Consider the following 57,671-nt stretch of genomic DNA (forward strand, 5'->3'; position numbering starts at 1 on the left):
CAGTTTGCGAAAGTTGAGGACCGCTGGACCAAGACGGTTCGCGACCCGCAAGGCAACAAACAGACCGCGCCCAGCGCCGACCACGGACGCGGATTACGCTGGCGTGCAAGGTACGTCGATGACGAAGGCCGTCAACATGCCAAGTCATTCGTACGCAAGGCCGACGCAAATCTGGCTCGACAACGAGGTCACACCCGCGCTGGCCACCGGAAGCTACGGCCACCGGACGCGTCTAGTGACCGTGGGCGCGGTGTATGCGTCATGGACAGCGGTGCAGGCCACATCGCGGCCAAACTGCGGTACCGGCAAGGGGTCGGTCCAGCATCCCTGTCTCGTTTCCAAGCATTTGAGAAGTCGCTAAGTTCGTGCAGGCGGGCATCGCGAACCGATCAGCCAGCTCGACCCGCGCTTGCGAGCAACTCCTCAAAAGCCGTCTGCATGCATTGGGCATACGTCGCCGGGTCTGGCAGCGCGTCGCGATCCGCAGTAGCGCTGATCGACAAAGTTCCGTTGTAGCTTGCAACGACATGGATGAGGTTCAAGCCGGCCACCAGCGGACCGAGACCCGCGGCGCGAACGAGTCGGGCTCCGCTGAAGAAGATCGGTTCGGTTGGACCTGGCACATTGGTCACAGTCGTGTTGGCGACCGTCGGGCCAGAGAACGGAAGCACGCTCGCGGCCTTTGCAGTCATCCCGAGCAGCGAGGTTGGCATTATCCCAACCAGCTCGAGCAGCTGGGTCGTGGTCGATTGATCCGATCCCGCACGACTCGGCGCGGTCTCTTCAGCGATCATGGCGAGCCGTTTGAGCGGATCGGCGATGTCGGTACCGAGCGATTGCAGCCGGCCGAACAATGCGTTCCCGTTGCTGGTCTTATCGCCCGCGTCGCGCAGTGAGATCGGGCAGGCCGCGACGAGCGACTCATCGGGAAGCTCGCCGTGGCCACCCAGATACTCGCGAAGGGCCCCGCCGACGTAGGCGAGCGCAACATCGTTGATCGTCGAGCCGGGCACGCTGGCCTTGATCCGCTTGAAATCGGCGAGATCGTGGAACCGAGCCTCGAAGACACGGTGCGGCGACACTGTTTGGTTGAAACGGGTCTTCGGTGCAAACGACGGCAAACTACCCCCGGCGACCCTAGACGCGACACCGTCGACCAGCTTGCCCGGCAGGCCGGCTAAGCCGCGGACTGCCTTCGGGGCATTCGACGCGAGTACTAGGGCCGCCCGCAACGGGTAGAGCGCCGCGTCGAACGCCGTGCGAGACAGTAAGTTTGCGGTCGTTGGAAGGGCGTCGGGGCGCCAGGGACTCTCTGGCCCAGCAGGGCGCGGGCTATCAGCGGCAAGGTCGTGCATTGCCGCGATCATCTCAACGCTCGCCATGCCGTCGACCGCACAGTGGTGCAATTTCAACGCCATCGCGAACGAGCCCTTCGGTACCCCTGGCACGGAATTCAGTCCCTCGATGACAGTGATCTCCCACGGCGGGCGTCGCAGGTCGATCGGTCGGGCGTGCAGCCGCGCGACTTGGATACACAGCTGCCGCCAGTCACCGGGCTGGGGCAGCCCGATATGACGGACGTGATACTCAAGATCGAAGCTCGGGTCATCTACCCAGTACGGCCTCTGCAACCCCCCCGGCAGCTCGGTCAACCGCCGCCGGAAGACATCCGCGAGGTGCAGCCGGGCGTCGAGCTCCTCGAGAATCCCCTTGAAGGTCACCTTGCCATCCGGGGCGGTTGACGGGTCATAGATCAGAAGCAACTGAATCTGTAACGGCGTCGCTGGTCGTTCCGCGCGCAGCATCATGTCATCGGTCCAACTCAACTGCTGCACAGACGGCCCCCTTCACGCACGCTCTCTTCGAAGAGTAGGCCGGTCATGCCGCTCAGCGGGAAATCGTGAGACAGTGAGAGACATCAGCTGCGGCAGGCAGAGCAGGTACGCCAGAGTGACCAGATCGCACACCCATTCGGCAGCGTGCCAAGAACTTGCCAAGACAGGCACGAACAGGGGGGACAGGGCGACACGGACCGGACGCGCAGACGTCCCTGACCTGGACGTATTAGACGCAGTAGAACGCTAGTTCACACTGTCCTCTTCCCTGGGGGTCAAGTGGTCGCAGGTTCAAATCCTGTCAGCCCGACGCTGGTCAGGGGCATTTTTGGGCCTCGTAATTGCCCGTTCGTGGACGTTTGACCCACACTGTTGACCCAAACCAGCTTTCACCTGGTCCGGAAACTCCTTTGCTGTGCGGCGGACAATCGACTCATGGCTTATGACGGATTTACGGGGGAAATCCCCGAATTGGTGAAAGCCCGCGGCATCGTCGACCGGGCGACCGGGATTGAGAAAGCCCGCGCCTCTCGTCAGTGGCTCTTCGACGCGGCGAAAGAGGCCCTGGGGCGCACCGACCAGTTCATGGATGGTCACCTCCTTGTGATGGGCCTGGCGAGTCGCGCGGTCGGGTTGCACGACGGCGCGGTTCACGCCCTTGAAACCGATAACCCGTTCGCGACGTACACGTTGTTGCGTTCGTACGCGGAGAACGCCGCCGCGGTGCTTTACATCACCGACCATCCGACCCAGCTTCACAGGATTCTCGGACTTGGTGATTCCCACCCGGTGAGGGTGGGCACCATCACGAACTATGCCGAGCAAGGCAGCAAACGGTTTGGAAGTTTCAGGAGCATGTACGAGGGCCTCAGCCAATTTGCGCATCCGATGTCGAGGTCGATCTTCGCGTCGGCTAAGAACACCGGGGACCGAACGCTTCAGTGGCGGTTGGACCCGGCATTCAAGTACGACGCCGATCTTCTCGTGGCGTGCAATTTGGTCGTCGAACTTGCCGAGGCCAATGCACACCTGTTGGTCGAGTACGCGGACGCACAAGGCTGGCGACGCCGACATCCCCCAGCGTCCAACCGCGCCAGTCCAAGCTAGTCGCCAAAAAGAAAGTGCATAAACCCACCAATGTTTCCGAGCGAAATCCACAGTTCTGGCCGTGCGGGACTGGTGGCGGGGGGAGGGGGTGCCGCGCCCCGGTCGCGGGGGGTTCACGTGGGAGTGGTTGCGCGAGAGTCGGTTTCAGGGCGGTCGCGGTGGGATTGGTTGCCGGGCCTGAATGGCGTTCTCCGGTCCGAATCGGTCAAGGGTGGATAGAAACCCCGAAGTGGGTCAATGCGGGAGGGGCCTGAGCCTCTCTGGAAGCGGCTCGCCGCATTCGTGGCAATTGTTCGGATCGCGCTTGGCTATGCGGCGACGGAAACAAATGCGGCACACGCGGGTGCCTCGGCGCTCGACGTACACGTTGTCATCCGTCAGCGGGTGCCCACGCTTGCAAGTTTTCGCCTTCTCCTGGAAGCGGTCGCTCAGGTTGTCTTGGCGGGTGGCATAGCGGAGATTCTCGGCACGGTTGTCGTGTCGAACGTGATTTATGTGGGAGACTTCGTGATCCGGCGGTCGGGGTCCGATGAATACCTCAGCGACAATCTGGTGCATGTATCGCCGCGTCCCATCTCCGAAGGTCACTCGCTGGTAGCCCTCGTAATCGATGTATCCCTTGATGATTTGGGGTACGAAGTTGGCCCGGTCTCCGCTTCGGCACCTTCTATAGCTTCGAACACGACCGTGGCTCGACGCTTCATAGTCTGGCTGTCCGGGTATCGCACGCCATACCTCCGGGGTAGTCGGTTCTATGACAAGTGTGTCGTCGACTTCGTACCGAGGCCGCGCTTTCTTGCGCTCGGGCGACGGTCGGCCGCAGTAACAATCGTGGGAGTTGCGCCGGGCCATAAATCGACGGCGACATTCCCGGCACGTAGGTCTACCGTTACTCGGGGTGATGTAGAGATTGTCTCCACTGAGTGGATGACCACGTCTGCAATGGGTGGCCGGTGGACGCACACGTGTACGTGCCCGGTTTTCATGCGCCGTCGTATATGTGAGGTTCTCCACACGGTTGTCGTCGCGCTTATGGTTCAGATGATCGACCTGCATCCCCTCAGGGCGCGGACCGTGCCAGGTGAGGGCAACGAGATAGTGGATATACATCAATTTCCCGTCCACAAACGCACGCGGGTAGCCGTTGGGGTTCGGGCGCGCGCTCGCAAGCCTCGGACGACCATCACGCCCGAGCCGCTTGTAGCTCCGTACCCGCCCGAGACTTGACACTTCATATAGCGGATGGCCTGGGACGGCGCGCCACTCCTCGCCGTGATTTTCACCGTCAGCCAATTTCACGTGCAGGATCCTACTTCGATGCACCGACAAAGATGAGTTGTTAGACCGAAGCTCCCTGTCCCGCGCGCCGTCGGTCCGCGCGTTGCGTCGGCCAATCTGCAGCACCCTGGGCGAAAATAATGCCCGGCGGCATCAGAACGAAGGGGGTGGTTTCTTGCCAATCGAGCATCAGGCGCAAGTGATGGTCACCGTAAAGGCTTATCCTCAGCCGTCGCGTCGGTGTCATTCGCCAGGGTGATGGGACCACTGTTTGGCCACGGGCTAGGGACCACCTGTTTGGCTCAGTGGGGATGATGTGTGCTTGACGGTGAGCTGTCAACCGTGGGCTTTTGACGTTGTCGGTAAGACGGTCCTTCGATGACGAGTTCGTGGGCTGTCGAGGTGAGCCGATCGACCGCTGATTCGGCGAGCATGGCGTCGGTCATGACCGTCAGCCATTCGTCGGCCCCGCGATTTGAGGTCACGATCGTGGCGCTGTGTTGATGGCGGGCGACGACGAGTTCGTAGAAGTCGGCGGTGGCGGTGGCGTCCATGGGCTGCAGCGCGAAGTCGTCGATGATGAGCAGACGAACTTGAGCGAGGCGCCGCATCTCGGCCTCGGTGCTGTTGTCGAGGCGAGATGCCCGCAGTCGCTTGAACATTGCCTCAGCGCGCAGCATCAGGGTGGGGATGCGACGACGCACTGCGATGTGGCCCAGTGCGGTGGCGAGGTGGGTTTTGCCGACGCCGACCGCACCGAGGATGACTGCCCCGTGGGCGGCGTCGAGGAACCGCAGACTGGTCAGGTCGGTCCACAGGGTTCGGTCGTAGCGCACGGCGGCGTCCTCGTCCCAGGTGTCCAGCCGCATGGCCGGGTCCAGGCCGGCGGCGCGGGCTCGGCGGGCTGCCGAGCTGGTGTCGCGTCGGGTGGCTTCATCGGCAAGGACCAGCTCCAGGAACGCGGCGTGGGACAGGTGTTGTTGGCGGGCCAAGGTGAGCCGATCGGGCAGGGTGTCGAGCATCGGGGACAGTTTGAGTTGCCGCATCACCTTCTTCAGATCCGCCGAGATCGGATCCGTGACCACCTCGTTGGCGGGCTTGGTCACCACAGCCCCTCCTGCCCCTGCTCACCGGTCTGGCCGCCGTCGATGACCTGCAACCAGTCCGGCCGCGGTGTCGGGCGGTACTCGCGAGGATCGCGGGCGAACCGAGCCGCCGCCAGCCCGGAGGCGGCCCGCGGCGGCGGGATCGGACTGTTCTCGGTGGCCTGCTCGAGCATGGCGGCGACCTTGGTCACCGAGACGACATCTAGATCCAAGGACCGGCCGCAAGCCATCTCGACCGGGCCGGGGCCGTAGCGTTTGACCAGCCCGAGCAGCCGGTAGACCTGGCGCATTCTGGTCCAGGGCAGATCGTGATCAAGCATGCGTTCGGCGTAGGTGCCGATATTGGGGCCGTGGCCGGCAGCGGTGGCGATCAACCGGTGCAGATCGCGCATCGCGTAGCCGGTCTTGTCCGCAGGCAGATCAGCCGGATCGGTAGACCGGGCGCCGGCGGACTGGCGCGGATGGGTCTTGATCAACTGGCCGCGGTGATAGAACTTCGCCAACTCGGCGTCGGCGCGGGCGGTGATCGTCTGTCCGCGTAGGTGGTGCGGGATGGAGTACAACGCCTTGGCCAGCTGGACGTGATAGTCGCGGGCCACTTTGACCTCGGCATACACCGGCACCGCATACCGCACGGTCGGAGCCGCCAACAGGCGTTCGGCTTCTCGGTCGGCGAACACCATCGCCGGCTGCGCGCACGTGGTGCCGTGGATGCGCAGGCCCGCCTTCTGGGCGCACCACACCTGCGCCCGGTCTTGGGCATCAGCGAGGTCGGTGAAGTCCTCGCCGGCGAAGAAGTTGTTGCGTACGTACTGCACCATCCGCTCCACACGTGGCTTGTCTTGCGGGTGTGCCACCCGCGCCGGGTCGGTACTGAAACCACGGGCCTGGGCATACTCCAGCCACCCGACGGTGAACCGTGGGTTCACCGAATCAGCATGAGCCACAAGCGCACTCATATTGTCGGGGATGAGGACCTTGAAGACACCGCCGAAGAATGCCCACGCAGCTTCGCAGCCGTCGATCACCGCGGTCAACGTTTGGGAGAATGTCAGCCACACAAACATGTGCCGCGAATACACCGCCGTGAAGATCAACGCGTGCACCACCCGCCGCCGGCCGGTCGCCGAGTCGAACAGCATGCCCATCCGGGCGAAGTCGATCTGGCACTCCACCCCGGGCTCGCCGTCGACCACCGGCACCGTCCCAGCCCGCCGGCGGCCCTGATAGCTGGTGTTGGTTTGGCAGTAGCGGTGCAGTGTCCGCTGCGGAACGAGTACACCCTGGCGGGCCAGCAGGTCGCCGATCTTGACCACCGTCAGGTCATCGTCGACCCACTTAGTGATCTGATCGTGGTTGGCGGACAACAGTTTCCACGCAGAACCGAATCCATGCGCGCGATCCGGGCGGACCACCGTGACGACCGCACCGATCAACGCATCGTCAAGCTGGTCCACACCGCCGGCCCGGTCCAGGCCCGCGGCCACCGCAGCCTCGACATAGCGACGCGCAGTCTTGCGGTCCACCCCGGCCTGGGTGGCAACCACCCGCAACCCATGGCCGGCCAGCCACGCTCGAAGTACTTCACGAATCTCGACCACAGAAACCTCCCGAAACATCGGCGAACCCCTTCACGCGACTTCGACGTGAAGCGATCCGATCCAGTTATCGAGCGGCCCCCGACGCGACACGCCGGTGGTCCCATTACTGGCAATCAGGTGGTCCCATGACCGTGGCTAAACCCAGCTCAAACCGGTCCCATCACCGTGGCGGGCGACAGCGTCGGTATGGGGAGACGGTATGTGTGGCCGGGGTGCGGTTGGAGACAGCTGCGCGGGAATGGATTCGGCTTTACCCGGTCACTTTTCGCGAGCTTGGGATCACGGAGCGGTTCCATAAGTATCAGATGGTCAACTTGAGGGTGTTTCGGTCGGGCTCCGATTCACGCCCGGAGAGTTTCAAGCCGAACCTCGATTCTGTTGAGCTCGGGGAGGTGATCGGCACGGATGGCGGCACGTGGCGGCGTCGGTGGGAGTACCTGGGTGACTTGCCTGGCGCGACTTCGACATGCGAACTGATAGATCGTCAGTCCAGAGGTGCAGACGCGCCCTCATTGGGATTGATAAAACCGGTTGAGGTACTAGACCTAGAGATCGAATCAAACGATGGATTCACCGCCGATCAGCGGGCGCTCGCCGAACTCGCTGCGGCTGGTGACTTGTTCAGCGAGGGGCGTGCGGTGCTTGAGCCAGCCCCGTACAGGCTCAAATACCGCTACCGCTGTTCGGAGGACGCCTGCAGGAGCCATAGCCAGACCCTTATCGACTGGGAAGCGGGTCAAGCCGCCCGCAATTGGCTCGCTAACGGCTATGCCGCTGACCAATTGCCGGGCCTATTGCGGCACAAGTTTCTCGATGAAGTGTGCGCCCCGACCCGAGACACGTATTTCTATGTCGGCAATCAGCATCAACATCGCGGCAGCTTCCTGGTTCTGGGGCTGTTCTGGCCACCGGCCGGCAGCCGCCCTCACCCGTCACTGTTCTGACTAGATGTGGTGTATCGCCATGCCAGGACTGTCGGCGGCCATTGCTTCAATGATGAGGGCACGATGACACTGCTCAGGGTCACGCTCGAAACATAGGAGTGCAATCACATTCTCGGATGCGAGACCCCTCAGGCGCTCGACAGCACCTCTCGCGTCTGGCGAGTCAAGCAACCCACGAAAGCGCATAACTGCGTGTGCCTCGGCATTTCGGTAGGCATCCCGGTTATCACGGGGATTGCCGAGCTGAGGGAGATGCACGTAGCCGATCCCGGCCCCCCGTAACGCCTCGGCCAGCTTTGTTTTGGATAGACCGGGTTTGCGCGATAAGGGCGTAAGTCGGACATCGACGACTATCTCCACACCTGCGGCGGACAAATCGTGTACGAGCTGGTCAACCGCTCGACCCTGGTAGCCAACGGTCATCACAGCCGCCTGGTCGGTACGCATGCCGATCATCTTCGCCGGAGTGGCCGCCCGTGCGTGGCATTTTGGCCGAATACCTTCCCCCACAACGTAGAAGCATAGCGTCCATCCCGGAGTGTCGAACCAGTGCAGCAACCCGCCGCGCCGGTGTGGTGGTCGCCGACGCGGCGGGCGCTGGTGTCGCTTCCCGGCCCGCCCTACGCCCAGGATTAGAAAGCATTGCGCAGGGGTTGCCGGGCCGGGGAAGCGGCCTGGGCCGGACAGGAGGACGCTCATGGGGCTAAAGCGTTTTGGACTCGGCCCAGGCTGACCCTTAGCTACCGGACAGTGTGCTCACGATCTTGACGACGGCTTGCGGGTGCGGCCACGCGGCGCCCAGCCTCGCGGTCGAGCGCACAGCCCAGGCATCCGCCGTGAAGTACGGAAATTCCGTCACCCGCAACGTGACGTTGTTCCGCATCCCCATGAACACGCGGGAGCGATCCCATGCCCAAATGACGCCGGGGTCGATCACACCAGTCGGCAACGGCCACAATGGAACCCCCAACGCGGACTTGCTGGTCGGCTGGGACAGGTCGTCGTTGACGGCCAACAGCGGTTCGTTGCTGACGAGGGTGTCGCTCGACCCGCCGAACTCCTTAAGCAGCGCCAAAGCCAGGATCGTGGACGTATCCGCACAGAACGACGTGCATCGCCCGCCCACGGCCTCGATACGGCTGATGGCTTCGGCGAGCGGGTCCAGGTTGGTCAGCGGCCCCCCGACGTTGACGACTTGGCACGCCTCCTGACCGGCCTTACCAGTGAGGGATTCGATGCCGTCGAACCCGTCCGTGGTGCTGGCAGCGAAGTAGCACTTGTCCACAACCCTGGCGATATTGCGGGCGATGCCCTCGCCGATGACGTTGGCGATGGCCGGGTCGGAATCGTCGAAGGTCTCCGAGGAGACACGGGTAAGCGCGGCGCACTTGTAGAAGTCGATGTAAGCCTCTTGCAAGGAAGCGTCGCTCGGGTCGATTTCGGTGTTCTCGGCGACGAATGCGGCTTGCGGGTCAGCCGTCACCACCGGGATGCGTAGCCGGTGGTTGTTCGTCGGCAATACCGTCGTCGTTCGCAACGCGGTGGACGCGGCGGTCAGCGGGCGGACGACCAGGGCGGCGATCTCGTCAACGCTGAGCGAGACGCCCGAGGTCGTGGTCAAAATGGCCATGAGTGGCTCCTGCGGAATCAGAAGGATTCACGCGAGAGCGACACGCCATGCTCGCGGCGGCTCCCAGAGCCCTACGCACCAAACCGGCCAGTGGACACACCGGATTCGGTTGGTGCGGTTGATCTTACGCCGAGGGTCACGCCTCTCGGGTGTTCCGCGCTCTGTCGAAAAGCCCTTGCCAGGTCGTTGCTTGGTCGGCGTCCAGGTTCGGCCTGCCGTCCGACGTGACCTGACTCGCCGGGGCGGCGGGAGACACCGGATTCACAGCCCAATGTGGGTGCTCGGCAACCACTGTCGTGACCGCTTCGTCGATGCGGTCGGGGTCGAGTTCGCCGTCGTCGCCGCGCAAGTCGTCCAGCGTGACGCCAGCGCGCCACAGGTCGCCGGGATCGACCAATCGACCGGCAAGGTCGCGTTCCACGTCGGCGGTGTCGCGCGTTTCCAGCCGGGTGCGGAGTTGGTCGCGTTCGGCCTCAGTGTCGCGCAGGGCTTTTCGATACTTGGCCTCGCGGCTGTGGCCCTCGGGCTCGGTCGGCGAGGGTGCGGGTGCATCCGGCTCGACGGTCTCGGTGGGCTCGGGTGGGGTGTCGGGTGTTTCGGTGTCACTCATGGTGCAACTCCTCTTTTGGCCCAGGCGTCGATGATGGCGCACACGATGGCGGCGGTCAGTTCTAGTTGCCGCACGTCGAGATCGGGGCGGCGTTCGGCGATGTCGTCGAAGGCTTGCCGGTCGCCCTCGACGACGGCGATGGCGACCATGCGGCCAACCACCACAGGATCGTTGAATGACACCGTGGGCGCGGCGGGGCGCTGGCCGTTGGTGCTCACTTCTCCTCCTCGGGCAGCGCGGCGAGGTTCGCGATGTCGGCGCGGAGCGCGGTCACGAGGTCGGCGTCGGTGCGGTCGGTGGCGCGGAAGTATGCCCGCCAGCCTTTCTCGCACATGAACAGCAAGGCGCGGGTGGCGGCCCAGGTTTGGTCGTTCTCAATAGCCTGTTGGTGCAAGGCTTTCGCACCGTCGTGGTCAAGCACGAGCCAGGCGACGAATTGCGCCAGCGCGGTTTGCAAGCCAGATCGGATTTCAGGGTCCATCCGTGTCCTTCCTCTCGGTGTTCATGGTGCCCGCCGCGCGCTTCGGCGGCGAGCAACTTGTCAGCGCGGCGGCGGTCATCGGGCACCCGCTTTGGTGGCGGCGAGCTGGCACCAATAGCAGGGCTTCGGTTGGTCGGTGCATACACAGCCGAGACGGCGATAGTCACCGGGTTGGGTAGGGGGGTCTGTGTTAACTCGGTGCACTTGGTGATCCCGGTGAACTTGGCTATGTGCGCCGGGTTCGCCAGGTTTGCCGGGTGCACCGGGTTCATTAGGGCCTATGCCAAGCCGGTGCCATGTCGGTTCAAGGCTGGCGTAGAGGTACCCGCGCGGTCCGCGGCCACCGGGCCGCACGCTGGTCACTTTTGATGCCTGCGCGATCAACCGGCCAAACCTCGTCTCCGTCAAGGGTTTGCCGTACGGGCTGGCGATCCCCCAATAGTCGGGGTTGTGGCGGATCAGATAGTCAACCAGAAGCCTTGTCGCAGCAAAGTCGAACGGGGTTTTGTCCTCGTATGTCGGCCAGACCTCGCGTATATCGGTCAGGGCAACGATGCCCGGAGGCAACGACCGTAACCCGGCCTCGCGTTCGGCTTCGTCTTCGTCAAGGCCGCGCCGGATCAGGGCGTCGCATACGGCGGGCCACCGGCCGCCGGCTGCTACGGCGATCCTTTTGAGTGGACGCCACTTCTCCTTGGCCCGACCAATACAGCCATGAGGTAGGGCCACCACCATGCCCGCGACGTTCCCGCGGATACCCTCGCACCAATCCACGATGCGGTCGTGTAAATCCCTGGCCTCGCCGCCGACGTACTCCCAATCGGAATCCTCAACCACCCCAGCCAGATCGGGCATCAGCAGGATTCGGATGGTGCGTTGCATTGTGTCGTCAGGTAGGTGTGGGGAGTTCCCGGCCAGCACGACCGGGGCGAAGACGCTCATCCGGCAGGTGTCCCACCCGCCGCCCTTCGTGGGCACCAGCACCGGGCGGGTGGCGCCGAAACGGTATCCAGTGTTGACGATGCTGATTAAGTCCTCGACATTAGGCCGATCTGGTCGCAATGACCTGTGGACCTCATCAACCAGGATGGTGTGGATGCCGCTTTGCAAGAGCCGCGGCAACAGCGCGGGCGATGTGAGGGACGCGACTTGCTCGCCTGCGCAACACAACCGGGAGAAGTGTTCCAGCAAGGTCGTCTTGCCGCTACCCGGCATGGTTGAGTCGAGTAGAAGCCGGGGCGTGGTGAAGCATTCTCGGACCAGGTGGGTGTGCACCGTCCACAGCGCCATCAGCGCAAGGTCTTCGGTCTCGGTCGGGAGTATGAAGCGACCGAACCAGGTCTCCAACTCGTCGAGCAGCTCGTCGCCGTAGATTTCCTCGGTCATCGTTCCTCGCCTCGCAATCGGGCGAGCCGGTGCGCGGTGTCGGTGACCGTGGCGGCGACTTGCGCGGCCAGTGGCGCGAGTTCGGCCTCGGTTGCCGAACGGGAAGCGGAACGCAAAGCGGTGCCACCGGATTCGACACGGCGGCGGAGTGCCTTCGCGACCACCGCGGCGGCATACTCCCGCGACGACTCCGGGCACGCACCGGACGCGACGGCATCCGCTACTGCCTTAAAGGTGGATCGGCGGGCACCCGTGCGGATCAGCTCATCGAGCACCAGTTGCGGACTGACCGGCTTACCCGCGTGGTGGAGTCGCCGAATCACGCTAAGTACGACCGCCGCTTGAGGATCAGTGATGTCGTCGTCGTGCACAAGGTCCAGCACGTCGGACGGATCGGACCACAGCAACGCACCAATGAACACCATGGCCGCGTCGGGAAGTGTGCCGATGTGTCGTAGGTTGACGGTAGGATTCATGATGGCTTTCGACAGAGGGTCACATGACGGTCCCGGCCAGCGCGCCGGGATTCGTCGTCTCAGTGGTTAGTCGGGATGTGCTGCGCTACGGAGTCTTTCGACGTAGGCGTATAGGGACTCCGCGACGACGAACGAACGCCGCCCGATGTTCACTCGCTCAAGCTCGCGGTCGTTGATGAGTTGGCAATAGGTGGTGTCGCCGATGCCGCCGAGGATGCGCTTGACGTCTGGCCGCGGGATGAGGAGCCGGTCGTCGGTCTCGGGTGAGACTGTCATCGTGTCCACACTTTCCTTCGCTGGTGACCGCCATGTTTTCGGCGGTCATTGACAACAGTGGCACATGCCATAGATGATGTGAAGATGACAGTAAGCGACTTCCTGGTGGCACATCGGGAGCGCGCGGCACTATGACCTGGTTCCGCGGCCCCTACGAGTTGCCCGATGGCGGCATGGTGAACATCGAGGACGCCGAGTTGGTCCCGATGGGCGACGTGTACGCCTACCGGCGACTGACGTACACACATCGCGGCGACGGCGAACGGCCCGCGTGCCAAGTGACTTTCGAGGTCCGCGACGGCGTGCCGGTGTGCACGTACTTCGCCCTGTCCGCAATAGCCGACGAGAGCGCCGTCCGGCCAAGGTATTTAAAGGAATTTCCGCTAGACGCGGTGCGGAATGACATGTACGGCTACGTCGGCGTGTTCACGCGGGAGCCGGGCGGCGGTCTGGTCTCGAAACTCGGGCGGGCATCACGCGAACGCACCCGCGGCCAGGTCGAGCAAGCTGCGAAGCGGCGCAAGGTCACACCTGAGTTATTGAAGAAGGTCGCCAGCGTGCACCGCGCAGCTGGTCCCGGTGCGCGCATTGATGCCGTCCGCGGCGCATTCACGGTGTCAACACGGACGGCGTTGAGGTACATCGCCGCGGCGAAGGAGATGGGATTGATCGACGATGAGTAAGCGGGCGTCTGGTGAAGGGAGTGTGCGTCAGCGCGCCGATGGGCGGTGGGAAGCGCGGTTGAGTTATGTGGACCCGGCGACCGGGCGGCGCAAGTCGCAATCGTTCTACGGTCCGACCGCGGAAGCGGTGCGCGCAAAGCTGGACACCGCCCGCGACAGGGTGAAAGTGGAGGCTCCGCTGCGTGATTCGACGATGCGGCTCGCGGACTGGATCGAGCACTGGTCGGAGACCACGCTGGAAGCGTCCGACCGCAAGGAATCGACCAAGGCGTTGTACAAGGCATTGGCGCGAAAGCACCTGGTAGCGGCCCCGTTTGGTGACACGCGGCTGGACAAGCTCCGCAAGTCTGACATCGAGGGGTTACTGGTCGGGCTCCGCAAGCGCGGCCTATCCGATAGCACGAGGCGTCAGGTCTACACCATTCTGAGGACCGTCCTCGCCGACGCGAAGCTTGACAACCTAATCGCCGACAACGCGGCCACCCGAACGCCGCGACCGCGAGTCGAGCGTACCGAGGCGCGCTACCTCGACGCCGGTCAGGTGACCGCGGTCCTCAACGCCGCGGCGGGACTCCGGTATCACCCGGTGCTCGTGCTGATCGCCGCGACCGGGCTACGCCGCGGCGAAGCGTGCGCGCTGAAGTGGAAGCACGTCAACCTGGACGACGGGTCGCTTCGGGTCGAGGGCACCCTGGCGCGCGTCGGCGGTCGGCTCGACATCACCCCACCCAAGTCGCCCCGGTCCCGTCGCACGGTGCCGCTGTCGCCCGCGGTGGTGTCCATGCTCAAGAAGCACCGCACCGCCCAGAAGGAGGAGCGGCTGCTGGCGGGGGAGCACTGGACCGATCACGGTCTGGTCTTTTGCACCGAGTTCGGCACCCCGGTCGAGCCGCGCAACATCTTGCGGACCATCGAGACCGCGGCGGCGAAGGCGGGCGTCGAGGGAGTCGGCGTGCACACCCTCCGTCACTCCGCGGCGGTGGCGTTGCTTGAGGCCGGTGTGCACATCAAGGCCGTCGCCGACCTCCTCGGTCACTCGTCCATCAGCATCACCGGCGATATTTACGGGCACTCCTCGGACGCGGCCACCAGGGCCGCGATTGACGGCCTGTCGGGCACTCTCGGATTATGAGTGTTTGCTGGGTTGACCCAAACGGTGACCCAAACCAGCGTCATTTTCGTGGGTATCCGCTCATTCTCGCTGAGTCGATATTCGGTTGGGGGCCAACGGATTACGGGTCTCAGCGAAGGCCCGCGAAGGTGCCGGATTAACCTGGGGGTCAAGTGGTCGCAGGTTCAAATCCTGTCAGCCCGACCAAGCAGAAACGGCTTTCACCTGCGACGAAGGAATGCTCGTCAAGACGAAATGACCCGCAGTTGGGGACCATTTGGGAACCACAAGTGCCGGGAGAGCAAGTCTCCATCGTTAGTCACGGAATGCCGGTCGGGGTGCAGATAACGCTGGGTCGTAGTTAGCGTGCCGTGGCCTGCGATTTTTCGGAGAGTGTGCACTGGCATGCCGGCATCGGCCATCCAGGTCAGTCCGGTATGCCGTAGGCGGTGCCGCTTCAGATGTTCATATCCCAGTTCGGCGACCACGTCGTCCCATGATGTGGCGTCGCGCAGGGTAGCTGTGGTGATGCGACCGCCCTTCGGGCCGGTGAACAGTCGAGCATCTGCTTCATTGCCTGCTAGCTCGATGCGCCGGTTAACAAGGTCGCGGATCGGTCGATCAAGAAATTAGGCGTCCGAAACAACAGCCGGGTCAATCCGGCCGGCGGTCGAACATTCTTGATTCTCTTAATGATTGGTTTCTTTCGTTTCGCCGCCACGTACTCGACGCCAACGCTTGATCGACCGTAGTGGCTGCTGGGCTGCCCGTCTTCAACCACGCCACTGACGCCGGCGCGCTGAAAGGCCTGCCGACCCAAACCGCCTGGCCGAGGGCCTAGCTATAGCTAGTACGGCGCTCCGATAGGGCTCGGCGAGCACCCCGCGCGATATCCGATGAGCTGTGAAAGCCGTTGGAGGGTTATCCCGGGGCGACCGGGGCGGCCGAAGGGGCAGCTTCGGTGGTTGATCGCTGGGCCGGCTTGCCCGGGTGTCGGTCCAGCCACCAGTTGGTGGCGAGTTTGACGCGGTCTTCGATCAGGAACCAGAACAGTGCATAGGCCCAGACCACGCCCGCTAGGCCCCATCCGAGCGGTGTCATCAGTGCGCCGTAGACCGCGATCAGGGTGGCGATGGTTTGGGTTCCGATGACCGCGGCAAGCAGTATCGGTGCGGGTGCGGGTCGTGACCAGAACGGGCCGCGGGTGCGGGTGACGAAGATGGTCAGGTGCCCCGATACTGACAGTTTGAGGTAGATCAGGGTGCGGATGCCGTGGTGCAGGCCGAAGACTTTGTCGGCGAGGGCCAACAGCAGAAATGTTTCGGCCACGCCCATCAGCCCCAGGGCGGTTGCCAGGATGAGCACGCCGCGCATGTCCCAGGCAGCGGGCTTGGCTGAGCCGCGGACGTTGTCGTAGGCGATGCTCAGGATGGCGCCGTCGTTGAGCAGCGCGAGAAATACGATCATCACGGCGGTGACCGGGAAGAAGTTCATGATCACGATGGCCAGCGTGATCAGCAGCAGCACGCGGATCGTTTCGGCGATGCGGTAGGTTGCGTAGCTGGTCATCCGGGCAAAGATTTCACGGGCCTGGCGGATGGCGGCCACGATCACCGACAGCCCTGCGGATAGCAGCACCACGTCGGCGGCGGCGCGTGCGGCGTCGGTGGCTCCGGCCACGGCGATCCCGGCGTCGGCTTGTTTGAGCGCGGGAGCGTCGTTGACCCCGTCACCGGTCATACCGACGATGTGGCCGCGGGCTTGTAGCAGCCGCACGATGCGGTACTTGTGTTCGGGGAACACCTGGGCGAACCCGTCAACTGTCTCGACCCGAGCACCCAACGCACCATCGTCTTCGTGGGTGTCGAGTGCCGCGGCGTCGAGGATGCGATCGCCCAGCCCGACCTGGCGGGCGATCTGTTTGCCGATGGCGACCTGGTCGCCGGTCACCATTTTGACGTCGATGCCCTGCTGGCGCGCGGCGGTGATGGTGGCTGCCGAGTCGTCGCGGGGTGGGTCGGCCAGCGCGAGCACCCCCAATAGCCGCCAGGGTCCGTCGGCGTCGGCGCGGGCGACCCCCAGTGACCGGTGACCATGGCTGGCGAATGCTTGCACCACAGCGGCGACTTCCGTCGCGGCGCCGTCCTGGTTGCACAGGGCGGCGATCACCTGCGGGGCGCCCTTGCTGACCCGGAAGAGTTGCCCGTCGGGGGCTTGCAGGGTCGCTTCGGTGCGTTTGACCACCGGATCAAACGGCGCGAAATGCTGCACCCGCACGGCGGGAACTTGCTCGGCCACGGCCAGGATGGCCAGATCGATCGGGTCGTGATCCTCGGCGCGCGAGGCCAGCGCCGCCGCGGCGAGCAACTGCTGATCGGCGACCCCGGGCGCGTTCCAACGGTCGGCCAGCGCGAGCCGGTTCTGGGTCAGGGTGCCGGTCTTATCCGAGCACAACACGTCAATGCCGCCGAGTTCCTCGACGGCGGGCAGGTGGCTGACCACCGCCTGCTGGTGGGCCAACTTGCGCGCCCCCACCGCCATCGTGACCGACAGCACCGCCGGCAGCGCCACCGGAACCGAGGCGATGGTGACGACCAGCGCGAACTCGAGTGTCTGCAGCACCGGGTTGCCCCGGATCAACGAGACCACCACGGTCAAAGTCACCAACACCGCCGCAATCACGATCAGGTAGTTGCCGATGCGCAGCACCGCGCGCTGAAAGTGGCTGACCGTGCCTGCGGTCTCCACCAGGGCAGTGGTTTCCCCCATATACGAGGACGCACCAGTGGCGTAGACGACCGCGTCGCCCTCACCGCGCACCAGCACCGACCCCGAATACAGCGCCTCCCCGATACCGCGGGTGACCGCCAACGATTCCCCGGTCAGCGCGGATTGATCCACCTCCAGCGACACCTCGTCGAGCACCCGCAGATCGGCGGGCATCACATCACCCAAGCGAATCCGCACCACGTCACCGGGCACCAGTTCGCGCACCGCCACCGTCACCCATGTCCCGTCGCGCAACGCCCGCGCCGACGCCGCGAGCCGCTGTTTGAGCGCGGCGATCGCATTGGCCGCCTGGTGCTCCTCGACGAAGGCCACCAACCCGTTCATCGCCAGCAGGGCCCCGATGATGATCGCGTCGGTCCAGTGCCTCACCAGCAGCGACAACACCAGCGCGACCTCGATCATCCACGGGATCGGCGCCCAGAAATAGCCCAGGAACGCCAGCACCGGGTTGCGGTGCTTCTCGGCGATCTCGTTGGGCCCATACCGCGCCAACCGCGATTGCGCCTGTGTTGAGGTCAGTCCTTGCGCCGAACTGTCCAGCTCTGTCAATAGCTCAGGCAGCGGAACCGCCTTCAAATCGACTGTGTCGGCCACCGACCGTCCTCCTCCGAATGCAGTCCACGCGCCGACAGCCCGAAGCCATGCGCAACCCCGGTGTTCGCGGTTTCGATCGGCCCTCTATCTACGGTCGCAGAAGCACCCGCTCCGGTAAAGACGCATGGCGGTGGGGAAGCGCAACGTCGCTGTTCGGCCTGGGGTTGAACGCCCGCCTGGGCGAGCCTTCTTCGCGCCGCGGCTGACTCTCGACGACGTCGTCGGCTTCGCCGCTTGCGTCCCGATACCGCCAGCGCGCCAACGCCTTCCAGCCGGACGCCCCGCCACCACTGCCGTCATTGCGGCGTGCCCCGGCGGGTTCATCTCGGATTTTGGCGCTGGGCTCAGCCTTGGGTTTGAGCAATCCATTCGCGCGCTTGCCCGGCGTCAGCGGTCGGGAACACACGAAATTCCCCGGGCATCAGGAAGCTGAATAGTTTCACGGTGTGGTTAATCCATTCGACGTCGCTGACGACCGCAAAACGTTCCCACCGCAGGAAGTGGCTGAAGCCAACTTTGGTGTCCTCCCACACAGCGCCCGGATCGACGCCGCCGAAATCCGCAGCAATCTCATAGTAGATCCGCACCTTTTCGTGCCGCTTCAGTTTTTCGTCGATATCCGGTATCAACACCGTCTCATAATCAGTCTTCGTGACATGCCTGTGGCATGCATACGCCGCGATATTGTCACCGAATCCTTCCAACACTTCGATCATTGGTCCTCCTCGAAAGCCGATCACTTCGTCGGCAGTTGCATTGTCGGCCCAGTTCCTTGCCGAGCGCGGCACGGCGATCCCGTGCGACTCACCGGTGAGCAGCACGACCGACCGGTCGCGCCCACGTATGCGGTGAGCGCCGATTCTGCTGGCCACGGTCGCGCGACCATGCTCTCGGTAGCCGCTCGGGATTGCCAGGGTCGAAGGTCACTACACCCGACGACCGATGCGCCAAGAGCTCCAGAGATCCGTTGGGCCCGTCGCGGCGGCCCTGCACTACGGCCGCCGTCCCCGGTACCAGTGCCCGTGGGTTAGGGACCAACGCCCCCTGCCCTGACGGCGATGGTTGCCTAATGTCAGCAGGTATCCGGCAACGGCTCGTCTGCCCACGACATGCGTTACCGATGCGCTCGAAAAAGGAGAATCCGTATGTCATCCCAGCAAACGCACCGCGGAATTGTCGTCGGTGTCGATGGCTCGCCGTCGTCAACCGCGGCTGTGGAATGGGCGGCGCGGGATGCTGAGATGCGCAACGCGCCGCTGAGTCTGGTGCACGTCGTGGCTCCTATGGTGACCGCGGTTGGGGACGGGTCAAACCTCGCAGCATTTGCCGACTATGCGCAGTTGCAAGACGACCAAGCAGGCAAAATCATCGAGCAGGCGCAGAAGGCCGCGATAGAGGCGTTGTCGCCAAGCCGGGCGGCGGATGTAACGAGCGAGGTGCTGCACACCGCGATCGTGCCCGCCCTGGTCGACCTGTCCGAGCACGCCGACCTGATGGTGGTGGGCTGCCGCGGCCAGGGCGCAGTGGCCCGCGCCTTGCTGGGATAGGTCAGTTCCGGGCTCGCCCATCACGCGCATTGCCCGGTCGCGGTGATCCATGATGAGGATCCACTGATGACGCGCTCGCGGCAGGCGCCGGTGGTGGTGGGCGTCGACGGCACTCCGGCCTCGGAGTTGGCCACCGAGATCGCCTTCGATGAAGCGTCGCGCCGCGGTGTGGAATTGGTGGCGTTGCACGCCTGGAGTGACATGGGTCCACTCGACTTCCCCAGTATTAATTGGGCCCCCATTGAGTGGAGAAACATCAAAGATCAGGAAGAAGAAGCCCTCGCCGAGCGTCTGTGCGGATGGCACGACCGCTACCCCGATGTTGTCGTCCACAAGGTCGTGGTGTGCGATCAGCCCGCACCCAGGCTGCTCGAACAGGCGCAGAAGGCTCAGCTCGTGGTAGTGGGCAGCCACGGCCGCGGCGGGTTCGCCGGCATCCTGCTGGGCTCGGTCAGCACCGCAGTCGCGAACTGCGCCCAGATTCCGGTGATCATCGCCCACATGCCCCAGCACGATTGAGGTACAACAGAATCCGAAACACGAGATCACCCAAAGAGAGGCTGATGAGTTCTTGGTGCGGACACGGTCCGCGGCATTACCACGGGGTCGGCGACGGCGAAGGGCACAACCGCAGCCAAAGTTAGAGCCTCTGCCGGGCAAGCCTTCTCAGAAGTTGGAAGAACAGTTGCCGCTGCTTGAAACCATCACAGGGTTCATCGTCGCGTTGACCGACGCTTGTGTGGACATAAACCAGGATGCGATTGACTAAGACATCGCATAGATGGCCGTAGTGGGTGGGCTGGTCACCCGTTATTCCTTATTCCATGGAATGGATCATGATTCCGTCGTCGGTGGCGGCTTGGTCAGGCGCGTCGCCGGTCTCCCTGAAGTCGATGAATGCCGACAGCTGGTTCGACGCATTCAGCAGCTCACTGAATGCGCCCCAGACGGTAGTTGCGCCCTGCAGCGTTGACACGTCGGCGATGTAGTCGATATTGGCGGCCTGCTGGAAGCTTTTGCTTTGCAGCGTTTTCGTACCGGGCTTGCCCAACGCCACGTTGACCAAACCGCCCGATGACGTGTTGATGAACTGATTGATGTCCGCCTGCAGCACGGCGACGACGTCTGTCCCACTAGCTGGTTTGACCGCGACGTACATCTGCGCGCTGGAGTCGGCGTTGCGGAGAGTCACCGAGTTCGGGCCCTGGCCTGCGCGCGTCCAGCCCGGCGCGGGGGTGATCGAGATGCCCTGCCCGACGTTGATCGGGTCGGCCGAGGTGAGCTGCACCGCCATGCCGTGCACTGTCCTTGGCGTACGCGCGAGTTGGTCTGGCGGGTTGGCTGGTCGGGAAATCGCGGACTCAGCGGGAACAGCCATGGCGGCATGGCTGATGGGCTGCATCGGCGGCAGTTTGGGCCGATGGGTTGTGCGGGTCATGACGATCGCCGCAGTCACGGCCGCGGCGATGAGGATCACCACACCGATAATGGCGGCGATGACGACCGGGCGCAGTCGGTGTCCGACCCTCTCGCCGTTGCCGGGGTAGTGCAGTGGCGGCGGAGTGTGCGGCGGCGGTGGCGTTGATGACATCGTGGCTCCTGGTCCGGGGTGTGGTTTCAGGCCGTCGGTGCAGCGTTCGCGGAGCCCGTTGTCGGGGCGGGGTGGCGGGCCAGTGCAGCCGTAGCTGTTCCGCAGACCTGGCAGAACGCGGCACCGGCGCCGATTGCTGCGCCGCAGTGCGCGCAGATCTGGTGGGTGTCGGGGGCACGGTTCAAGGCGCGGTCCCCGGTGAGCGCGGCTGCGGCTTCGACGAGCAGCGCGGTGTGCAAGGTGTCGCGCGTGCCGAGCAGTCCGGCCCCGGCCAGCACCAGCGCCGCCAGTGTGGTCAGCACGATGCCGCGGCTGCTGTAGGGGGTGAGCAGGGTGGTGGCCAGTTCGTAGAGCATCACCAGCACCAGGCCTTTGCCCAGTCCCGCGGCGGTGTTGACGACGGCGCCGCGCAGCGGCACCACGGCCATGGCAGCGGCGGTGGAGAAGATGATGGGCTGCAGAAACCCGAGAGTCAGCGCGATGAATGCCACCTGGGCCGGGTCGACCCACAGCGCGGTGAGCGCCGAGTCCCCGGCGGTCGCCGCGATGTGGGTGAATGCGCCGCGCTGCACGACCACGCTCAGACCCAGTGACAGTGCGGCGCCGCTGAGGGAGCAGGCGACCACGGCATCGACGGGGTGCCGAAAGGCGCTGCGCGCGGTGATCAGCAGCGGCGCGATCAGCACAGCGACGAAGGCCACGACCGGGACGAGCACGCCCAGTTCGAGGATCTGGGTGAGCGTGGGCGGCCGGTGATTGGGCGCGGCCAGCAGGACCGGCTCGGTGAAGTGGTCCTCGAGCAGCCCGACACCGACACCGAGCACCATGGAAAGCAGAAATGCCACCCCGATGACGGTGATCGGCTCCTCACACCACGCATCGTGGTCGTGCATATAGGTCAGCAGCGCCGCCGGCAGCGCAATCGCCGCCAGTACCAGCGCGACCGAAAGCACCCCGAACGCGGCGGCGATCAACGCCGCCAGCAACGCCAGGGCGATCGCGCCGCGGTAGATGTGATGACGCCCGCCCGACAGGTGCGGCATCAGCGTGCTCATCACCGCCAGCGCCCGCACCGGTTCCTCGGGATGAGCAGCGAAATGCCGGGACCGATCGATGGCCGGATGTAACGGAGTGCCGCAACGAGCACAGAAGCGAGCCGCGTCTGGGTGTGGGGTCGAACAATTCGGACAGTCCATCATCTCCTCCGGTTAGTCGGCGGCTAAATGCCTTGCAGCCAACGACCGCATCGCTGGCGCTACACGATCGGACCCAGATTGATAACCGCGGGACCTGTCAGCGCATGTCGGACCGCGTGGCTCATTGTGCCGGCCAACCGGCGGCGCGGCCGTCTGCTCACCGCCCATCAGTGTCACATCACCTCCGGTAGCCGTCCTACTCGGCCGGGCGCGATGAGCGCTAACGCCCCGGCAAGCGGATGCACCTCGTGTTCGTGGTGAAGATATGTAGCTTATCGCAAATATGCCCAGGTCTTGTAGTTCGATTTGCGACTCCGGCCTAGATCTTTTGATCAAGCAAAGCAAGCGGGCAGATCCGGATAAGCTGCGCGTGGTAATGGCATGCTGCGCTGGCGTGGAGAGAGCAGCTTCGATGTGTCCGGGGCTTCTCGCGAACCTACGTGACGACGAACGGTGAAGACATGCCTTGATACGTTATTCGCTGAAACTGATTGTGACAGAACGGGAATCAGCGACGCTAAGCAGTCATCTGCGCACCATCGTTTACCGAGACACCGCCCGCGAAAGCGGACACCGCGAAGCTGCCACCCGCCGTGACCGCTAAAAGCTCCCGACGCGAAAAGAACTCAAGCAACTCGAAACTGGGCTTCCCCTGAGCCGATAGCGGTTGGGCTGCGGACGTCGCGGTTCACGAACTCCAGGACCGCCGTCGCCGTTGAGCCAGAGTCGAATTGGTGGTCCGGCATCGACCCACGCGCCGGGTTCGGGGCTCTTGTTACTCACGATCCAGTGCTGGTTGCCGGGCACGGTCGGACTGTCCGGTTCGGCGTTGATCGCCACCAATCCGTTGTCGACGTTGCGGACCTCGTTCCATTCGAGTCCCAGGACGTTGGGCACGATCACCGTTGGTCCGCGATGCCGCTCCCGGGCACGTATCTCGATCAGGTGGCCCGCCGCATGAGCAAGAACCGTCGATGCAGCAGCACGTTCAACCTCGCCACCACCGGGGCGATCATCAAGATCAAGCCAGCGTTCGCACGGTGATTGCCACGCCACGCCCAATAGGGGTCCCCTTAGCACGGCGACGCCGGGGGAGTGGACAGCGGGCGGATCCGGACCAGGCAAGTAGGCCTGTACCCTGCCAGCCCGACTTATGTCAGTCCGACCAGAGAAAGGGCTTTGAACTGGGAGCCGGCGTAGCTCTAGTCATGTCGCCGTGCCGGTTACCACGGGTTGGGCCTCTTTGTTGCCAGATCTCGAACGGCACGTTCAGGCCCCAGCGCACCAGCACGCTGCAGTCCGAAACACCTTGCGCCAGAATGCTGTCAAGCGTGGGGAATGGAAAGTTCGGCCACGGTTCTACACCGACTTGCCGACTAGCGCGACCAGGTCGATGAGCCGGTTGGAGTAGCCCCACTCGTTGTCGTACCAGGCCACCACCTTGGCCTGGTTGTCGATGACCTTGGTCAGCAGCGAGTCGAAGATCGACGAGTGCGGGTCGGTGACAATGTCGCTCGACACGATCGGCACGTTGTAGTACCTCAGGATGCCCTTGAGCTTGCCCTCGGCGGCCGCGTGGAAGGCCGCGTTGATCTCCTCGGCACTCGGTGACTTCGACAACTCCACAGTGAGGTCGGTGACCGAGCCGGTGGGCACGGGGACCCGCATCGCGAAGCCGTCGAGCTTGCCCTTCAGCTCGGGCAGCACCAGGCCGATGGCCTTCGCGGCGCCAGTAGAGGTGGGCACGATGTTGATGGCGGCGGCACGTGCGCGGCGCAAATCCCGGTGCGGGCCGTCCTCCAGGTTCTGGTCCTGGGTGTAGGCGTGGATGGTCGTCATCAGGCCCTTGACGATGCCGAACTCGTCGTTGAGGACCTTGGCCAGCGGTCCGAGGCAGTTCGTGGTGCACGAGGCGTTGGAGATGACGTTCTGGCCGCCGTCGTACTTGTCGTCATTGACGCCCAGCACAATCGTGATGTCCTCATCCTTGGCGGGCGCGGAGATGATCACCTTCTTGGCGCCCGCCCGCAGGTGTCCTTTCGCCCGTGCGTCTTTGAAGATGCCAGTGGATTCGACGACGACGTCGACGCCGAGGTCGCCCCACGGCATCGCGGCCGGGCCGTCTGTGACCTCGAGCGCTTTGATCTTGTGGTTGCCCACGACGATGGTGTCATCGCCTTGAAGGCTGACGTCTTGTGGCAACCGGCCCAGAATCGAGTCGAACTTCAGCAGATGCGCCAGGGTCGCGTTATCGGTGATGTCGTTGACCGCGACCACCTCGATATCACCGGCGCTCGGCGCCTGATGCGCCAATAGGGCACGGTAGAAATTGCGTCCGATCCGGCCGAAGCCGTTGATGCCTACCCGAATCGTCATGTCCCGTCTCCCTTCCGAAACCCCGCGCCGCCCGGTGATGCTCTCTGAAATACGTGCCTCGGTTATCGCAGGATGCTGGTGTAACTGGTAGTCAGGATTTCGTGGTACTGGGCGCGCATGAAGTCCGCCGTGTCGGCGGGACGCTGCCCGGCGGCGAGGCGACCCTTGAAGGCAGCGACCGACTCGAACCCCCGGCTTTCCATCCAGTCGCGCAGGCCCTCGACCAGCGTGGTCAGATGGTCAGGACCATGCTCGAGCAGCGCCGAGGTTGTCATCACCAGATCTGCGCCGGCCAGCAGATACTTGACCACTTCGTCGCGGGTCCACACTCCGGTGCTGGCCGCAATCGAGGCGTTCAGATGCCGTGAGAGAAGGGCGATCCACATCAAGGGCAGCCGGATGTCATAGGGTGTGCTGAGCTGAAGATCGGGTTGCGCTTTCAGCGAGTCGAGGTCAATGTCGGGTTCATAGAAGCGGTTGAACAGCACAAGGCCATCGGCGCCCGCCTGCACCAGTTTGGTTGCCATATTTCCGGGCGAACTGAAGAACGGGGAGATCTTGACCGCGACCGGGACGCTGACCGTCTTCTTCACCGCGCGCAGAATTTCGGCGTAGCTTTCTTCTAGTGCCGCGCCGGTTTCGGCCGGGTCGGCGGGAACCCGATAGATGTTGAGCTCGATGGCGCTGGCGCCGGCCTCTTGCAGCCGATGCGCGAAATCGACCCAGCCGGCGCTGGATTTCGCGTTCAGGCTGGCGATGATCGGTACGCCCGCGCGTTGCGATGCCCGTCTCAGAGTCTCCAGCCGGCCCGCCAGCATGCCCCTGCCTTCGGGCACTTCGGGGAAGTATCCGGCGGCCTCCGGCTGTGTGTCGCTGCCCTGTTCCAGCAACGCCGCCTGCGCGAGTTCCTCGGCGACGACCTGTTCTTCGTAGATCGAGGCCATCACGATGGCTGCGGCTCCTGCGTCCGCGAGTCGCAGGATGTTGTCGAGATCGGAGGTCAGCGGCGATGCCGAGGCGACGATCGGGTGTTTGAGGTCGAGCCCCAGATATCGGGTGGCCAGGTTGGTCATTGCGTGAGGTCCTCCCAGTGCGGCAGGAAGCGACTGCCATCGCGCGCTGCCAGGTCTTCATAGCTTCGGTATCGCTCGTCAGCGGCCGCCTGGGCCTGGCGCAACATTTCGGCCGCCGCTTCGGGATGGGTTCTTGTCAGCGTCGTGTAGCGAAGCTCTTGATAGGCATAGTCTTTCAGCGGAATCCGCGGGCGCGGGGAATCCAGCCGAAACGGGTTCAGTCCCTTCTTCCGCATGGTTGGGTCGAACCGGAACAACGGCCAGTAGCCGCTGGCCACCGCGCGAGCCTGTTGCTTCATGCCGGTGCGCATGTCGATCCCGTGGGCGATGCACTGCGAATAGGCAAGAACGATCGACGGCCCATCGAATGCCTCCGCCTCGCGCAGCGCGATCAGCGCCTGTTCGGAATTGGCGCCGAGCGCAATCTGAGCGACATAGACGTTGCCGTAAGTGATCGCCTGACTGGCAAGATCCTTGCGCGGCACGCGTTTACCCGCTGCCGCGAATTTGGCGGACGCGCCCAGCGGGGTTGCTTTCGACGACTGTCCTCCGGTGTTGGAGTAGACCTCGGTGTCAAGGACGAGCACGTTGACGTTGCGCCCCTGCGCCAGCACGTGGTCCAGCCCGCCGTAGCCGATGTCATAGGCCCAGCCGTCACCACCGACGATCCAGACGCTGCGACGTACCAAGAAGTCGGCGAGGGTGACCAGCATCTTCGCATCAGCCGACTCGATCGGTTTCAGCCTGTCCTTCAGGGCGGCAACCCGGGCGCGCTGCGCTGCGTATTCGGATTCGCTGTGCTGTTGGGCCCCGAGCAGCGCGCCGGCCAAATCCGCACCGACCTGCGGGGCAAGGGTTTTCAGCAGGTCGCGGGCGAGGCTGGTCTGCATGTCGATGGCCAGCCGGTAGCCCAAGCCGAATTCGGCGTTGTCCTCGAAGAGCGAGTTCGACCATGCCGCACCACGCCCGTCCGCGTTGGCCTTCCAGGCGTGGGCCGGGGTGTTGCCGGCATAGATCGACGAACAGCCCGTCGCGTTGGCGATTTGCAGCCGGTCGCCGAAAAGCTGTGAGATCAGTTTCAGATAAGGGGTTTCGCCGCATCCTGCGCACGCACCGCAGAATTCGAACAACGGTTCGAGGAGCTGCACCCCGCGCACATTGGCGAAGTTCACCCGCCGCCGGTCGGGCGTCGGCAACGTCTCGAAGAAGGTGATATTTTCGCGCTCCTGCTCCAGGATCGGCAGCTTTTCACCCATGTTGATGGCGCGCCGGCCATCGCCGGTCGGGCTGTAGGCCGGGCAATTCTCGACACAGACTCCGCAGCCGGTGCAGTCCTCGACGTAGAACTGCAGGGTAAAGCGCGCGTCGGGGTAGCCTCGCGCATTGACAGGGGCAGCCTTGAAGGCGCCGGGCGAACCTTCGAGGTCTTTCGCCTCGTATGTCTTGGCGCGGATGACACTGTGCGGGCAAACGATGCTGCACTGGCCGCATTGGATGCACAGGTCCGGATCCCAAATCGGCACCTCGGCGGCGATGTTGCGTTTCTCGTATCGGGTCGTGCCCACCGGGAAGGAGCCGTCTTGGGGTATGCGGCTTACCGGGATGTCGTCGCCGCGCCCGGCCATAATCTCTCCGGTGACCTGGCGGACGAACTCCGGCGCGGCAGGCGGAACGATAGGCGGGATATCGTTTGTGCCGGTGGCGGTTTCGGGCACCTCGACCTCGTGCAGGGCCTCGATCGCGGCATCGACCGCCGCGAAGTTCAGTTTCACCACCGCCTCGCCTTTGCCGGCATAGGCCTTTTCGGTGAAGCGCTTGATCTCGGCCACGGCCTGTGCGGGCGGCAAGACGTTGGCAAGATGGAAGAAGCAGGTCTGCAGGATCGTGTTCACTCGTGGCCCCAGCCCGATCCGTCGTGCCACCTCTGAGGCGTCGATCACGTAGAAGCGCAGGTTCTTATCGACGATCTGTTTTTGGATCTGCCGTGGAAGCTGATGCCAGACTTCGTCGGGTCCGTAGGGACTGTTCAGCAGAAATGTTCCGCCGGGAATCGCCGGGCCGAGCACGTCGCGCTTGTTGAGGAAGCTGAATTTGTGGCAGGCAACGAAATTGGCGTGCCGGATCAGGTAGGGCGCCGTGATCGGGGTTGTGCCGAAGCGAAGATGCGACGCGGTTTCCCCGCCCGATTTGTGGGAGTCGTAAGCGAAATACGCCTGCGCGTAGCGATCCGAGGGCTGGCTCAGAATTTTGACGCTGTTCTTGTTGGCTCCGACCGTCCCGTCGGCACCGAGCCCGAAGAACAGGCAGCGCACGGTATCGTCGGGCTCGATATCCAGCATCCTGTCGTAGTCGAGGCTGGTGTGGCTGACATCGTCGATGATCCCGACGGTGAAGTGGTTGTGGGAACGGGGCTTGGTCAACTCGTCGAACACGGCCTTGGCCATGCCGGGATGAAAGTCTTTGGAGGACAAGCCGTATCGGCCACCGATCACGCGCGGCATCTGAGTGAGCCGGCCGGCTGCGACGGCCTCGCTCAGCACGCCCACTACATCTGAGTGAAGTGGTTCCATCGGCGCGCCTGGCTCCTTGGTCCGGTCGAGCACGGCGATTGAGCGCACGGTTTCGGGCAGTGCATCCAGGAAGTGTTCAGCGGAGAACGGTCGGTAAAGCAAAACCTGTATGGCGCCGACCTTTTCGCCGTGTCGGTTGAGCCATCGCGCCGTTTCGCGCACGACTTCGGACCCCGACCCCATGCTGATCACCACGCGCTCGGCGTCGTCGGCGCCGTCATAACGGAATAATGAGTAGTGTCGGCCGCACAGGGCTGCCAGCCGATCCATGGCCGACTGCACGATAGCCGGCACTTTCGCGTAGAAGGGGTTGACGGCCTCGCGGGTTTGGAAATAGGTGTCCGGGTTTTGCCAGGTGCCCCTGATTACCGGATGTTCCGGACTGAGGCCACGCTCGCGGTGGTTGCGCACCAGATCATCGCTGATCATCGAAGTGATTTGTGCGTCCGGGATCAGCGAAATCTTGTTGTACTCGTGTGAGGTTCGGAAGCCGTCGGTGAAGTGGATGAAGGGAACGCGGGCCTCCAGCGTCGCGGCTTGGGCGACCAGCGCGAGGTCGTGGCCTTCCTGCACCGAACTTGCGCCGAGGATGGCGAAGCCGGTGACGCGTGACGCCATGACGTCTTGATGGTCGCCGAAGATTGACGACGCGCCGGCGGCCAAGGCGCGTGCCGCCACATGAAAAACCGTCGAGGTCAGCTCGCCGGCAATTTTGTACATGTTGGGCAGCATCAGCATCAGGCCCTGCGACGCGGTGAAGGTCGTGGTGAGGGCCCCGCTTTGCAGCGAACCGTGGACGCAGCCTGCGGCGCCCCCTTCGGCCTGCATTTCCTGCACGACGGGGATGCTGCCCCAGATGTTCCTGACACCCTGATCCGACCAGGCGTCGGCCAGTTCCGCCATCGGAGACGAGGGAGTGATCGGATAGATGGCGCAGACCTCATTCACGCGATAGGCGATATGCGCGACCGCGCTGTTGCCGTCCATGGTGGCGGTCTGTTCGGTCATGTCTGCCTCTTATGTCCGCACCTTGAAACTGTTTGGCGCCAGCGGTTCCCCGAGGTTTCCGACGGTGAGGGACTGGCCCGGCGGCTCGGGCGCCATCTCGATGGCGTGGCAGGGGCACTGTTCGAAACACGTTGCGCAGCCGGTACAAAGGTCCATGTCGACGCTGTACCCCTGCCCCGGGCCGAGGCGCGTGATGGCCTGTTCGGGGCAGGCCGCATAGCAGTTGTCGCATTCGAAGCAGTTGCCGCAGGACAGGCAGCGCTGCGCTTCGTACCGCGCCTGCTTTTCATCAAGGCCCGCCGCAACTTCCCCGAACCCGCTGCGCTGCGCGGGCGGCACTTCCCGCTGTTGGCTGCGCGGGGCGTCGAGATAATCGAGCAGGTGGAGCATGTCGAAAGTGACCAGTGGATGCGAAGCCGGATGTTGGTAGCTCTCGCCTCTCATCCAGGCATCCATGGCGCGTGCCGCCAGCTTGCCGTGCCCAACTGCCGTCGTCATAGTCCGCGCGCCGCCAATACAGTCGCCGCCCGCAAAGATTCCGGGATGGCCGGTCATTAACACTTCGTCGACCTGCACGATGTCAGTTGGCATGATCTTGACGTCCGCCGCGTCGCGCAGCAGCGACAGGTCGCTGTGCTGGCCGACAGCCAGCACGACCGAGTCGGCGGCAAGCCGCTCGGTGTTGCCGGTTGGGGTCACGCTGCCGTCGGGGTTCGTGTCGACCTTTTCGATCACGATGCCGTCAGCGCCGAACTGCTCGACCGTGCTCAGCCACTTGATCTTGACGCCCTCGGCGAACGCCTCGGCGGCCTCGCTCGGCGTCGCTCTTAGATGGGCCTTGTCACGGCGGTACACGATTAGCGCGTCATCAGCACCCAGCCGCCGCGCGGTACGCGCAGCATCCACAGCTGTACCACCGCCGCCGATGATCGCGACCGCGCGGCCAAGCTTTGGCCGCTTGCCCTCTTTCACCTCGCCGAGCAGGCTGACCGCATCGATGATCTTCTTCCCGTCCATGGCCGGAATGTTCACGTGGTTCGCTTCGTGCGCGCCCACAGCTACGAAGACCGCGTCGAAGCCGCCGTTGTGCTTTTCGGCGAGCACGTTATTGACCCGCTGCCCGCATTTGAGCGTGATTCCGGGCATGGCGGTGATGCGGGTAATCTCGTTGCGCAGCGCCTCACGCGGCAGGCGGTAAGCCGGAATGCCGAACTCCATCATTCCACCGGGTTCCGTTGCGCCGTCGCGGATTTCGACCTGATAGCCCAGGCGCGCCAGATGGTAGGCACACGACAGGCCGCCCGGCCCGGCGCCCACAACCAGAACCTTCTTGCCGCTGGGTGGCGCGACCGGCACCCGCCAGCCCTCTTCAACGGCGAGATCCCCGAGGAAACGTTCGACCGCGTGGATCGCGACCGAACTGTCCAGGGACGCCCGGTTGCAGCCACCTTCGCAGGGGTGATAGCAGGCCCGGCCATGGGTAGAAGGAAGCGGATTGTCCGCTACCAGCGCCTGCCACGCCCTCTCATATTCTCCCGCCTGAGCATGGGTCAGCCAGGCCTGAATGTTTTCTCCCGCTGGACAGGCGTGGTTGCAGGGCGGAAGAAGATCGACATAGAGCGGCCGCTGCCATCGCTGACTACCCACGCCCTTGCGCGTTGTCTCCTGCAGCACCTGGGTCATATCGGGCAACTTCAAAGTCATTTGGCGTTCTCCAAGCCGACGCAATTCGATTCTTCAGACCTTTGCCGCCAGGTCATAGTCCTTGGCCGGATGTTTCGAGAGAGCAGCAGATCGGAGGTGACTACGACAACGAGCGGGCGCTTCTTGCGGCTGACTACCGATGAAATGCGGAACGGAACGGTCAGGTTGGCACCGACCATGACGCTCGCGGTGGAGTCCTCCCCGAGCTGTCGCGATAGGGAAATCATCTGGCGCCCCGGCGATGTGGAATGCGTGCGTGCTCAGTCATTGCGGGATTGCCCACGACCAGTTACGAATTTCCGGCAGATCCTTGCCGTGCTTGTCGATGTAGATCTGGTGCTCGACCAGCTTGTCGCGCATGGACTGTTTGAGATAGTCACCTCTGGCCCCCAGTTGTGGCAGCCGGTCGATTACATCCTCGACCAGGTGGAAACGGTCCAAACGGTTCTGCACGCGCATGTCGAAGGGCGTGGTGATGGTGCCCTCCTCGGTGTAGCCGCGCACATGCAGGTTGTGGTTGGTGCGGCGGTAGGTGAGCCGGTGGATCAGCCACGGGTAGCCGTGAAACGCGAAAATGATGTGCTTGTCGGTGGTGAACAGCGAGTCATAGTCCCGCTCGCTGAGCCCGTGCGGGTGCTCGGTGTCGGGTTGCAGCTTCATCAAGTCGACGACATTGACGACACGGACTTTTAGATCGGGCAGCTGCTCGCGCAGGATCTTCGCCGCTGCCAGCACCTCCAGAGTGGCCGTGTCGCCGCAGCAGGCCAGAACGACATCGGGCTCGGCGCCCTCGTCATTGCCGGCCCACCGCCAGATACCCGCACCCTGAGTGCAGTGGATCACCGCCTCGTCCATGCTCAACCATTGCGGCATCGAGCGTTTGCCCGCGACGACCACGTTGACGTAGTGGCGGCTGCGCAGGCAATGATCAAATACCGACAGCAGAGTATTGGCGTCGGGTGGCAGGTAGACGCGGACGATATCGGCCTTCTTGTTGATGACATGGTCCAGGAAACCGGGGTCTTGGTGGGTGAAGCCGTTGTGGTCTTGCTGCCAGACGTGGGAGGACAGTAGATAATTCAGCGACGCGAGGTCGCGTCGCCAGTGCAGCTCTTTGGTGATCTTGAGCCATTTGGCGTGCTGATTGAACATCGAGTCGACGATGTGGATGAACGCTTCGTAACAGTTGAACAGCCCGTGCCGCCCGGTGAGCAGGTATCCCTCGAGCCAGCCCTGGCACTGGTGCTCGCTGAGCATCGAGTCCAGCACTCGCCCGGCGGGGGCGAGGAATTCGTCGTTGTCCAGCCGGCAAGCGTCCCATTGGCGGTCAGTGGCGTCGAAGACGGCGTCGAGCTTGTTCGACAGCGTCTCATCAGGGCCGAAAATCCTGAAGTTGTGCTGATCGTCGTTGAGCGCCGTCACGTCGCGCAGGAAGGCACCCAGAACGCGGGTGTCTTCCGCATCGACCAAGCCCGGAGCTGGCACGTCCACAGCGTGCACGCGGAAGTCGGGCATCGCCAGTTCGCGCAGCAGCAGCCCACCGTTGGTGTGCGGGTTGGCGCCCATTCGTCGGGCACCCCGCGGCGCCAGGGCGGCCAGGTCCGGCAACAGCGTTCCGTCGCCGTCGAAAAGCTCCTCAGGCTGATAACTTCTCATCCACTCTTCGAGCTGGGCGACATGCTCGGGATGCTCGTCATCCACCAGCAGCGGAACCTGATGCGCGCGGAACGTGCCCTCGACCTGCAGACCGTCGACGACCTTCGGTCCGGTCCACCCTTTGGGGGAGCGTAGTACGATCATCGGCCAACGTGGCCGAGAAGGGTCCGCGCTGCTGCGGGCGTGATCGCGGATCGCGTAAATACGGTCGATCACGGCATCAAGGGTGGCGGCCATCAGTTGGTGCATCAGCTCCGGTTCGTGGCCTTCGACAAAGTAGGGCTCCCAACCACAGCCACGCAGAAATTGCTCCAGCTCCTCATGCTCGATGCGGGCCAGCACGGTTGGGTTGCTGATCTTGTAGCCGTTGAGGTGAAGAATCGGCAGGACCGTGCCGTCGGTGATCAGGTTGAGAAACTTGGTGGACTGCCACGCCGTCGCCAGTGGGCCGGTCTCGGCTTCGCCGTCACCGATCACGCAGGCCACGATCAGATCGGGGTTGTCGAATGCCGCACCGAAGGCGTGGCTCAACGAGTACCCGAGTTCACCGCCCTCGTGGATCGATCCCGGTGTCGTCGGGGCGACGTGGCTCGAGATCCCGCCCGGAAACGAAAACTGGGTGAACAGTTTCTTAAGCCCGGCCTCGTCCTGGCTGATATCGGGATAGATCTCGCTGTAAGAGCCCTCAAGATAAGTGTTGGCTACCAGCGCCGGACCGCCGTGACCAGGACCGGAGATGTAGAACATGTCCAGGTCGTATTTCGTGATGATGCGGTTCAGGTGCAGATAGATAAAATTCTGGCCCGGCGTGGTGCCCCAATGGCCAACAACGAGCGGCTTCACATCTGACAACGTCAGCGGCCGTTTCAGCAGCGGATTGTCGTACAGGTACAGCTGGCCAACCGACAGATAATTCGCTGCGTGCCAATACGCATCCATCTTGTGCAGCAGATCGGGGCTCAACGTTGGCTCTGTCACGACGTGCCCCTCCTGCGGGACACTGCGCGTCTGGGTCATGTCGTCGTCCTCCCGTGATAACGACTGGTTAATTCGGAGTTGGACCCTGCGGTCTTGGGTGATCAGTTGTGCGACAACGCGCCTCGTCCTGGATGGGCCGGTCATCCACCGTCGGAAAGCCCGGTTCGGATGTCCCGTCGGCAGCAACCCCACCTCGAGCGCGACCACGGGAACTCACACTGCTGCCGGGATCAAGTCAACTCCGCATGGCTCTTTCCCGTCAACGCCCGGGCCGTTCGTTGTGAAGCTACAAACTCGACAAAGCCGACACCCGGGACCTTCGGCACACCCCGGCTCGACGAGTTGGACCCAATCGCCGGCCTGCAAAGGCAAGCGAACCCAAGTGATTTCTCTGTGGCGCCGGGCTCCCTGGGACCTGGCCACCGAGATTCCGGATGCCAACCCCACCTGCTCAAGGCCCATCACGGCCATCCTTTTACGGGCCGCGTCTGGGATGAGGCATTTCACAAAATGCCGCCACCGCCGCGGCCGATGCGACCGTACTGGGGTCTCGTCAGTACCCGTTCGTGTTATGTCCATGCGCCCCCTCGATTGGGTGCATGCGGGCCCGCCTTGTGACGACTACTCCGTGGCCGCGTCATCGTCGTCGCTCGCCAACTCTTTCCTTGCCTCTGCCAGCTCCGCTTTGGCGGCAGCGTCGACCTGCGGATACTGCGGGTTGAGAGCCCGCAAGGTCTCCAACAGCACCGCGGAAGTCGACACGTGGCTAAACCATTTGTGGTCTGCGGGGATCACGTGCCAGGGCGCCCAGACGGTGCTGGTGTGGCTGAGCATGTCCCCAAACGCCCGCTGGTTGTCGTCCCAGAACGCGCGCTCGCGTAGATCCGCGACGGAGAACTTCCAGTTCTTCTCGGTTCGTCGATGCGCTCGAGCAGCCGACGCAGGCGCACGTTATCGGCACGGAGCGTCGCCAACTCACCGGGAAACCGCTCCTCCACGACTTACATCCTGCCTGAAGGGAATCGCTGGCTCAGAGTCTCGCGAGCGTGGCGCCGATGTCCTTGGTCAGCAGGTAGAGGTCCAAGTTAGTCGAGTCCTCGGCATCGAACGGTTCAAACCCGAACCGCTGCCACCAACTGAAAGCGGCCGGGTTCAGTGCGGTGACCACGACAGCTCGGCATGCTGCTTTGACGTTCAACTCGGCTGCCGTCGCCAGGATGTGTTTGACCATTTGGGTGCCCAGCCCAAGCCCAGTCACGCCGGTGTCGGTGGCTAGCCGGCCTACTAGGAGCGCGGGAACCTGCAATGGGGCGCCCTTCGCCAATGGCGTGGGACTTGCTGACCGATCCACGGATGTCATCGACAAAGTCGCGTAGCAAACCACCCTGTGATCAACATCAGCGATCACCCAGACCGCTGCGGTGTTGCCGCGTCGGTTCTGGCCGGCGTAGCGGCGCAGCCACTCGTCCAGGGACGAATCGCCCGACGTGAACTCGTCGCGCCGGTGTCTATCCGGGTCGAGTAGGTTCGGCCGGTAGAACTGCACTTCAGTCGAGCCAGGTGAACTTCGCTGGCCGCTTCAAGGTGGCCGCCAGTCGCTCGTTAACCCGCGCCGGATGGTTCAGTGCTTCGGTGAACACGGCCGCCGAGTCGGGGGACAGGCGAATTGTCTGCCGCTCGGCGAGCAAATTGTCGGCGGCCTGGCTGGCGGCCTGCAGCACGAACGCCGTCACGCTCAGGTGCGCCTCGGCGGCGGCCTCCTCCAGCCGCCGCTTGGAGGTTGCGTCGACGCGCAGCTGCAGGCGGTCATCTTTCATCGAAGTCATGTACTTACAATGGCAGTACGCGAACTTCTGGTCAAGCGAGGGGTCGTCGGCACTGGTGCATGGCACGTCGGGGACCATTTTGGGACCACACGTCATGCGCGATGGTGAACGACCTGCGCGTCCGTGCACGCTATGTACGCGCACGAATCGGCCGCCTACCGTCACCGACCTGCGGAAATGCGTTACCGCTATTTACTGGGGGTCAAGTGGTCGCAGGTTCAAATCCTGTCAGCCCGACGCACGAAAGCAGGCGCAAGGACTCGGCCACGCTCGACTCGACGAGTTGCCTCCCGAACCGTTGCGCCACCTTGCCTTCGACGCGCAACGCGGTGTCCGTCTGCGACGAACCCCATCCGCCGCAACGCGTTCAGGTTGGCACGGCACAATGGCGCTAATGACAACCCCCGAGGGCCCGCCGCGCGGCAATTCGCCGGAATGGAATCGTCCGCCCGCGCCGCCTGGCCCTGGCAGGAGACCGGTACATCCAGGGCCCCAGCCCGCGCCCCCATCGGGATCCCCGACCCGACAGATTCCTCAGGCCGGTCGGCCATACCCACCGCCACCGCCGTCACCGAACAGACCACCGCCGCCCGGCCGCCCACCGACTCCGCAGCCGTATCCGCCGGCCCCGCCGCAACGTCAGTCCGGGCCGCCACCAAGCCAGGTTGAGCAGGCCACTACTCGGCTGCCCACTCAGCCACCGCAAAGGGAGGCGCCGGCCCCAAGCCGACGCCGCTTGTGGGGCAACCGGCGGTCGATGGCTCTCGTCCTGGCCATCGTGCTGGTGGTCATCCTGGCCGCCGCGGTCGGTGCCGAGCTTTTCCTCCGCCACGTGGTGGGCAGCAAGGTGGCAAGCGCGGTGGCGTGCGAGGTGCAGGACAGCGCGACGGTGTCGTTTGCCTCCATGCCGCCAATGCTCTGGCAGTACTTCAGCGGCCAGTATCCCGACATCTCTGTGCAGACGGCCGGCAATCAGGTGCGCAGCGCGAAAGGCATGAAAGTCAGCATCGATATCAAGGACCTCCACCTCAGCGACACCAACAACTCCAAGGGCACCATCGGCGCGCTCAACGGCACCATCACCTGGTCATCCGACGGCATCAAACAATCGATCCAGGACGCCATCCCGGTGCTGGGCAGTTTCGTGACCAGCCAAGTCACCACCAACCCCGGCGACGGAACCATCCAATTGCAGGGCCTTCTCGACAGCGCCACCGTCAAGCCCCAGATCGCCAACAACGGGCTGTCACTTCAGGTGGTCAACTTGACCGCTTTGGGCTCCAAGATGTCGACGGACAAGGTGCAGACGAATCTCGATAGTCTTACGTCCAAAGCGACCCAGAACTATCCGCTGGGCATTCACGCCGACAACGTCAAGGTCACCGATACCGGCGTGGAGGCAACGTTTTCCACCACCAACGCGACCATCCCGGCGTCATCGTCGTCGTCTCAGACCGGTCAAGACTGCTTCAGCGGAGTCTGATTCCGCCCTGAGGCCGTCGAGCGTAGCGAGCATGGCCGACAGTCCAGTACGGGGAATGCCGAATGCGCCCGGCACTGAGGATCCCAAGAGCCTCCGCTGGGAGCCGGATGCTCCCGCTGAACTCAACCGCGAATTCGGTGGTGCCGATAGTGATGAAGTCGCCGCTGCGCAGAAGAGCCCGACCGATCCGTGCGCCGTTGATGAATGTGCCATTGCGACTGTTGATATCGCGGATCTCGACGCCGGCCGGGGTTGAAACCAGCACCGCATGCGCGCGCGACACGCGCTGATCTCGGAGAACTAGGTCATTGCTCATGTCGCGGCCGATCGTCGCGCTAACGAGACGGGATGGCGCTAGCGGAAGCCGATCTGTGTCACCGAAGCTTCCGCTGAAGCCCTGCTGACTGCGGCTGTAGCCGGGGGTCGGCAGACCCGAATGAGCCCATGCACCGGGCGGCCGCGCCAATCTCGCCGTGTCGGGCGTCGCAGTGGCGGCGCCCATCGGCATTTGCTGCACGTTGTCCCACACCTCGATCGTGCCGGCCCTGACATCGCTCATGTAGCCAGCGTGCCCTGTGACCGCTGTGGAGACGCTGAGAAGGGAGCAGTCGCGGCCACCGGTACTCATGCTCATCGCCAAAGAGGCGAGTGCGACGAGACCGACGCGTTCGATCTTGGGGTAGACGATTATCTGACGAAGCCGTTTTCTTTTCGAGTGCTGGTGGCGCGCCTGCGCGCGTTGGTGCGTCGCGGCGCGCCGGAACGACCGGTGATGTTAACCGCGGGATCGCTATCGCTCGATCCGGCTCGGCGCACAGTCCAACGCGGTTGTACGCCAATTGGTTTGACTCCCCGCGAATACGATGTGCTCGAATTTCTCATGCGCAATAAGGGCACAGTGGTGGCGAAGGCTCCGATATACCCTGCGAGACCCAGTAATCGCGGGCGACCTGCGATTGCCAGCGGCCCTCGACAAGTACTGCGGTGATGACCAGAGAGCCTTCGACACCAGCTCGAACTCTCTGATTCACCTATTGAAATGTCTTGAGACAGCCCATTCCGATGTATTGACACCACACTGTCAGCCCGACCGATATATGCAGCTTAGATGCCGTTTTGGGAAAATCTGGGACCGCCTCATTGTGTTAGAGCACCGTCCGGAGAATGTGCGGTGTCCCGGCGGGGTGCCGGGCACGCGTTCGAATCTTCCCTCAGTACCTGTCCGGTAACGTTCGTAGAGTGCATGGCTTTCGCCTCGACGAAGTCGCTGTGACTCGCGGCCCGGCCACCCTCCTTGCGCGGATCAATGCATGTATTCCGGCTGGCCGCTGCACCGCGGTCATGGGTGCGAGCGGCGCCGGAAAAACGACGATGCTGCGGCTACTGAACCGGCTCACCGAACCCACGACCGGACGCGTCCTGCTTGACGGTGTGCCCATTGCCGAGCTGGACGTGCTGGCACTGCGACGGCGTGTCGCACTGGTAGCGCAGGCCCCAGTACTGCTTGCCGACCGCGTACTCGACGAGGTCCGTGCCGGCCGCCCCGACCTTCCCGACGACCGAGCGGGCGAGTTGCTTGCGCGGGTGGGGCTGGCGCCACGATTCGCTACCCGCACTACCGCCGAGTTATCCGGGGGCGAGGCGCAACGATTGTGTCTGGCCCGGTCGTTGGCCGTCGAACCGGAGATCTTGCTACTAGATGAGCCGACCTCAGCGCTGGACGGCCCCACGGCCACTGTCATTGGCGCACTAGTCCGCGAGCATGTGAGCACGGGCGGCACCGTGGTGCTCGTCAGCCACGACCACGGTCTGATCGGAAGTGTCGCCGAGCGAGTCTTGCTCCTTGAGCACGGCCATCTCGTCGCGGACCGCACGGCATGACCGCGTTAGATGTGGCGTCCGGGCTGTGACCTGACAATGATGGGAAGAACGATGTGGAGGGAGTGTCCGCGATGATGTGGCATGGACTTTTAGCGAAGGCGGCGCCGACCGTAGTGACCGGCGTTGTGGGGGTTGCTGCATATGAGGCGGTTCGCAAAGCGGTGGCGAAGGCTCCGCTGCGGGAGGCATCCGTTTCCGCGACGGCCTGGGCGCTGCGCGTTGCGCGCGATGCCGAGCGCAGGGCCGAGGAGGGTACCGAGCGGGCCCGACTGGCGGTCGCCGACGTGGTCGCCGAGGCGGCAGAGCGCGTGGGGGAGGAAGTCCAACCGCCGCCGGCGAACTCCGCAGACGTCCCGGCCCGCAAGGCTGCCCGTAAGGCTGCCCCCAAGGTTGCGCCGAAGGTTGCGCCCAAGGCTCGAGGCGCCAAGCGCTGACGTGGGCGTCACACTGAGCCCCAAACTCACCATCGTATCGGCTGCAGCGGGTCGGATGCGTGTGCAGGCCAACGGGTTTCGCTTCGATGCGACCCGGGCCCTCGCGATCGAGGAGACGGTTGCCAACCTGACCGGTGTGCGCGCGGCGCGCGCCTATCCGCGAACGGGATCCGTGGTGGTCTGGTATTCGCCCGAGCACTGCGACACCGCTGCTGTCTTGACGGCGATCGCTGACGGGGAGCGCGTTCCCGCCGCGTCGGTGCCCGCACGTGTCCGCCACTCGACTGTTGTCAGTCACGGCGGCGTGATGGAGAAAGTCATCGGCGGGATGGCGCGAACTCTGTTGCGTTCGCGCGGCGACGGGCTAGAGGTTCCCCCGGAGATCGAGAGGCTGCGCAAGGCGCTGGACCGTATCGGCTATCACCTCGAGCCGCCGACGGCGACCCAGCCGACGCAGGACGGGCTACGGAGTTCATGGCCGTGGGCGCGCCTGGCTTGGCCGCTGGGTCTTCTCGTAGTTGGCTCGACAACGGTCTTGGTTTCCCGCGCTAACCCATGGATGCGGCGGCTGATTGGTCTCGGTCCTCGAGCAGGGCCGTCTGGTCGCGGTTTGTCGTCCGGGCGATTCCGCCCACCGGTCGGCGCGATGGCCACATCCGCGCTGCTGGTGCCGAGCTGGGGCGGGGTAGTCACTTCTCTGGCGCTGGTCGCGGTGGCCGCAGCGGTGGCCTACCGCCAGCGGCTGGGGCTCACTCGGGAACTCGTCGTCGCCGCGGCCCGCGCCGGGTTGCAGTTGGTCGGGGTCGGCGCCATCCTTCTCCTACTGTTCCAACGAGCCGGTCTACCCGGCGGCGCCGGCTGGGTGATCGTGATGATGTTGATCGCCGGCCAGGTCGCTGGCCGCCGCGGCGCGGGCCTGCCCGGCGCCAAGGTAGCCGCCACCGGCGGTGTCGTCACAGGCACCGTTGTCACGCTGGGTGCCCTGCTGGCCGGACGGGTTATCGCCGCCGAGGCCCGTGTGATCGTACCGGTCGGCGGCCAGATCGTCTCGTCCGCCATGCTGGCCGCCGGCGTAGCGCTGCGGCGGATACGCGAGGAAGCCCAGCAGGCGCGGCCCGAGATCGAAGCCCGGTTGAGCCTTGGGCAGTCCGGCCGGCAAGCGTTCCTGCCACATCAACAATCCGCGCTGCGCACCGCGCTGATACCGACCATCGACTCCACCAAGGTAGTCGGGCTGATTAGCCTGCCCGGGGCCATGACCGGACTGATCCTCGCCGGGGTCAATCCGGTCACCGCGATTCGCTACCAGATCGTGGTGATGTACATGCTGTTGGCCGCCACCGCGCTCTCCGCGCTCACTGCCGCCCGTCTCGCAGAACAAGAACTCTTCGACGAGGCTCAGCGCCTGGTTCAGGTGGATCATGTAAGCGAACCGAGCTGACTTGAACGGCGGCGCTGTTGCCGAGCACCACGTGATACTCAAGGTATTAGGGAAGGTTGGTGCCTGTAGAACCGTATCGGCTCCTTATCGCTGGGACGCTTCTCGGAAACTGAGGTGCTGAAAGTAGTTGATGGCGTGCGGATACGAGCCGCGTGGACCCAACCCGGTGATCGCCTCAAAGCGTTCGATCAGCCGGTCCTCGCCCTCCGGTAAATGCACTTTCTTGGCGCGGCGCTGCCGATGTAGGCGGCAACGACCCCGGACGCGATGTCGAACATCGCTTGGCCATACCGATGCCGAGGGAACGACCAAGCCCTGGTCGAAATCCAATAGCCCGATCCTCCGGCAGAACTAGGGCGATTCATTACCTCTAGCCTCGGTGTTTCATGAATTGGTCGGTGACACCGGCCTGTAATACACGGAAGTGCCTGTCCTGCTTGGGAGACTCAACGCCGCCCCGGGGAGCCGGAGCGTCCTATGCTAAGGCAACCTAGACCTTGTAGAGACCGTCGCCAAGTCCGCGAGGGCACGCGCGAGCGGAGGAAGTCAGGGCGGGGCGGGGGGCCGCGGACATCTCAACAACATCCTGGCACATCCCGAGTCGGCCGATGCCGCTAACGGTTACTTCTCCTTGAGCATCACAATATTCGGCGGAAGGTTTTACTGCCGCCAGCGTTGGCCGAGCGCTTTTGCCGCCGTGGACACCTTCATGATCAGACGACGCTCGCGATTCCTGACGGGGGTGAAGTGGTAGTGCTCGTAGAAGGATTGCGCCTCGTCGTCGATGACATCAACGACGACGAGCCGGCCGCCGCCAATTTCCGATGCTGCGACGGCTTTGCCTAGCGCGTCGAGAAGTAGCTGCTCGCCATATCCCTGACCCCGAAGCGATGTGTCGATCGCCAGGCGTGCGATCAAGTATCCGGGTATGCGGGAATAGCCGCCGGCCATGGATCCGGAGATGCCGTCGTCGTTGCGTACTACCTCGGTGGGACAGATTGCGAAATAGGCGCTGACTTTCTGTTCGCCGAGCGGGGTCCACACGTAGACGTGGGCGACTCCGCTGCTGTCCGCGCGACGAGCATGTGCGATAAGCCAGGTATTCAGCGATTCCTTACCGCAGTCGAATCCTTCCAACGTGTGGGCGTCAGCGAGTCGCGCGGACTCGAACATTGTTCAGCGCCTTGTAAAAACCGCTGGTTTGCGTGCGGCTGCCGCCAGCCGCGGCGCGTCGTCAGCAGCATCGAGCGAGGACATCAGATTGTCGAACTGTTCGGGCTCCATTGCCGTTACCAACTCCTGACGCAGGATGTCTTCGGCCCGTTGCATCGCAGCTTTCCGCACAAATTCCGACGTCTGCTCATGGACAAGGTTGGCGGCACGCTGGATGCGGTCCAAGGTCGCTTGCTCCGCGCGAAGCTCGATGCGCTTCGTCTTGGCTGCCACAGCGACACCTCTTTCTCTCTCTCGATAATCTGCGCTCGCAACTGTCGACCGCTTCATTGTACGGTGAATGTACGTACACGGCTAGTGACGGTTGCGGCCAGGACTAGGGACCACCCAGCGTGTGCCGTTTAGTATGAGCCGGGGAAGCGCGCCATGACGGGAGGCATATGCCGAGGTCCCGAGACATACTGCAGCGCTTTCGATCCGCCGGAACTCCCGGAGCGGCCACGGCGACCGGTGTACCGGCAGACCGTGTGGCCGAGCTGTCAGCCGAGCTCGAGCCGGTGCTGGCACGGCTCGCCGCGGCGCAGGAAGAAGCCGCGCGGATCCGGGCCGAGGCTCAGCAAGGAGCCGAGCGACGCCGACAGTCCGCGGCGGAGGAGGCGAGCGCTCTTATCGCCGCCGCGCACCGACAGGCGGCGGCCGAACGTGCGGACGCCGCCCTTCGCCTTGCCCGCCGGGCGGAGCAAGAGACGGCCGCGACTCTGGCTGCCGCCGAAAGGGATGCCATGACGGTTCGCCGCCACGCCGCGGCGAGGATGCCCGCCTACGCCGAACGGGTGGTGTCGGCGGTGAAGGCCGCATTGGACACGGCAGAGGAAAACGCTTCGTGAGCTCGTCCTGGGTCGCGGGTGTGGTCCGCGCGAAGGCGCTGGCCAGGCGCCGTCTGGGTGCGGCCGGGGCGCGCGCGGTTGCGAAGTCGCCGGGACTCGGCCAGGCGCTGACCGCTCTGGCTTCCTCGCCATATGGGCATGACGTGCGTCCGGGTCAGAGTCTGGGCGCCGCTCAGCGCGCGGTCGCTGCGTCCTTGCTGTGGAACATGCGGGTGCTTGCCGGTTGGCTTCCCCGTGGGCGGGTGGATGTCGTGCGCCTCGCCGTGGCGGGTTACGAGGTGGCCAATCTCGACGAGCACCTCTGGACGCTGCAACACCCGTCGGAACCTCACGGCGAGCCCGCAAATCCGCCCTACTCGCTCGGGACGCTCGGAACCTCGTGGTCGCGGTTGTCCGCGACGACCACCCTCACTGGGATCGCGGAGGTGCTCGAAACGTCGCGCTGGCAGTTGCGTGGTTGCCTGACACCGCGTGAGTTTCATCTGGGAATTCGTCTGGCCTGGGCCGACGCTGTGGTCGCGGGTGTGCCTGAGGCCTCCGGGTGGGCGCGGGCCGCAGCCGCGCTCCTCGTGCTCAAGGAGGTGCTCCTCGAGGGCCGCCGCCTCAGCGAACCGCTGGCGTTGCGCGCTTCTTACGTGCTGGGTCCGGCGTTCGTTGGTGCGGTGGCCGGCCGCTCGCCCGGTCTGGCCGGGCTGCGGGACGGTCTGCCCCCGGATGCCAGGTGGGTGCTCGACGGCCTCGATCAGGGGCAGGAGCTGTGGCGCGGCGAGGCCGCGTGGTGGCATCGGGTCGAGCGGGACGGGTTCGCCCTGCTGCGGGGTTCCGGCTACGACCGCAGACCGGTGGTCGGTGCTCTCGCGGTGTTGGCCGTGGACGTCTGGCGAGTTCGTGCGGCGCTGGAAACGGCGGCACGAGGCGGTGCAGGATCGACACTTGAGGCTTTCGATGGGGTGGCGTGACGCCGCTGCGCCGGCGCGCATGCAGCGGGTAGCGCTTGTGTGCCCAAAAGCGGCGCTGCGCGACATGCTCGTTCAGGTTGCCGACGCTGGCGTCGTGGAGATCGCCCGCACCACATCGGAAGCCAATGCTGGAGGGGCCGGACAGCCTTTCAGCTTCCGCGGCGTGCGCCCCCCTGGGTCACCGGAACCCCGCTTGTGCGCGACCGCACCTGACCCCGCTGACCTCGAGCGGGGCGGCCGGGACGATCTGGTCGTCGGGGAGGCCGAACTCCGGTCGTTTGCGGACGAGGCGGTCGTCCGCGATGAGGTCGCGGCTCTGGCCGGCTGGGTTCCAGCTGCAGAGTTACCTCACCTGACCGGCCGACTGGCGAGCGTGGGTGCCGGCGTCGTGCCGATCCCGTCGCCGCGCGGCGTGGACCCGCCGACCCTGCTGCAGCGAGGAAAGGGCATGCGGCCGTCGTTCACGCCGCTCGTCGAGACGTACGGGACGGTGCCGTACGCCGACGTCGACCCCAGCGTGATCGCTGGCATTGCATACGTTCTGATGTTCGGAATGATGTTCGGCGACGCCGGACACGGGGCCATGCTCGCCGTTCTCGGATTCCTGATGCGCGCCGGACGACCCCGCCCCCTTGCCCGGTTCCGAAAGGGCTGGCCGTTCGTCGTAGGGTCTGGGCTGGCCGCGATCGTGTTCGGTTTGCTCTACGGGGAGTTCTTCGGGCCCACCCGAGTGGTTCCGGTGCTGTGGTTGGCCCCTCTCGACAAACCGATCACGCTGATGGCTGTTGCGCTGGGTGTGGGCGCGGTTTTCCTTGCCGGCGCCCAGATCATCGGCACGGTCAACCGATGGCGAGAGGGAGGGTGGCCGCTGGCGCTGAGCGCCTCATCGGGAATCGCCGGTGCGGCCCTGCTGGCCGGCCTGGGCCTCATCGTGCTCGGGGCGAGCGGCCGTCTCAGGTGGCTCATCCTGGCCGGCGCCCTGGTGATGGTCGGCGGCATCGCCCTGGCCTATATCGGATTCCTGGCTACGACGGGTGGCGGCGGTGCGGGCATCACCCAAGCCTCCGTGGAGGTCTTCGACGCCGTGATGCGGGTCGGCACCAACCTGATCTCCTTCACCCGCCTGGCCGCCTTCGGTCTCACCCACGCAGCGCTCGGCATGATCGTGTGGGACGGGACCGCCGCGCTTGCCAGGTCGGGTGGCCTCCTGCTGGCCGCTGCTGTCGTCGTCTTCGTCGTCGGGAATGTGCTCGCTTTCGGCCTCGAGGCGCTGGTAGCCGGGGTGCAGGCACTGCGTCTCGAGTACTACGAGCTGTTTTCCCGGATTTTCATCAGCGAGGGCCGGCCGTATCGCCCCTGGCACGTTCCGACCGATCGCAACGGTGATCCAACTCCATCAATAGCTCGACAATGATCGGCGCTACCCTCGGGAGAAAACCATGATGATCTGGGTTCTTGCAGTCCCCGTTCTGGTCGCTGCGTACGCCGCGACCAGCCGGTTGCTCAGGCGGCGAGGCCCGACCGCCGTGCGAATTCTGGTCGGACTCAATGCGTTTGTCTTTGTCGGTGCGCTCCTGGTGCTCGCTTTTGTAGCCACCGCGGGCCCCGGGGCGGCCGAGGTGACCACGACCGCAGCGCAAGGGGGCGGAGCCGGGTCCTCGTCGTCGGCCGCGCTTATCGGCGCTGCCATTGCCGTGGCGGGCTCCTCGCTTGGAGCTGCGATCGCGGTGGCCTACACCGGTGCCGCCGCGCTGGCGGCGATGAGTGAGCGGCCTGAGTTGTTCGGCCGCGCCATGGTCATCGTCGGCCTGGCCGAGGGAATTGCCATCTACGGCCTCATCGTCGCGATCATCCTGATCGGCAAAGGGTGAGTGAGGTGGGACGCGTCGCCGTGATCGGCGAGCAGACGGCGGTGTCCGGCTACGCGTTGGCGGGCGTCCTAGTGCTCTCGGCGGAGAATGACGAGGCGGTCCGCGACGCCTTCAGCGGCCTGCCCGACGACGTTCAGGTGGTCATTTTGACTGACCGGGCCGCCCGCACCCTGGGCGATGTCCGTACGGCGAAGCTGCTCCCGTTCACGGTTGTGATGCCATCGTGACCGCGGCCCCCCATGCCTGACTTGGTCGATCCACTCGCCCCCGTCCGAGAGGAGGTGTCGGCGCACGCGCGAGCCGACGCTGAACGGGTGCTGGCCGAGGCCGATGCCGACGCCGCTGCGACCTTGGCGGCGGCGCGAAGCGAGGCGGACTCCATTCTCGAAGCGGCGCGCGCGGAGGGGGAGTCCGACGCCGCGGTGGTGCTCTCGGCGAAGCGGGCGCGGGACCGGCGCCAGGCACGGGCGGTCGTATTGGCCGCGCAGCGGGAGGCCTACGACAACCTGCGTTCCCAGGTAGTGCAGGCCTTGTCAGCCATCCGCGACGATCCCGGTTACGGACCGTGGCGGGACGGGCTGGCCGACCACGCCCGGCGTGTGCTGGGGGCGGACGCCGTGGTGAGTGAGGCCCCCGAAGGTGGGGTGCTCGCCGAGGCGAACGGCCGACGAGCCGCCTACACCCTGGTGGGACTTGCCGACCGGGTGATCAACCAGATGGGCGCCGATATCGAAGGGCTCTGGTCTTCGTGACGGGCCTGGGAAAGGGGAAGTTGACGCGCTTTGTGACCGGAAAGGTGTCCCGCGTATCGGGCTCGCTGGTCGAGCTCGAGGGCCTGGCCGGGGTGGCCATGAATGACGTCGTGCTGCTCGGTGAGCACCGACTGACGGGAGAAGTCGTTGCCATCGCCGATCGCCGGGTCACCGTGCAGGCCTACGAGGACACCGGCGGCCTGGCCCCGGGTGCCCCGGTCGTTGCGCGCGGTGCGCCACTTTCTGCGGGTCTGGGTCCCGGGCTGTTGGGCTCGGTGTTCGACGGACTGCTGCGCCCGTTGTCCAGGGCCGGAACTTGGCTGCGTCCCGGTACTGCGCCAGAGGCCGGCACCGACGAAAGGTGCCAATTCAGGCCCTCCGTCGCCGAAGGCGCCACGGTGTCGGAGGGTGACGAGCTCGGGTCGGTCGGCGCCGAGACTGCGTTGCCGCTGCGGATCCTGGTCCCTGCCGGCGCCACCGGTGTGGTGCGGCACATCGCGGAGGCGGGCAGCTACGCCGCGGATGCGGTGGTTGCGACGGTGGAAGGGGTGGATGTTGCTCTCACCAGCCGGTGGCCGGTGCGGCGACCCCGGCCCTACCGTGAACGCCTCGACGCCGAGGAGGGTCTGCACACCGGGCAGCGGGTCCTCGACCTGCTCTACCCGGTGGCCCGCGGCAGCAGTGCCGCCGTGCCGGGCGGATTCGGCACCGGTAAGACGATGCTGCTGCAGCAGATCGCGAAGTGGTGCGACGCCGACGTCATCGTGTACGTCGGGTGCGGCGAGCGCGGCAACGAGATGGCCGACGTGGTCGACGAGCTCAGCCTGCTCGAGGATCCGCGCACCGGCGATCGGCTGAGCCGCCGCACGGTGATCATCGCCAACACTTCGAACATGCCCATGATGGCGCGCGAGACCAGCATCTACACCGGCGTCACCGTCGCCGAGTACTTCCGCGATATGGGGTACCACGTCGTGCTCATTGCGGACTCGACGTCCCGCTGGGCGGAGGCGCTGCGGGAGTTCGCGTCTCGGACCGGGGCCCTGCCGTCGGAGGAGGGATATCCCGCAAGTCTCGCGTCGGCGATGGCGGCGTTTTACGAGCGGGCCGGGCACGTCGTCACTCTCGGCGGCCGCCGAGGGTCGGTCACCATCATTGCCGCCGTGTCGCCGCCGGGCGGGGATATGACCGAACCGGTGACCGCGCACACGCAGCGGTTCGTCCGTTCGGTCTGGATGCTCGACCGGGACCTGGCTTACGCCCGGCATTACCCGGCGGTTGCGTGGTCAGGATCTTTCTCCCGCGACGCCGACGCGCTGAGCGTGTGGCATGCGCAGCGGGGGGATCCGGCGTGGGCTCACCGCCGCGAACGGGTCAGCTCGTTGCTCTCGGATGCCGACCGGCTCGGTGCGCTCGCCGACCTGGTCGGCGTCGCGGCGATGCCGGGTGCCGAGCGCATGGTCATGCTGGCCGGTCGGCTGCTGCGCGAAGGGGTGCTGCAACAAAGCGCGTTGAGCCCGAATGATGTCTTCTGTTCGACTGCCAAAAGTGCGGCGCTGGTCGATGCCGTCCTCACGGTCATCGACCGATGCAATGCGCTCGTCGATTCCGGCATGCCCGCCTCGACGATCGAAGAGACGGACTTCGGCAGCGTGCTGCGCGCCGCCCAGGAAACCGGCCCCGAGGACTTCGAGGGAGTCCAAAAGCACCTTGAAGCCATGCTGGCCCGACTCGGGGAGTTGCCTTGAGTACGAGTACCTTTGGCGTGCTCGAGTACACGGATGTGTCCGAGCTGCGAGGACCATTGCTGGTCGTCCGTGGCACGTCGGGTGTGGGTTGGGACGAGGCCGCGCGGGTCGTGCTGAGGTCCGGGGAAGCTGAGGAGATTAGAAACGGCCTGGTCCTCGAAGTCGACCGTGACATTGCGGTCGTCGAGATGCTCGAGGGAACCGAGGGCATCCGGCCCGGCGACGCCTGTGTCCGTTTCGCCGGAGAGACGCTGCACATCCCGGTGGGACCCGGCTGGCTCGGACGGGTTTGCAACGGTAGGGGCGAACCCGTTGACGGCGGCCCACCGATCTTCGGTGTGCGTCGTGCTCCTGTGTCGGGGTTCCCGCTCAACCCCACACATCGCGAGCCGCCCGCTGAGCCGGTCATCACGGGGGTCTCGGCCATCGACGCGCTGACCACCGTGGTGAGGGGGCAGAAGCTGCCGGTCTTCTCGATTGCCGGGTTGCCGCATCTCGAGCTCGCGACTCAGGTCGCCGCGCAGGCCAGCGTCGGTGATGAGCCGTTCTCGGTCGTCTTCGCAGGCATGGGTCTTACCCACCTCGACACCTCTGCTGTGCGAGACGCCCTGGAGATGCGCTCCGCCGCAGGCGAACTGGTGTTGTTGCTCAACACCGCTGATGACCCCGTGGTCGAACGAATATTGACCCCCCGCATCGCGCTTACGGTCGCCGAGTATCTCGCGTTCGACATGGGCCGGCATGTGCTTGTCGTGATGGCCGATATGACGGCCTACGCGGAGGCGCTCCGGGAGGTGTCCGCAGCGAGGGGTGAGATACCCGGCCGCCGGGCGTACCCGGGCTACCTCTTCAGCGACCTCGCCTCGCTCTACGAACGGTGCGGCCGCATCCGTGAGGTGCCCGGGTCGGTCACTGTGGTTCCGGTCTTGACGATGCCCGCCGGGGACATCACCCACCCGGTTCCGGACCTGACCGGATATATCACTGAAGGCCAGATAGTGCTCTCGGCGACGATGCAGGATGCCGGCATTTACCCGCCCGTGGAGCCCCTGAGTTCCCTGTCCAGACTCATGCGAAAGGGCGCGGGACCGGGACGGACCCGGGAGGATCATTTCGACGTGGCCGCTCAGACCCTGGCGGCGCTGGCCCGGGCCCGGCAAGCGCGTGAGCTGGCCGAGTTGATGGGTGAGGACGCACTCAGCGCCACCGACCGCTCGTATCTTTCCTTTGAGCACGCGGTGGAGCAGCGCCTGCTCAACCAACGCCGCGACGAGGCGCGGACACTCGACGAGACACTCGATCGCGCGTGGGAGGCGCTGCGGGTTCTGCCGCGCCGGGAGCTCACGATGTTGCCGACGTCAGTGCTCGAGGCCCGGTACGTCGGCCCTTCCGCGGGGCGGTGACGTGGTGGCCAAGATCCTGCATATGCCGCCCGGACGGGCCGGTCGCTTGTGGCTGCAACATCGGCTCTCCACCGCGCAGCGCGGCGCCGACCTGCTTGACCACAAGTTGCGCATCCTTCGTGGCGAGCGGGAACAACTCGCGCTGGAACGAGACATGATGGCTGCCGAATGGGATTCCGCGAGCCGGGAGGCGTACACGTGGCTGTTGCGTTCAGTGCTGCTCGGTGGGCAGCGGTCGGTCCGGCTGGCCGCCACACCGGCGCCCGCCGAGGTTCGGATCCACTGGGCGCAGTCCATGGGCGTGCGCTATCCGGCTGAGGCCACGTGCAGCGTGCCGGAACCCGCGCCGGACGCGCCGCCCCCCGCCAACGCCGCCCTGGTAGCGGCTCGTGACTGCTATCGGCGGGCGGTGGCGGCCGCGGTCCGGCAGGCAGCGCTCGAGACGGCGGTCCGGGCTCTCGATGCGCAAGAGGTGGCCACTCGCCGCCGCCTCCGAGCGATCGAAGACCGGTGGATAGCGCGCTTGCAGCAGGCCCTGGCCGACCTGCAATTCAAGCTTGACGAAGACGAGCACAACGACGCCGTGCGATTGCGCTGGGCGGCGGAAAATCGCTCCCTTTCCGACAGGGGCCGCGACAGCAGAGGAACGCCATGACAGCCAACGTGTTCCACAGGGTCCTGGTTGCCGTCGACGACTCCCCGGCAGCCCTGGCCGCGGCCCGCGCCGCCATTGACGTCGCCGTGCGCACCGGCGCACACCTTCGTTTCGTGCACGTCACGAGCGACGGCGAACTGCTCCGCGCTCTCGCCGACCGGGGACGCGACAGCCAGCTCGCGGCCAGGCGCAACAAAGCCGCAGTGGCACTCCTGGACCATGTTGGTGCCGAGGCCGAACGGGCGGGAATCCAGGCCGAGACGAAACACGTCAAAGGCGATCCGGCCGCGATCGTGCTCGCGGAGGTCAGCGATTGGGGCGCCGATCTGCTCGTCATCGGCCGATCCGATATACGGGGAGCGGGCAGGCCGTATGTCGGTACGGTCACCCGGCACGTCCTCGAGCTGGTCGACATTCCCGTCCTCGTCGTCCCGCGCCCGAGATGAGATTGGCTGCGGCTGCCTGTGTCCCGACCGACCTGCGGCTAACAGGTGACCAAAGCCCCATGTTCGAATGCGGCCTGCCACGTAACGTGAGCGACACCGACTGTTACATCTGGACACACTGGAGCGAGGTCACCTGAGATGTCGGCCTATCCGAGCGGTCGGGGCATCGTTGTTGGCGTCGACGGGTCTCCGGCCTCCACCGCAGCGGTCCTATGGGCCGCGCGAGACGCTGCGCTGCACAAGATTTCGCTCACGATCGTGCACGCGGTAGAACCGATCCCTCCCGCTTCGGGCGTCTGGGGGGAAGTCCCGGTGCCTGAGGGCTACGGGCAGTGGCGGGAGAGCGAGGCGAAGAGAGTCATCGATGATGCGCTCCACGTCGTCACGCAAAGTACGCCCGACATTGATTCGGTGTCCGTTCGTAGTGAGCTGGTCCACGGCGCCGTCGTTCCTACGCTGATTGACTTCTCGAGTAGTGCCGACATTCTGGTGGTCGGCAGCCGTGGGCTGAATGCGGCCAGCCGTGCCATGCTCGGATCGGTCAGCGCCGGCGTAGTGCGTCGGGCGCACTGCCCGGTAGCTGTGATTCACGACGAAGATCGGGGCGCGGCACGGCCGGCGCACGCACCGGTGCTCGTCGGCATCGATGGGTCTGCATTGTCAGAGTTGGCGGCCGACATCGCCTTCGATGAAGCAGCGCGTCGTGGCGCCGAGCTGGTTGCGTTACACGCGTGGAGCGACCTCGCCGAACTCGGCCCCCCGGCTATGGGTTGGTCGCCGGCGCAGTGGTTAGAAGTTCACGACCGTGAGGATCACGTGCTGGCTGAATGGCTTGCGGCAAGGCAGAAGCGTTATCCGGCTGTGGCGGTGCGCCGCCTCGTGGTCGGCGGTCGACCGGGTCATGCTCTTATCGAAAACGCGGAAACTGCTCAGCTCGTTGTGGTTGGCAGCCGTGGCCGCGGTGGGTTCACAGGGATGCTTTTGGGCTCAGTCAGCAGGGCCGTCGTCAACTCCGTCCGGACGCCTGTGATCGTCGCTCGCACGCCTTAGTCAGTCATTCGTTAGTCCCGCAATTGCAGGCGCATGTGTGCCGTGTCCATTGTGGGGCCGCAAACAAATCAATCCACACCTCCACGCTGACCGCTAAGGCCCGGATGTAGAGGTGGTTTTCAACCCGTTGATTTTCAACTCGTTGAGGATGATGGTCTGCGGATTGCTGGCCAATCCCGGCGCGAACGATGCCCACACCTGTTCGCGCATGAACTTCCTGTATGAGTTTGCGCTGTCGAGGGTGTCGAAATAGAGAAGTTCTACGATGTGCTGCGGGTCGCCCTCGGCTTGGAGGACCTGCACCGCGGTGACCCCAGCCTGCTCCCGCGCAGCCGCGCGGCTGGCGAACTCGCGCAGCCACGCGTCGAGGTCGGCAATCTGGTGTTCGATCTGCAAGATGGGCATGGGCCAGTGTTGCACGCGGTCTCTCGGTGCGTAGACCTGCTCATCTTCTCGGTCCAATAGGGGCCAGGATTTCGTCCTAATCGCCGCATTACTTCCGGCGCGGCAATCGGTGCCAAATTACCAACTTTTTCTGACCGCGGAGTTGACCCGGCTGCTCGCCCGGAGTCATCTCGCGCGTGGGGTAACCCAGGGGCGCCGCGGGCAATGTCGGGAGGCTTTCAGATTCCTGCTCGAAACCGTCAGCTTCTTGCTCGCATTGTCCTTCGGCATCCACGCACCCTTCCGAAAAATCAGCGGCAGGCGCATCCACGCATAGGCGACGCACCGACGCGTACGCCCGCGCAACTCCCGGCGCTTCCCGCGCCTGCTGGTCGCCCACACGGTGAAGCTCTTCAATACACCGGGCGGGCAACGTAATTGGCGTCACTGAAGCCGAAGCCGACGATCACTGCCCGCCGCGCTGCGCACGGCGCGGATAACCCACGCCGACGGTGGTGGCAAACCCCGGGCGACCTTCTGCGAGGCTGACAGTGATCGTTGCACACAACCAGGAGGCGAAGTTGTCGGCGCTCTGGAAACGACTGGCGGAGGCTACCCGGGTGGAGCCGGGGTCCAAGGTGGACCTGGCCAAGGACTTCGATCCCGGCCGCCGCGACAAACAGCTTCGAAAAGACCACGGCGCCGCGGTGCTGGCTGAGGCGAAGACGGCGCTGCTGGATTTGCAGGACCGCTTCTTCGCCCAGGCCGACCGGTCGCTGCTGATCATCCTTCAGGCGATCGACGCGGCCGGAAAGGACGGCACGATCAAGCACGTCATGAGCGGCCTCAACCCCGAGGGGGTCGACGTGTACAGCTTTAAGGCGCCCTCGGCGACCGAGCAGGCGCACGACTACCTCTGGCGCCACCAAAGGTCGCTGCCGGAACTGGGTCGTATCGCGGTGTTCAACCGGTCCCACTACGAGAACGTATTGATCACCCGTGTGCACCCCGAGACGCTATGGCCGCGCACCACGGTGCTCGACGCCGGGGACATCTGGCAGAGGCGGTATCGCGACATCAACGACTGGGAGCGTTACCTGACCGACAACGGGACCGTCATCGTCAAGCTGTTTCTCAACATCTCCAAGGACGAACAGGCGCGCCGGTTCCTCGAGCGCATCGACGAACCGGAGAAGAACTGGAAGTTCTCCGTCGCAGATCTACGCGAGCGCGCGTTCTGGGACGACTACCAGCGGGCGTTTCAGGACATGCTCGGCCACACCAGCACCGTCTGGGCTCCCTGGCACGTGATCCCCGCCGACCACAAATGGTTTAGCCACGTGTCGACTTCGGCGGTGCTGTTGGAGACGTTGCGGGCTCTCAACCCGCAGTATCCGCAGGTTGACGCCGCCGCCAAAGCGGAGCTGGCAGAGGCAAGGAAGGAGTTGGTAGGCGACGAGGGCCCTGCGGCCGCACCGTCGTCGTAACGTGCACCCGCCGCGCCCCACCGACCTACCACGGCCGGCCCGGCCAAGAAGACCGCGGCGAAGAGATAGTTACGCGGGCAGATTCACCCGCAGCGCCAGGTGCTCATCGAGTATCCGGCGCAATGCGGCGTCCATCGGATGCGCGGATGCGAGGTCACGGCCGCACCGGCTGTCCACCACGACGACCGCGCCCTCACGCAGTTCGGCGGTGTCGACCTGATCGACGAAAGGATCGAACAACGCGGGCGGCGTGGCCAGGTAATACAGCGCCCGGCGCGACGCGTTCAATCCGGCGGCGTACAGCAGTCCGTATTGGGTGATCACGAAAAGTTCCGAGGCGATCCTGGCGTTCGGGGTCTCGGCCTTGCCCCATGCCATGGCGGCGCACCGGGTCTGCGCCAATCTGTCGGGGACGTCGTCACTGAGCGCGAGTAACTTCTCGACGAGTGCGCCACCCGTTCGCGGATATGCGTCGATGGCGGGTCTGAAGTACCGCTGGAAGATGTCGCGGGTCTGCTGCACGAGTAGGTGACACCTGAGATGGCTTGCCCCTGTGGGGTGGGCTGGAAGGATGTCATTGTGCCCAGGCCGTATCCCCGTGAGTTTCGTGACGACGTCGTTCGGGTCGCCCGCAACCGTGACGACGGCATCACCCTTGAGCAGATCGCCGCTGACTTCGGGGTGCACCCGATGACCCTGTCGAAGTGGATGCGTCAAGCCGACGTCGATGACGGTGTCAGGCCGGGCACCAGTACCAGCGAATCGGCGGAGCTGCGGGATGCCCGCCGCCGAATCAAGCTGTTGGAGCAGGAGAACGAAGTCCTGCGCCGAGCCGCGGCCTATCTGTCGCAGTCCAATCTGCCGGGAAAAGGCTTTACCCGCTCGTGAAAGAGCTCGCCGCCGAGGGGATCCCTGTCGCGGTGACGTGCCGGGTCCTCAAGCTCGCCCGCCAGCCCTACTACCGATGGCTGGCCAATCCGGTCACCGACGCCGAGTACGTCGAGGCGCATCGGGCCAACGCCTTGTTCGATGCCCATCGCGACGATCCGGAGTTCGGCTACCGGTTCCTGGTGGCCGAGGCCGGCGACGCCGGCCTGCCGATGGCCGAGCGGACCGCGTGGCGGATCTGCTCGCACAACGGTTGGTGGAGTGCGTTCGGCAAACGCAAGCGCGGCAAGAACGGCAAGGTTGGCCCACCGGTCCATGACGATCTGGTGGGCCGGGATTTCACCGCTGATGCGCCGAATCGGTTGTGGTTGGCCGATATTACTGAACACCGCACCGGCGAGGGCAAGCTCTACGTCTGTGCGATCAAAGACGTGTTCTCCAACCGCATCGTCGGCTACTCCATCGACTCGCGGATGAAGTCCCGACTAGCCACCCAGGCCCTCAGTAGTGCGGTGGCGCGCCGCGGTGATGTCGCCGGCTGTGTGGTTCACAGCGACCGCGGCAGTCAATTTCGAAGCCGGAAATTCGTTCACGCCCTGGGCCGCCATGACATGGTCGGCTCCATGGGCCGCGTCGGGGCTGCCGGCGACAACGCGGCCATGGAGTCGTTCTTTAGCCTGCTGCAGAAGAATGTCTTGGACCGCCGCCGCTGGGACACCCGCGAGCAGCTGCGCATCGCGATTGTCACCTGGATCGAACGCACCTACCACCGCCGACGCCGGCAAGTGAGTCTTGGCCGGTTGACGCCCATCGAATTCGAAGCAATCATGGCCACACCGGCCCATCAGGCCGCGTCACCGAAACTGTCACCTATCCGTGCAGCAGACCCCGCCGAAGAGGTCGTACGGTTGCTCGCTCATCGCAGCTCCCCAGGTTTCAGGCGGACTCCTCAATTGTGCGCCCGTACCGTCGGCTGAGCACGAGTTTGATTGGGACGGCGGCCTCGCGGATTACTACTGTCGCGTCCGCGTGGCGTGGCTCGCTGGGTCGACGCGTTGCGATGACCGGTCGCTGCCGCTGTCCTCGCCGCACGGTTATCGATCGCCGTGGGTGATCGGCGACCTGGGCGCGGCGCTGACGTTGCTGGCGATCGCGGTGCCGGAGCAGTTGGCCGCTGGCATCGTCATCCCAAGTTAGCCGTGGTGGGCGAGACGACGAGCGACACAAGGTCAGGGCGTTTTCGCGTCGTTGCCTCCTGCGTAGTCACCGCTCTTCTCTCGACCCACTTTCATTGGCGAGGGCGACCAATTGTCCATTCCTTTGAGCGGGCGCTGCAGAAGGAGCAATACGGGTGGGGAGATCGTGACTAGTGCAAGAACAAAGATCAAGACGGTTAATTCATATCCTTTCAGCTTCGAGTCACTAACGAGGATAAATCCCCAGCTGGTGAAGGCGATCGACGTGGCAACACCAAAGAGCAGGATTCCGATCGCCCACCAGGCCAGCTTCCGCCAAGTCACCAAATCCTTTTTGAGTTGGTCGACAAGGTCAACACGCTTCTGCAGAAATGCTGCATGCTGCTTAGACGTAAGGCCCGCCTTAGACCGCAACATTTCTTCGGTAAGCGCGGTTAGCGACTCACAGTGAACGACCTGGTCCGCAGGATCCTTGCGAAGCTCGCTCTGAAGTTGGGTCAGCAATTCCTTGTCGGCCATTCCCCGCCAGTCCTGTCGGGCGATCAGCTGCTCGAGGTACGTCTTTGCTATCTTCTTCCGGTCAGGGCTCTCCAACACGTCGAGCATGGCTAACGTCACCGTGGTATCGGAAGCCCCACGGTCGCCGGGTCCGCCATCTGCGGCCGTGGAAGAATCCGGAGGTTCCGTGGGTTCGGACTCCGGGATAGCCAGGATCTGTCCCGGGGTCGTTTGGGTCATGTGCAGGATCGTCGCGGGGGGCAGTCTTCTCAGCGTTGAACCCACATCCAGGTCCCAAGGCCGTACCTGCCGAGGGGGCTCATATCCGTGCGATCGCACGTACTCGGCGAGTTCGTCCCAATGCTGATATTCGCGATAACAGAACAACGTCGGCTGATTATCTTGGTCCGGGCCGCCATTTCTCAGTCGCCAGCCGTCGCGAAGCAAGGACGCTATCTCCTCGGTGTCGCCGGGACGAATCCGCATGCCGGCCATTACCACAATGGAGCCCCCTATACTCAGAACGGACGCATGCCAGCCTAAACGACCTCCCGCTGTGCTACGGGGTGATTTCTCCGATTGCCAACGGCGGTAAACCGCTGGGAAGCTGTGGGATTGAGTAGCCGCTGCAGCCCAAAGGGCGGTGGCCGGCATCACCGCGCTGAGTGCGCTTATGAGACCCGCCGCACTGTCTGAAACACCGAATGGCTGGCTCGTAACCCTGAGGTCGCGACCGCGCACCGTGCCCGGGTCGGCGCATGATGACTGTCATGGACGCTGACCTGAAACGCTGGCTGGACTCGGGCGAGTACTTCGACCACCTCGGCTTCGACATCTTCTACCGCGTCGAGGGCAGCGGACCTCCGCTGCTGCTGATCCACGGTTATCCGTTCAATTCCTTCGACTGGGCGCCGATCTGGCCGACGCTGACGCAACGGTTCACCGTCATCGCGCCGGACATGATCGGCATGGGATTCTCCGCCAAACCCGTGGCCTACCAATACTCCGTCACAGACCACGCCGACATGCACGAAGCGCTGCTGGACCACCTCGACATCCACAACGCGCACATTCTGGCCCACGACATCGGCGATTCGGTGGGCCAGGAACTGCTGGCCCGTCACGAGTTCGGCCAACAGACGTACAGCGAATGGCGCATCGACTCGATCACCTGGCTCAACGGCGGCATGTTCATCGAGGCCTACAGGCCCCGCGCGGCACAGAAGCTGATGTCGGGCACCCCGTTGGGCGACGTCTTCAGCCCTGCGCAGAACAGCCCGCTGGCCCGTCGGCTGCTCGAACCGACGCTGCGCGAGATGTTCGGCCCGAACACCAAGCCGACCCGGCACATGATGGACGTGTTCAACCAGATCCTGGACTACAACGACGGGCGCCGGGTGCTGCACAAGGTCGGCCGGTTCATCAACGACCGCTACACGCACCGCAACCGGTGGGTGCGCGCCATGCGGCGGACCGCGGTTCCGATGCGGTTGATCGACGGGCCGGTCGACCCCAACTCCGGTGCCCACATGGCCCGCCGCTACGCCGAGGTGATACCGAACCCCGATGTGGTGATGCTCGCCGACGACATCGGGCACTGGC

Annotated in this window: 53 protein-coding genes and 4 pseudogenes (1 of these 57 only partly in view); 25 read left to right on the forward strand and 32 right to left on the reverse strand. The window is 64.6% G+C overall.

The features are described from left to right. Window positions 1-389: 389 nt before the first annotated feature. Window positions 390-1,835 (reverse strand): WS/DGAT/MGAT family O-acyltransferase, encoded by a 1,446-nt coding sequence (locus BN4348_RS39350; protein WP_066911765.1) that lies wholly within the window; start codon window positions 1,833-1,835, stop codon window positions 390-392. A 435-nt stretch (window positions 1,836-2,270) separates the two neighbouring features. Between BN4348_RS39350 and BN4348_RS61330 the strand changes: the two genes are divergently transcribed. Beyond that, window positions 2,271-2,942 carry a hypothetical protein gene (locus BN4348_RS61330; RefSeq protein ID WP_235852692.1) on the forward strand — a complete coding sequence of 224 codons (672 nt, stop codon included), beginning with the start codon at window positions 2,271-2,273 and terminating at the stop codon, window positions 2,940-2,942. 234 nt (window positions 2,943-3,176) lie between these two features. On the opposite strand, the gene BN4348_RS62765 is transcribed toward BN4348_RS61330, so the two are convergent. From BN4348_RS62765 to istA, 3 genes are all read right to left on the reverse strand, one after another. Next, window positions 3,177-4,346, reverse strand: coding sequence for an HNH endonuclease (locus BN4348_RS62765; RefSeq protein WP_084454090.1), 1,170 nt, complete (start codon window positions 4,344-4,346; stop codon window positions 3,177-3,179). 176 nt (window positions 4,347-4,522) lie between these two features. Continuing rightward, complete coding sequence (gene istB, locus BN4348_RS39365) at window positions 4,523-5,266, reverse strand: IS21-like element helper ATPase IstB (protein ID WP_066912028.1); 744 nt, start codon at window positions 5,264-5,266, stop codon at window positions 4,523-4,525. Window positions 5,267-5,322: 56 nt separating this feature from the next. Then, complete coding sequence (istA, locus tag BN4348_RS39370; RefSeq protein ID WP_066911768.1) at window positions 5,323-6,945, reverse strand: IS21 family transposase; 1,623 nt, start codon at window positions 6,943-6,945, stop codon at window positions 5,323-5,325. 185 nt (window positions 6,946-7,130) lie between these two features. Here istA and BN4348_RS39375 point away from each other — a divergent pair, with 185 nt between their 5' ends. Further along, entirely contained in the window at window positions 7,131-7,871 is a 741-nt protein-coding gene (locus BN4348_RS39375; protein ID WP_066911771.1) for a hypothetical protein, read from the forward strand. Here BN4348_RS39375 and BN4348_RS62440 read toward each other — a convergent pair whose 3' ends face one another. The 8 genes from BN4348_RS62440 to BN4348_RS39415 form a co-directional block, all read right to left on the reverse strand. Then, on the reverse strand, window positions 7,872-8,570 hold the full coding sequence (locus tag BN4348_RS62440) for a DUF488 domain-containing protein (protein ID WP_308204247.1): 699 nt from the start codon (window positions 8,568-8,570) through the stop codon (window positions 7,872-7,874). A gap of 37 nt (window positions 8,571-8,607) precedes the next feature. Continuing rightward, window positions 8,608-9,501, reverse strand: coding sequence for a phage major capsid protein (locus BN4348_RS39385; RefSeq protein ID WP_066911774.1), 894 nt, complete (start codon window positions 9,499-9,501; stop codon window positions 8,608-8,610). 136 nt (window positions 9,502-9,637) lie between these two features. Continuing rightward, a complete protein-coding gene (locus BN4348_RS39390; RefSeq protein WP_066911777.1) occupies window positions 9,638-10,111 on the reverse strand; it encodes a hypothetical protein in 474 nt (157 codons plus the stop codon). After that, complete coding sequence (locus BN4348_RS39395; protein WP_066911780.1) at window positions 10,108-10,329, reverse strand: hypothetical protein; 222 nt, start codon at window positions 10,327-10,329, stop codon at window positions 10,108-10,110. The genes BN4348_RS39390 and BN4348_RS39395 overlap by 4 nt, the downstream gene beginning before the upstream one ends. Continuing rightward, on the reverse strand, window positions 10,326-10,592 hold the full coding sequence (locus tag BN4348_RS39400; protein WP_142308685.1) for a hypothetical protein: 267 nt from the start codon (window positions 10,590-10,592) through the stop codon (window positions 10,326-10,328). The genes BN4348_RS39395 and BN4348_RS39400 overlap by 4 nt, the downstream gene beginning before the upstream one ends. A 75-nt stretch (window positions 10,593-10,667) precedes the next feature. Next, window positions 10,668-11,978 carry a DUF3631 domain-containing protein gene (locus BN4348_RS39405; RefSeq protein WP_066911786.1) on the reverse strand — a complete coding sequence of 437 codons (1,311 nt, stop codon included), beginning with the start codon at window positions 11,976-11,978 and terminating at the stop codon, window positions 10,668-10,670. Further along, entirely contained in the window at window positions 11,975-12,403 is a 429-nt protein-coding gene (locus BN4348_RS39410) for a hypothetical protein (RefSeq protein ID WP_211145705.1), read from the reverse strand. Before BN4348_RS39410 ends, BN4348_RS39405 begins: the two co-directional genes overlap by 4 nt. Before the next feature lie 117 nt (window positions 12,404-12,520). Then, window positions 12,521-12,730, reverse strand: a complete 210-nt coding sequence (locus BN4348_RS39415) for a hypothetical protein (RefSeq protein ID WP_066912031.1) — start codon at window positions 12,728-12,730, stop codon at window positions 12,521-12,523. Between the two features lie 131 nt (window positions 12,731-12,861). Between BN4348_RS39415 and BN4348_RS39420 the strand changes: the two genes are divergently transcribed. Next, window positions 12,862-13,413 carry a hypothetical protein gene (locus BN4348_RS39420; RefSeq protein ID WP_066911792.1) on the forward strand — a complete coding sequence of 184 codons (552 nt, stop codon included), beginning with the start codon at window positions 12,862-12,864 and terminating at the stop codon, window positions 13,411-13,413. Window positions 13,414-13,480: 67 nt separating this feature from the next. Further along, window positions 13,481-14,545, forward strand: a complete 1,065-nt coding sequence (locus BN4348_RS39425) for a tyrosine-type recombinase/integrase (protein ID WP_235852864.1) — start codon at window positions 13,481-13,483, stop codon at window positions 14,543-14,545. Between the two features lie 224 nt (window positions 14,546-14,769). Here the strand turns inward: BN4348_RS39425 and BN4348_RS39430 are convergent, their stop codons facing one another. The 3 genes from BN4348_RS39430 to BN4348_RS39440 form a co-directional block, all read right to left on the reverse strand. After that, window positions 14,770-15,138, reverse strand: a complete 369-nt coding sequence (locus tag BN4348_RS39430; protein WP_084454091.1) for a site-specific integrase — start codon at window positions 15,136-15,138, stop codon at window positions 14,770-14,772. 307 nt (window positions 15,139-15,445) lie between these two features. Further along, complete coding sequence (locus BN4348_RS39435; protein WP_066911798.1) at window positions 15,446-17,908, reverse strand: plasma-membrane proton-efflux P-type ATPase; 2,463 nt, start codon at window positions 17,906-17,908, stop codon at window positions 15,446-15,448. A 344-nt stretch (window positions 17,909-18,252) separates the two neighbouring features. Next, window positions 18,253-18,780, reverse strand: a complete 528-nt coding sequence (locus BN4348_RS39440) for a SpoIIAA family protein (RefSeq protein WP_235852693.1) — start codon at window positions 18,778-18,780, stop codon at window positions 18,253-18,255. Between the two features lie 273 nt (window positions 18,781-19,053). On the opposite strand from BN4348_RS39440, the pseudogene BN4348_RS39445 reads away from it, so the two are divergent. Further along, window positions 19,054-19,974 (forward strand): annotated as a pseudogene (locus BN4348_RS39445) (universal stress protein). 298 nt (window positions 19,975-20,272) lie between these two features. Here BN4348_RS39445 and BN4348_RS39450 read toward each other — a convergent pair. From BN4348_RS39450 to BN4348_RS39500, 11 genes and pseudogenes are all read right to left on the reverse strand, one after another. Then, window positions 20,273-21,046 (reverse strand): hypothetical protein, encoded by a 774-nt coding sequence (locus BN4348_RS39450; protein ID WP_066911801.1) that lies wholly within the window; start codon window positions 21,044-21,046, stop codon window positions 20,273-20,275. Window positions 21,047-21,072: 26 nt separating this feature from the next. Continuing rightward, window positions 21,073-22,245, reverse strand: a complete 1,173-nt coding sequence (locus tag BN4348_RS39455) for a zinc ribbon domain-containing protein (RefSeq protein WP_308204248.1) — start codon at window positions 22,243-22,245, stop codon at window positions 21,073-21,075. Window positions 22,246-22,842: 597 nt separating this feature from the next. Further along, entirely contained in the window at window positions 22,843-23,304 is a 462-nt protein-coding gene (locus BN4348_RS39460; RefSeq protein WP_142308687.1) for a PASTA domain-containing protein, read from the reverse strand. Between the two features lie 297 nt (window positions 23,305-23,601). After that, window positions 23,602-24,618: a type I glyceraldehyde-3-phosphate dehydrogenase gene (gene gap, locus BN4348_RS39465; RefSeq protein ID WP_066911808.1), complete on the reverse strand. Its 1,017-nt coding sequence runs from the start codon at window positions 24,616-24,618 to the stop codon at window positions 23,602-23,604. A 62-nt stretch (window positions 24,619-24,680) separates the two neighbouring features. Continuing rightward, entirely contained in the window at window positions 24,681-25,691 is a 1,011-nt protein-coding gene (locus BN4348_RS39470) for a dihydroorotate dehydrogenase-like protein (protein WP_066911810.1), read from the reverse strand. Then, window positions 25,688-29,269 (reverse strand): pyruvate:ferredoxin (flavodoxin) oxidoreductase, encoded by a 3,582-nt coding sequence (nifJ, locus tag BN4348_RS39475; RefSeq protein ID WP_066911813.1) that lies wholly within the window; start codon window positions 29,267-29,269, stop codon window positions 25,688-25,690. Before nifJ ends, BN4348_RS39470 begins: the two co-directional genes overlap by 4 nt. Window positions 29,270-29,278: 9 nt before the next feature. Beyond that, complete coding sequence (locus BN4348_RS39480; protein ID WP_211145706.1) at window positions 29,279-30,952, reverse strand: NAD(P)-binding protein; 1,674 nt, start codon at window positions 30,950-30,952, stop codon at window positions 29,279-29,281. 285 nt (window positions 30,953-31,237) lie between these two features. After that, entirely contained in the window at window positions 31,238-33,646 is a 2,409-nt protein-coding gene (locus BN4348_RS39485) for a phosphoketolase family protein (protein WP_066911820.1), read from the reverse strand. 582 nt (window positions 33,647-34,228) lie between these two features. Further along, a pseudogene (locus BN4348_RS39490) lies at window positions 34,229-34,459 on the reverse strand (polyphosphate kinase 2 family protein); the annotation flags it as partial. A gap of 178 nt (window positions 34,460-34,637) precedes the next feature. Continuing rightward, window positions 34,638-35,153, reverse strand: coding sequence for a GNAT family N-acetyltransferase (locus BN4348_RS39495; protein WP_066911826.1), 516 nt, complete (start codon window positions 35,151-35,153; stop codon window positions 34,638-34,640). Window position 35,154: 1 nt separating this feature from the next. After that, on the reverse strand, window positions 35,155-35,511 hold the full coding sequence (locus BN4348_RS39500; protein WP_235852694.1) for a type II toxin-antitoxin system TacA family antitoxin: 357 nt from the start codon (window positions 35,509-35,511) through the stop codon (window positions 35,155-35,157). A gap of 679 nt (window positions 35,512-36,190) precedes the next feature. Here BN4348_RS39500 and BN4348_RS39510 point away from each other — a divergent pair. Beyond that, window positions 36,191-36,916 (forward strand): LmeA family phospholipid-binding protein, encoded by a 726-nt coding sequence (locus tag BN4348_RS39510; protein ID WP_084454093.1) that lies wholly within the window; start codon window positions 36,191-36,193, stop codon window positions 36,914-36,916. Here the strand turns inward: BN4348_RS39510 and BN4348_RS39515 are convergent. Further along, window positions 36,903-37,475 (reverse strand): FHA domain-containing protein, encoded by a 573-nt coding sequence (locus tag BN4348_RS39515; RefSeq protein ID WP_211145707.1) that lies wholly within the window; start codon window positions 37,473-37,475, stop codon window positions 36,903-36,905. The two genes, BN4348_RS39510 and BN4348_RS39515, sit on opposite strands and share 14 nt — an antisense overlap. Window positions 37,476-37,503: 28 nt before the next feature. On the opposite strand from BN4348_RS39515, the pseudogene BN4348_RS39520 reads away from it, so the two are divergent. The 4 genes and pseudogenes from BN4348_RS39520 to BN4348_RS39535 all read left to right on the forward strand — a co-directional run. Further along, window positions 37,504-37,835 (forward strand): annotated as a pseudogene (locus BN4348_RS39520) (response regulator transcription factor); the annotation flags it as partial. 350 nt (window positions 37,836-38,185) lie between these two features. Then, window positions 38,186-38,797 (forward strand): ABC transporter ATP-binding protein, encoded by a 612-nt coding sequence (locus BN4348_RS39525; protein ID WP_264033981.1) that lies wholly within the window; start codon window positions 38,186-38,188, stop codon window positions 38,795-38,797. A gap of 71 nt (window positions 38,798-38,868) precedes the next feature. After that, window positions 38,869-39,231, forward strand: a complete 363-nt coding sequence (locus BN4348_RS39530) for a DUF1490 family protein (RefSeq protein WP_084454111.1) — start codon at window positions 38,869-38,871, stop codon at window positions 39,229-39,231. Window positions 39,232-39,877: 646 nt separating this feature from the next. Further along, entirely contained in the window at window positions 39,878-40,672 is a 795-nt protein-coding gene (locus BN4348_RS39535) for an ABC transporter permease (RefSeq protein WP_066912041.1), read from the forward strand. A gap of 660 nt (window positions 40,673-41,332) precedes the next feature. Here BN4348_RS39535 and BN4348_RS39540 read toward each other — a convergent pair. Beyond that, the gene (locus BN4348_RS39540; RefSeq protein ID WP_066911838.1) at window positions 41,333-41,845 is read right to left on the reverse strand and encodes a GNAT family N-acetyltransferase; all 513 of its coding nucleotides are present in this window, start codon (window positions 41,843-41,845) and stop codon (window positions 41,333-41,335) included. A 3-nt stretch (window positions 41,846-41,848) separates the two neighbouring features. Further along, complete coding sequence (locus BN4348_RS39545) at window positions 41,849-42,118, reverse strand: type II toxin-antitoxin system TacA family antitoxin (RefSeq protein WP_066911841.1); 270 nt, start codon at window positions 42,116-42,118, stop codon at window positions 41,849-41,851. 254 nt (window positions 42,119-42,372) lie between these two features. Here BN4348_RS39545 and BN4348_RS39550 point away from each other — a divergent pair, with 254 nt between their 5' ends. The 11 genes from BN4348_RS39550 (at window position 42,373) to BN4348_RS39600 (ending at window position 51,616) form a co-directional block, all read left to right on the forward strand. Next, complete coding sequence (locus BN4348_RS39550; protein WP_096866130.1) at window positions 42,373-42,732, forward strand: hypothetical protein; 360 nt, start codon at window positions 42,373-42,375, stop codon at window positions 42,730-42,732. Next, the gene (locus BN4348_RS39555) at window positions 42,729-43,691 is read left to right on the forward strand and encodes a hypothetical protein (RefSeq protein ID WP_142308688.1); all 963 of its coding nucleotides are present in this window, start codon (window positions 42,729-42,731) and stop codon (window positions 43,689-43,691) included. Before BN4348_RS39550 ends, BN4348_RS39555 begins: the two co-directional genes overlap by 4 nt. 64 nt (window positions 43,692-43,755) lie before the next feature. Continuing rightward, a complete protein-coding gene (locus BN4348_RS39560; RefSeq protein WP_066912045.1) occupies window positions 43,756-45,105 on the forward strand; it encodes a V-type ATPase 116kDa subunit family protein in 1,350 nt (449 codons plus the stop codon). A 25-nt stretch (window positions 45,106-45,130) separates the two neighbouring features. After that, complete coding sequence (locus tag BN4348_RS39565; RefSeq protein WP_066911849.1) at window positions 45,131-45,562, forward strand: ATP synthase subunit C; 432 nt, start codon at window positions 45,131-45,133, stop codon at window positions 45,560-45,562. Between the two features lie 5 nt (window positions 45,563-45,567). Next, window positions 45,568-45,789: a V-type ATP synthase subunit F gene (locus tag BN4348_RS39570; RefSeq protein ID WP_066912050.1), complete on the forward strand. Its 222-nt coding sequence runs from the start codon at window positions 45,568-45,570 to the stop codon at window positions 45,787-45,789. Window positions 45,790-45,801: 12 nt separating this feature from the next. After that, window positions 45,802-46,314 (forward strand): V-type ATP synthase subunit E family protein, encoded by a 513-nt coding sequence (locus BN4348_RS39575; RefSeq protein WP_142308689.1) that lies wholly within the window; start codon window positions 45,802-45,804, stop codon window positions 46,312-46,314. Then, complete coding sequence (locus BN4348_RS39580) at window positions 46,311-48,062, forward strand: V-type ATP synthase subunit A (protein WP_235852696.1); 1,752 nt, start codon at window positions 46,311-46,313, stop codon at window positions 48,060-48,062. The genes BN4348_RS39575 and BN4348_RS39580 overlap by 4 nt, the downstream gene beginning before the upstream one ends. Before the next feature lie 17 nt (window positions 48,063-48,079). Beyond that, entirely contained in the window at window positions 48,080-49,465 is a 1,386-nt protein-coding gene (locus tag BN4348_RS39585; protein ID WP_066911857.1) for a V-type ATP synthase subunit B, read from the forward strand. Window positions 49,466-49,469: 4 nt separating this feature from the next. Further along, a complete protein-coding gene (locus BN4348_RS39590) occupies window positions 49,470-50,120 on the forward strand; it encodes a V-type ATP synthase subunit D (RefSeq protein WP_142308690.1) in 651 nt (216 codons plus the stop codon). Continuing rightward, window positions 50,117-50,566, forward strand: coding sequence for a universal stress protein (locus BN4348_RS39595; protein ID WP_066911863.1), 450 nt, complete (start codon window positions 50,117-50,119; stop codon window positions 50,564-50,566). The genes BN4348_RS39590 and BN4348_RS39595 overlap by 4 nt, the downstream gene beginning before the upstream one ends. A gap of 138 nt (window positions 50,567-50,704) precedes the next feature. Next, a complete protein-coding gene (locus BN4348_RS39600) occupies window positions 50,705-51,616 on the forward strand; it encodes a universal stress protein (RefSeq protein ID WP_066911866.1) in 912 nt (303 codons plus the stop codon). A gap of 93 nt (window positions 51,617-51,709) precedes the next feature. Here the strand turns inward: BN4348_RS39600 and BN4348_RS39605 are convergent, their stop codons facing one another. Then, window positions 51,710-52,021, reverse strand: coding sequence for a hypothetical protein (locus tag BN4348_RS39605; protein ID WP_066911869.1), 312 nt, complete (start codon window positions 52,019-52,021; stop codon window positions 51,710-51,712). A gap of 530 nt (window positions 52,022-52,551) precedes the next feature. Here BN4348_RS39605 and BN4348_RS39610 point away from each other — a divergent pair. Continuing rightward, a complete protein-coding gene (locus BN4348_RS39610; protein WP_235852697.1) occupies window positions 52,552-53,487 on the forward strand; it encodes a polyphosphate kinase 2 family protein in 936 nt (311 codons plus the stop codon). 69 nt (window positions 53,488-53,556) lie between these two features. Here the strand turns inward: BN4348_RS39610 and BN4348_RS39615 are convergent, their stop codons facing one another. Next, the gene (locus tag BN4348_RS39615; RefSeq protein ID WP_066911872.1) at window positions 53,557-54,009 is read right to left on the reverse strand and encodes a glucose-6-phosphate dehydrogenase; all 453 of its coding nucleotides are present in this window, start codon (window positions 54,007-54,009) and stop codon (window positions 53,557-53,559) included. Window positions 54,010-54,066: 57 nt separating this feature from the next. On the opposite strand from BN4348_RS39615, the pseudogene BN4348_RS39620 reads away from it, so the two are divergent. Together BN4348_RS39620 and BN4348_RS59970 are read left to right on the forward strand one after the other, a co-directional pair. Then, window positions 54,067-55,229: pseudogene (locus BN4348_RS39620) on the forward strand (IS3 family transposase); the annotation flags it as partial. Between the two features lie 175 nt (window positions 55,230-55,404). After that, window positions 55,405-55,572, forward strand: coding sequence for a hypothetical protein (locus BN4348_RS59970; RefSeq protein WP_160040412.1), 168 nt, complete (start codon window positions 55,405-55,407; stop codon window positions 55,570-55,572). A gap of 32 nt (window positions 55,573-55,604) precedes the next feature. Here BN4348_RS59970 and BN4348_RS39625 read toward each other — a convergent pair whose 3' ends face one another. Then, entirely contained in the window at window positions 55,605-56,564 is a 960-nt protein-coding gene (locus tag BN4348_RS39625; protein WP_066911874.1) for a hypothetical protein, read from the reverse strand. Window positions 56,565-56,839: 275 nt separating this feature from the next. On the opposite strand from BN4348_RS39625, the gene BN4348_RS39630 reads away from it, so the two are divergent. After that, window positions 56,840-57,671, forward strand: partial view of an alpha/beta fold hydrolase gene (locus tag BN4348_RS39630; protein ID WP_066911876.1) — the 5' portion only. It continues 71 nt past the right edge of the window; only the first 832 of its 903 coding nucleotides appear in the window; the start codon lies at window positions 56,840-56,842; the stop codon falls past the right edge of the window.

Source organism: Mycobacterium interjectum, assembly GCF_900078675.2.
Classification (GTDB): Bacteria; Actinomycetota; Actinomycetes; order Mycobacteriales; family Mycobacteriaceae; genus Mycobacterium; species Mycobacterium interjectum.

Coding starts and splice junctions, on each gene's coding strand:
- BN4348_RS39480 (WP_211145706.1), bottom strand. CDS start 30,952: ATGACCCAGGTGCTGCAGGAGACAACGCGCAAGGGCGTGGGTAGTCAG.
- BN4348_RS39420 (WP_066911792.1), top strand. CDS start 12,862: ATGACCTGGTTCCGCGGCCCCTACGAGTTGCCCGATGGCGGCATGGTG.
- BN4348_RS39500 (WP_235852694.1), bottom strand. CDS start 35,511: ATGGTCCCCGACGTGCCATGCACCAGTGCCGACGACCCCTCGCTTGAC.
- BN4348_RS39625 (WP_066911874.1), bottom strand. CDS start 56,564: ATGGCCGGCATGCGGATTCGTCCCGGCGACACCGAGGAGATAGCGTCC.
- BN4348_RS39390 (WP_066911777.1), bottom strand. CDS start 10,111: ATGAGTGACACCGAAACACCCGACACCCCACCCGAGCCCACCGAGACC.
- BN4348_RS39560 (WP_066912045.1), top strand. CDS start 43,756: ATGCTCGTTCAGGTTGCCGACGCTGGCGTCGTGGAGATCGCCCGCACC.
- gap (WP_066911808.1), bottom strand. CDS start 24,618: ATGACGATTCGGGTAGGCATCAACGGCTTCGGCCGGATCGGACGCAAT.
- BN4348_RS39540 (WP_066911838.1), bottom strand. CDS start 41,845: ATGTTCGAGTCCGCGCGACTCGCTGACGCCCACACGTTGGAAGGATTC.
- BN4348_RS39605 (WP_066911869.1), bottom strand. CDS start 52,021: ATGCCCATCTTGCAGATCGAACACCAGATTGCCGACCTCGACGCGTGG.
- BN4348_RS39565 (WP_066911849.1), top strand. CDS start 45,131: ATGATGATCTGGGTTCTTGCAGTCCCCGTTCTGGTCGCTGCGTACGCC.
- BN4348_RS39530 (WP_084454111.1), top strand. CDS start 38,869: ATGATGTGGCATGGACTTTTAGCGAAGGCGGCGCCGACCGTAGTGACC.
- BN4348_RS39485 (WP_066911820.1), bottom strand. CDS start 33,646: ATGACCCAGACGCGCAGTGTCCCGCAGGAGGGGCACGTCGTGACAGAG.
- BN4348_RS39410 (WP_211145705.1), bottom strand. CDS start 12,403: ATGGTGTTCATTGGTGCGTTGCTGTGGTCCGATCCGTCCGACGTGCTG.
- BN4348_RS62440 (WP_308204247.1), bottom strand. CDS start 8,570: ATGAGCGTCCTCCTGTCCGGCCCAGGCCGCTTCCCCGGCCCGGCAACC.
- BN4348_RS39450 (WP_066911801.1), bottom strand. CDS start 21,046: ATGTCATCAACGCCACCGCCGCCGCACACTCCGCCGCCACTGCACTAC.
- BN4348_RS39405 (WP_066911786.1), bottom strand. CDS start 11,978: ATGACCGAGGAAATCTACGGCGACGAGCTGCTCGACGAGTTGGAGACC.
- BN4348_RS39575 (WP_142308689.1), top strand. CDS start 45,802: ATGCCTGACTTGGTCGATCCACTCGCCCCCGTCCGAGAGGAGGTGTCG.
- istA (WP_066911768.1), bottom strand. CDS start 6,945: ATGTTTCGGGAGGTTTCTGTGGTCGAGATTCGTGAAGTACTTCGAGCG.
- BN4348_RS39515 (WP_211145707.1), bottom strand. CDS start 37,475: ATGAGCGATGTCAGGGCCGGCACGATCGAGGTGTGGGACAACGTGCAG.
- BN4348_RS39470 (WP_066911810.1), bottom strand. CDS start 25,691: ATGACCAACCTGGCCACCCGATATCTGGGGCTCGACCTCAAACACCCG.
- BN4348_RS39385 (WP_066911774.1), bottom strand. CDS start 9,501: ATGGCCATTTTGACCACGACCTCGGGCGTCTCGCTCAGCGTTGACGAG.
- BN4348_RS39415 (WP_066912031.1), bottom strand. CDS start 12,730: ATGACAGTCTCACCCGAGACCGACGACCGGCTCCTCATCCCGCGGCCA.
- BN4348_RS39595 (WP_066911863.1), top strand. CDS start 50,117: ATGACAGCCAACGTGTTCCACAGGGTCCTGGTTGCCGTCGACGACTCC.
- nifJ (WP_066911813.1), bottom strand. CDS start 29,269: ATGACCGAACAGACCGCCACCATGGACGGCAACAGCGCGGTCGCGCAT.
- BN4348_RS39510 (WP_084454093.1), top strand. CDS start 36,191: ATGGCTCTCGTCCTGGCCATCGTGCTGGTGGTCATCCTGGCCGCCGCG.
- BN4348_RS39400 (WP_142308685.1), bottom strand. CDS start 10,592: ATGGACCCTGAAATCCGATCTGGCTTGCAAACCGCGCTGGCGCAATTC.
- istB (WP_066912028.1), bottom strand. CDS start 5,266: ATGCGGCAACTCAAACTGTCCCCGATGCTCGACACCCTGCCCGATCGG.
- BN4348_RS39455 (WP_308204248.1), bottom strand. CDS start 22,245: ATGATGGACTGTCCGAATTGTTCGACCCCACACCCAGACGCGGCTCGC.
- BN4348_RS39600 (WP_066911866.1), top strand. CDS start 50,705: ATGTCGGCCTATCCGAGCGGTCGGGGCATCGTTGTTGGCGTCGACGGG.
- BN4348_RS61330 (WP_235852692.1), top strand. CDS start 2,271: ATGGCTTATGACGGATTTACGGGGGAAATCCCCGAATTGGTGAAAGCC.
- BN4348_RS39535 (WP_066912041.1), top strand. CDS start 39,878: ATGGCCACATCCGCGCTGCTGGTGCCGAGCTGGGGCGGGGTAGTCACT.